This window comes from Sphingomonas sp. BAUL-RG-20F-R05-02 (assembly GCF_022662305.1).
Classification (GTDB): Bacteria; Pseudomonadota; Alphaproteobacteria; order Sphingomonadales; family Sphingomonadaceae; genus Sphingomonas.
The window spans coordinates 1-56,793 of record NZ_JAKNQH010000013.1 but is presented as its reverse complement, the minus strand read 5'-3'; the positions used below and the strand labels follow the sequence as shown (position 1 = coordinate 56,793).

Below are 56,793 nucleotides of genomic sequence, written 5' to 3'. Positions count from 1 at the left end.
CGACATATCGGAAGCCCTCCGCGAGGCTGCCGCGCTTACGTACCGCATGGTCGCGCGCGTGGAGTTCGCCTTGCCGCAGCAGCATCAGCGAGCCGAGCACTGCGATGTACGACAGGCCATTGACGACGAACGCCCAGCCGGTGCCGACCGCGCCGATGCACAGGCCCGCCGCGGCTGGTCCGACCATGCGCGCCGCGTTGAAGGCGGTGGAGTTGAGCGCAACCGCGTTGGCCAGGTCGCGCTCGCCCACCAGATCGGCGACGAACGTCTGGCGAACCGGCGCGTCAAATGCGGCCGCGCAACCGAACAGGAGCGCGAATAGATCGACCTGCCACAAGGTGACGACGCCGGTGATCGTCAGCACACCGAGTGCCAGCGACAGCAGTCCCATCGCCGCCTGCGTCGTCATCAGCAGCTTGCGCCGGTCGTAATGGTCGGCGGCGAAGCCGGTCCACGGCAGCAGCGCGAACTGCGGTCCGAATTGCAGCGCCATGACGATTCCGACCGACGCGGCGTTATGATGCGTCAGTTGTGTCAGCACCAGCCAGTCCTGCGCGGTACGCTGCATCCACGTACCGACGTTGGAGACGAGCGCGCCGCCGAACCACATGCGGTAATTATAGGTGCGTAGCGACACGAACGCTCCACGGCGTTTCGCGCGCACCGGGGCCAGCATCGCGGTCACGCCTCGGCCAGCTTGCGGATCGTTTTCAGCGCCACCGCAAGCGACGCCTGTTCCGCCGGGTCGAGCCCGGCCATCGCCGCCGCCAGCCACGTGCGCTTGACCAGGCGCTGGCGTGCTCGGGTTTCGAGGCCGAGCGGGGTGAGATCGTACAGCGCCTGCCGCCCGTCCGTGGGATGCGGCGCGCGCGCGACGAGACCTTCGCGTTCGAGCGCCGCCATGGTCGCCCCCATCGATTGCGGCTTGATGCCCTCGGCGCGCGCAAGATCGGCGGTGGTGGCGGGGCCGCCGCGCGCCAACCGGCCAAGCGTGGCCGATTGCGACCAGGACAGTTCGGCTGGGTTGCCCTCGAAGCGTAGGCGACGCAGCAGCAGGCCAGTAGAATGCATCAGGTCCTCGACAAGCGCTTCCAGAGGCTGAAGATCGGGCGAGTCCATCCACGTACGATAGCGGATTGGAAGGTTAGCTTGCAAGGTATGCTGGCGAACCATGCGTTCACGGTCTGGTTCGCGGAGCACGCCCCGGTCCAGTCCCGGAACGCTGCTGCGGCCGCATCGCCACAATCTCGGAATTCGGATCTTGGCCTTCGCCGTGCAGGGAGTACGCGTGGACCGGGCGGGGAGGCGGACGGCGCGTCGATCAGGCCGCGCGTTCGTTGGCCGTGATCGGCACATTGGCGCGCAGATATGGCGCGACCAGGCCGCGTACGCGGAACCAGGCCTGACGCTCGGGCGGCAGCGTGTCGAAGTTGCCGATTACGCGCCGGCAATCCGGGCTGCGGCACTGGCAGACCATATACCAGTCGGACCCGCTGAGCGTCGTCGAATAGTCCCAGCTGATTTCCTCGCCCGGCCCAATCGCGCGGATCGCGACGAGCATCACCGTGTCACCGTCGAAGCGCAGGCCGGCATTAGGCTCGCAACTGTGGTTGATAAGGTCGTCAATCCGTCCCGATGGTCCCATGTAATGGTCCGGCGTGATCTGCACGAACCGGTCTCGCGCACCGTGCAACATGCCCGGCACTTTATCGGCACGGAAGCGCCGGCCAGTGAAGCGCACGATTTCCGCACCCTCCGCAAATCCTGCCGCCGCATACACCGCCTTGCCGAGATGCGTCTCGGCGATCGAAAACAGGTTGGCGGCGGGCGCATATGCGTCGAGCACATGGAAGCGTCCGCTCCAGGATCCCAGCGATCGTAGCGGGTTTATCGTTGCCAGTCCGATCATGAACCAAACGCTTGCGTGGCACAGCAGCTCGGTCAGGATATAGGCATATTCACCGAGCCGAGCAGGGCCGCCCGCGACGCTGACGTGCGTTGCCACCAGCAGCGTGGCGAGATCGGCGATCGTCCACAGCCCCCACGCGGGCGAACGTTCGCGCGTGCGGTCCTGCCAGACACTTACCCAGGTCGGCCAGAAGCCGAGCGGCACCACCGCGACGATCATCATGTGTGCCCAGAACGTCTCGCGGAACGCCAGCCAGATCGCCAGCGCGGCGAGGTTCGCGGCCATACACGCCGTTTCGCTGACGCTTGGTGACTCCCACGCGCCACGCCGCCAAATCGCGACGGTAACGATGATGCAGGACGCGGCGGCGAGCAGGAAGACCCAACTCTGTACCGCATGCGGGTTGAGGGCGCGGTAGGTCGCAGCCTCAACGGCGGTCCCTGCGCTCCAGATCAACCAGGAGGCGCGGTTGGGCTGAACGAGGTGACGTCGGAGCCCGACCAGATACGCACCATAGCCCCCCAGACTGCACACCATCGCAACAAGGAACCAGGCGTTGATCGGCATATCCGCTACCATCAGGGTAAGGCCATGTTAACCAAAACGGCCAGAGCGTCCATTGAAATGATCGGCGGCGATGCGCGCCTAGAGTTCCGCTACCCGTGCGAGGATGTCGGCATAGACCGTGGCAAGCGCGACGAGATCGTCGATGGCGACGGCTTCGTCCAGCTTGTGCATCGTCGCGTTGACGAGACCGAATTCGACCACGGGGCACAACGCCGACAGAAAGCGCGCGTCGGATGTGCCGCCAGTCGTCGATAATTCCGGTCGGTGGCCGAGCCGCGCCTCGATAGCATCACCAATCAATGTCGAGAAGGCACCCGGTGCGGTCAGGAACGCCTCCCCCGAAATGCGCCCGTTGACCGTCGCGTTGGGCACGTGCGTGTGCACGACCGTACGGATGCGCTCGATTAGATCAGCGCCGCGATGTTCGTCGTTGAAGCGGATCGACAGCCGCGCCGAGGCGTGACCGGGGATTACGTTGGCGGCGGGATTGCCGACGGTGATGTCGGTCGCCTCGATATTGGACGGCTGGAACCAGGCGTTGCCTTCGTCCAGCACCACCGCGCCGATCTCCGCGAGGATGGCGACCAGCTTGGGGATCGGATTGTCGGCAAGATGCGGGTAGGCGACATGACCCTGCTTGCCCGGCACTTCGATCCAGATGTTGACCGACCCGCGCCGCCCGATCTTCACCATGTCACCAAGTTTTGCGACCGAGGTCGGTTCGCCGACCAGACATAGATCGGGCCGGACGCCGCGCTCCGCCATGCGCGCCATCAGCGCCTGCGTGCCGTAGGTGGCGGGGCCTTCCTCGTCGCCGGTGATGATGAGCGATACGGGCGCGCTCGGTGTGGCTGGAATCGCCGCCACGAACGCGGCGATCGCGCCCTTCATGTCGACCGCGCCGCGCCCGTATAGCAGTCCGTCACGCTCGGTGGGGGAAAAGGGATCGTCGCTCCACCCTGCACCCGGCGGCACCACGTCGAGATGGCCGGCAAAGGCGAGGTGCGTCCCGCTTCCCGTGCGGGTGGCAAGCAGGTTCTCGACCGGGCCGTCCGGCGCCTCGCCTTCAATAAACCGTGCGACGCTGAAGCCGAGCGGCAGCAGCGCCGCCTCCAGCACGTCGAACACGGTCCCGCGCGCCGGCGTAACGCTGTCGCAGGCGAGCAGGGCCCTGGTGAGCGCGATCGGATCGGGCAGATTGGTCGTGTCATTCATGGGGAGAGGGCATTGCTCAAGCGCCAGCTGGATACAATCCCGCAGAGCAACCGTACCGGCTATCCCTCGCAATTTGCCGATGTGGTGGAGGGGCGCTGGTATCGGCAGCTCGGCTCCGTTGCCGGCCTGACGCACATGGGTGTACGTCATGATGTGCTGAAGCCGGGAGCGTAGCCCTACCAGCGCCACTGGCGTGATGGTGAGAGGACGAGTTCGTGGTAATGCGAGGCGCGGCGGTGCTGATCGACGACGCTTGTGCGCGCGGGTGAGCGCGCAGCGTTTCTTAGCGGAGTGCGCAACCCGCCACGTCCTTGCTAACCGCAGCGATGCCGGTTGGGTGTTCATCGCGGTGGGGGCAGGCCCGGCGGCGGCTGTTCCGCCATCGACATGCTGTTTGCTGCCGACGGGCGTTACATTACCAAGGCGGCCGAGGATTATGCAGCGGAGCGGGCGGGTGAGGCTGCGTCGCGCTGGCCGAGTCAGGCGGTGGGTTGCTCGAACTGCTCGATCACCCATTCCTCTTCCTGTGCGGCGGCGATCCAGTCCTGCATGAACGGGTGTTGGATCACCGCATCCATGTAACTGGCGGCAAAGCGTGCGATCGGCAGGCTGTAGGTAACGATCCGCGTTACCACCGGCGCATACATGATGTCGGCCGCGCCGAACTGCCCGAACAGGAACTGGCCGTCACCGCCGAACCGCGCCCGCGCCTGCGCCCACAATTCCATGATCCGCGCGAGATCGGCGAGCACGTCGTCGTCCGGCCGCTTAGGCGGGAAAGCCTGGCGGATGTTCATGCTGTGTTTTTTGCGCAGCGCGGTGAAGCTGGAGTGCATCTCCGCCGACATCGATCGCGCCATCGCGCGCGCGGCGGGGTCGGCCGGCCAAAACAGGTCGCGGCTGGTTTTCTCGGCGAGGTATTCGATGATGGCGAGACTGTCCCACACCACCGCCTCGCCGTCCCACAGGATCGGCACCTTGCCTGAGGAAGGCGCGAACTCATCGCCTTCGCGGCGCCTGTCCCACTCTGCATCGTAGAGCGGCACCACGACCTCTTCGAACAGAAGGCCGGATTGCTTGGCGGCGAGCCAGCCGCGCAGGCTCCACGAGGAATAGGCCTTGTTGCCGATGATCAGTTTCATGGCGGCGGGCTTAGCGGGGCGGGCGAGCGCGGTCTAGGCGGATTGCCGCTGCGTCCTGTGCCGGCAACGGCGGAGATCCAGCCCAACGCTTACGGTTGTCGCGGCAGGTCGTGATTTTGCGCAGACCCGGAACTACGCTCCGCTTCCACCGGCAAGCATAACGATGCGGTTAGCCGATCGCTTCGATCACCGCCGCGCGCAGTTCGGGGATGCCGAGCCCGGTTTCCGACGACGTCTGGAGGATCTGCGGGTGCGCGGCCGCGCGTTTGCGCGCTTCCGCAGCGGTCTCGGCGGTAACGTCGGCGAGGTCGGTCGCCTTGATCTTATCCGCCTTGGTCAGCACCATGCGGTAGCTCACCGCCGCCTTGTCGAGCATCTCGAGGATTTCGCGGTCGACATCCTTCACGCCGTGACGCGCGTCGATCAGCACCAGCGCGCGCTTCAACACGTCGCGCCCGCGCAGGAAATCGTTGACCAGAAAACGCCATTTCTTGACGATGTCTTTTGGCGCCTTGGCAAAGCCGTAGCCGGGCATGTCGACCAGCCGCATGTGCAGCGGGTCGCCGCCGACGTTGAAGAAGTTCAGTTCCTGCGTGCGGCCCGGCGTGTTCGACGTGCGCGCCAGCGAATTGCGCCCGGTCAGCGCGTTGAGCAGCGACGACTTGCCGACGTTCGACCGACCGGCGAATGCCACCTCCGGCACGATCGCATCGGGGATGAACTCAAGCGACGGGGCCGATTTCAGAAAGCTGACCGGGCCGGCGAACAGTTTCCGCGCGGTCTCGATCGCCTCTTCGTCGAAGGTGCCGTCGTCGCTCACTTTTCCGCCTTCACGCGCAGTTCGGGGTGCCGCGCATACAGCAGCCGCTGCTGAAGGATGGTCAGCGTGTTCGAAGTGATCCAGTAGATCTGGAGGCCAACCGCGAACGGCGCCATCACGAACATCAGCACCCACGGCATGATCTTGAAGACCTGCTTCTGCGCCTCGTCCATCGGGGCGGGGTTGAGCTTGAACTGGAAGAACATCGAGATGCCGAGCACGACCGGAACGACGCCGATCGCCAGCATCGGCGGCAGATGCCACGGCAGATAGCCGAATGCGTTGAGGATCGTCGCCGGGTCGGGCGCGGACAGATCGCGGATCCATAGCACGAACGGCTGATGGCGCATTTCGATGGTCAGCAGCAGCACCTTGTAGAGCGCGTACAGGATCGGGATCTGGAGGAAGGTGGGCAGGCAGCCGGCGAGCGGGTTGACGCCCTCCGCCTTGTAAAGCGCCATCACCTCCTGCTGCGCACGGACCTTGTCGTCCTTGTAGCGTTCCTGGAGCGCCTTCATCTTGGGCTGGATCGCGCGCATCTTCGCCATCGAGGCGAACTGACGCTGCGCGATCGGGAACAGCAGGCCACGGATGGTCAGCGTCAGTGCGATGATCGCCACGCCGAAATTGCCAATCACGCGGAACAGGAAGTCGAGATATTTGAAGATCGGCTTTTCGACGATTTCGAACCAGCCCCAGTCAATCGCCTTGCCGAAGTGGCGGATGTTGAGGTTGTCCTCATAGGCGTCGAGCGTGTTGGTTTCCTTCGCGCCCGCGAACAGCTTGGCGGTGGTGACCAGCGCCTTGCCGGCGGGGACGACGCTCGGCTGGAGCGCGAAATCGGCCTGGAAGGTGTCGCCCACGGCGGCGCGGAAGCCACCGTGCATCTTCGCCCCCGAATCGGGGATCAGCGCGGCGAGCCAGTATTTGTCGCCGAAGCCGAACCAGCCGCCGGTCGCGTCGAAGTAATTGTCGCCGGGCTTGCCGATGTTGCCGAACACGGTCTTGCCGATCAGGCTGGCGTCCTTGCCCTGCAGATTGGCGAAGGTGATGTCGTAGGTCGCACCATTGTCGAACACGCCGATCGGGCCGACGTGATCGGTCCAGGTATCGGGATCGGGCGAGACGCCGGCGCGCGACACCAGCCCGTAGGGGCGCACGGTGATCGGCGTGCCGGTCGGGTTGGTGACGGTCTGGCGGACCGTGAACATGTAGCGCTCGTCGACCGCGATGCGGATTGCGAAACGCTGGCGCTGCGCGTTGGTCCACGCCAGCGTGACCGGCTGGGCGGGGGTGAGCACGGGCGCGCTCGCGGTGAAGACGGTGTTCGCGTTCGGCGTCGTTACCCCGTCACCCGACCAGCCGAAGCCGGCGAAATAGGCGTGATCGGTACCGGCCGGCGAGAACAGGCGGATCGGCGGTGAGTTCTTGGCGACGGTTTCCTTGTACTTGCTCAGCACGAGGTCGTCGATGCGGCCACCCTTGAGGTTGATCGAGCCTTGCAGGCTGCGCGTCTCGATCCGCACGCGCGGGCTGTCGGCGAGGACCTGCTGACGGTCGCGTACCTTTTCGGGCGCGGCGGCGCCCGGGCCGGCGGGGCCGGTCGAGGAGGCGACGGGCTTGCTCTTGCCGTCGACGATCTTGGTCGCGGGCGGGTTGGCGGCGGGGAGATACTTGGAGGCGAAGAACTGCCAGCCGAACAGGATCAGCGCGGCGAACACCGCGAACAGGAGGAAGTTTCTGCTTTCGTCTTTCACCTGGAAATCCCGTCGTAAAGTCTTGGGCGTCGTGTCACCGGATCACGGCACCGGGTCCGAGCCATGTCCGCCCCAGGGGTGACACCGTCCGATCCGTTTCGCCGCGAGCCAGCCGCCTTTGACAGCGCCATAGCGGCGAAGCGCGGTAATTGCATAGGCGGAACACGAAGGCTGGTATCGGCACGAGGGCGGCAGGATGGCGGAAGGGCCGATCTGCCATGCGCGCACCAGGATGATGAGGATGCGGGTCAGCATGAGGACAAGCAAATGCGTGTTTTCGCGACTGGTAAGGTGCGTTTGCGGACAGGCAATGCGCCGGCCATCACCGTGCTACCTTCGCCAACGCCTTGGCTAGCTCGCTTTTCAGCAGGCTATAGTCGCGTTCGATGCCGCCGTTCCGACCGATCAGCACATGATCCGCGCCGCGCACCCCCGCAGTCGGCAGCAGTTCACGCGCCAGTGCACGCAACCGGCGTTTCATCCGGTTGCGGACAACAGCGTTGCCGATTTTCTTGGTGACGGTGTAGCCGATCCGCATCGCCGAATCGTCATCGCCACGTGGCCGCATGAGCAGGACGAAGCCCGGCATCGGTGCGCGCTTGCCATTGTTCGCCGCCAGAAAGTCCGCGCGGCGCGATAGCGTGTGGATATCGACAGCGCCGGGGGCCGTGTGCACGCCGGCGCTGTCGACCGCGTGAATTACGCCGACAGCTTCTTGCGGCCGCGCGCGCGGCGTGCGCGAATCACGTTGCGGCCGCCCGGCGTTTCCATCCGTGCACGGAAGCCGTGACGGCGCGCCCGCACCAGATTGCTCGGCTGAAAGGTCCGTTTCATGAGTCATTCCCTGATCGTCTGAATAGAAAAGGGCCACCCCGAAAGGCAGCCTCGTGGCGGAGGCCTGTAGGGTGATGGACGGGTGAAGTCAATCACATGACGTCGCGCGCGGCGTGCGTGAAGAACGTCCTTGCCCTGTTCGTGCGCGCCGCTAAGCGCCGGGGCAGGGGGTTTTCACATGGTCGCAAGCGTATCGACGGTCGCGTATCTGGGGCTGGAGGCGCGCGCGGTCGAGGTGCAGGTGCAGCTTATCCCCGGCCTGCCGGCGTTCAACGTTGTCGGCCTCGCCGACAAGGCGGTGGCGGAAAGCCGGGAACGGGTGCGCGGGGCGATCGCCTCGATGGGGCTGGCGCTGCCGCCCAAGCGGATCGTCGTCAATATGTCGCCCGCCGATCTGCCCAAGGAAGGTTCGCACTTCGACCTGCCGATCGCGCTGGCGCTGCTTGCGGCGATGGGTGTGGTTGATGTCGAGCAGCTTGGCGATTTCGTCGTGGTCGGCGAACTCGGCCTCGATGCGCGGATCGCGCCGTCGTCGGGGGTGTTGCTCGCAGCGCTACATGCCTCGGCGGAGGGCAAGGGGCTGATCTGCCCGGCCGCGCAGGGCGCGGAAGCCGCGTGGGCGGGGTCGGTCGGGGTGCTGGCGGCGCCCGATATCCTTTCGCTGGTCAACCATTTCAAAGGCCACGGCCTGATCGGCGCACCGGAGCCGGGTGAGGCGATCGACGTCGCGCACGGCCCCGATCTCAGGCAGGTGAAGGGGCAGGAGAGTGCCAAGCGTGCGCTCGAGATCGCCGCGGCGGGCGGGCATAACCTGCTAAGATAGGATCAACCTACACCGGGTAGGATTTATCATGGACGTTGTAATCTACATTCGTTGGTCGAGCGCGGAGCAGGGGAAGGGCAGCAGCCTTGAACGACAGCGCGAGGAGTGCTTCACCCACGCGGCGCGGAAGGGCTGGAAGGTCGCGGGCTCACCCCTTGTGGACGACGGGGTTTCGGCATTCAAGGGAAAGCATGCGGCGACCGGGGAGTTGGGGCGCTTCGTAGCCGACGTCGAGGCGGGGAGATACCCTGGTGGCGTGATCCTGCTCACCGAGAAACTCGACCGCCTCTCACGCGAGCAGGCCAAGAAGGTCTTCGCCTGGCTGCTCCGCGTGACGGAACTGGGTGTGGTCGTTGCCACCGTCGAGGGCGATCGGCGGTACGACAGTGCGAACCTCGACATGGCCGCGATCATTGAGGTGGTCGTCAAGGCGCAGCTCGCCAACGAGGAGTCGGAGAAGAAGGCGACGCGCCTCACCGCCGCCTGGGCTTCGAAGAGGCGGCGACTGGCGGATGGGGAGACGCTCGTCCTCACGCGCCGCGCACCGGCCTGGCTCGAGGTCGCGGGCACGCCGCCCGCCTTCGTAGTGATCCCAGAGCGGGCGGCCGTGGTGCGGCGCATCTTCGAGGAGACCGTGGCGGGCTACGGAAAGCACCACATCGCTCGAAAGCTCAACCTCGAACGCGTGCCGACCTTCGGCCGCGCGCTTGGCTGGCACGGTTCCTACATCCAGAAGATCCTGAGGAGCGCCGCGGTGCTGGGCGAGCTTCAGCCAGGACAGAAGCCGCGGGGTGAGAAGCGGCGGCTGGTCGGAGAGGTCATCCGCGACTACTATCCGAAGGTGGTGGAAGCGGACCTCCACGCGAACGCCATGAGGAGCATGTCCGGGCGGCAGCGTCGGGTGGCTGGACCGGGACGGCGGCTCGTGAATCTGTTCTCCGGCCTGGCCCGCTGCAAGTCCTGCTCGTCTCCGATGACCTTTCGGAGCAAGGGGTCGAAGACCCGAGCCGACGGTTCGGTCGTCAACGAGGACTATCTAATCTGCGACAGCTACCAGCGGGGGCGGGGTTGCACGACCGGGCATCACTTCAACTATCGACTTTGGGAGAGCGGCATACTCGACGCCGTGCTGTTGGACGCCATGGACGATCGGCACTTCGCGGCGGCCGACGCCGTTCGCGGGTTGGAGATCGAGCTAGCCGAGCGCGTGCGCAGTCGGGCCTCGGACTGCGACCGGGCCGAGACCGCCCTGAAGCTGTATCTGGAGCACACGCGTCCCGAGGTGAAGGAGAAATGGGTCGAGCTGACGGCGCGGGTCGACGAGCACGACCAGATCGTCTCGGATCTGCGAACGCGCGTGCTGGCCGCCCGCGGCGCGGTCTCGCCCGAGGAGCACCGCCGACGCATATTTGCTCTTCGCGACACGCTAGAGGACGACGACGATGCCATTCGCTTCGAGACGCGCTCGCGGGTCATGGAGGCGGTTCACGAACTGGTGGCGACCATCTCATTCGTCGCGTCGGATTGGCCCGCCGTCGAGATCACGACCAAAGGCGGCGTATTCATGCATCTGAACTGGGAGGAGTGGGGCGATCAGCAGGGGATCGCGTGGACGAAGTCGCTGCTACCCGGTGCTTCGTGGCCCCAGTAAGGCTTTCGACCTAAGGTGAGCCGGAACGCCCCCCGCCCCCGAGACGGCCCCACGACGCCGGTGTTTTCTCGGGGGTTTCGATTCTCGCCCGAGATCCACGGCTTGGTCTTCTTCCGCCGCCCGTCGGAGGACCACGAGCTCGTTCGCAAAGTGATACCGGTAGCCGGCCTAGGAGGCGCGCTGGCTGGTCGGCCTCTCCAGCTTCGCTCCGGTCTCATGCTTCAAGGAAGCCGCCATTGTCCAAGATCGACCGGTCTCGCAGATCGATGGCGGATCGGAACGCGAGGAGATTTCGATATGCTGGACCGGCCCGTCTCACTTGACGACGTGACGGCGGCCTTCCCGTTTACTGAACCGGGATCGGCCGTCCGCAAGGCGTTCGACGTCGCGCGCGATCGAGTGCCGGTATTCCTGTTCATCCGACCGGTTGCATGCTCATCGCGGCCTTCGTGGACGAGGACATGCCAGAGGCGGTCGCCGCCGCGATCCGCAGCGCGCGGGCCGACTGGGTGGCGGTGGTGGCCGACCAGGTGCGGCGGGCGGTCGAGGATGGCTGTACGGCGCGGTGGCCGCCCGCTGGCCTCACGCTGCCATCTTCTCCGTGTGGCGCTCGAGCTTGCCGTCGCTGCTGCGGAGCACGGCCAGGAAGCCCTTGTCTCGCAACTGCTGCAAGTCCTCGGACTTCAGGAGCTTGGCGAGGCGCGCGTCGGCGCGTCGGAAGCCGGCCTCTAGGTCGCCGGGTGGCAGACCCTCCAGACGGCGGAGCTTCGATCCCGATCGGTAGGCGTAGTGACTGGAGCCAGGCTCGGAGGACGGAACGATCAACGCCCGGGCGTCGTTCGCTGGCGACCACAGTCGACATCGCCCGTAGCACGTCACCTGACCCCACTGCGGAACGAACAGGCCCCAGCAGAGCGGCGGCCCGGCAGGGTCGTCCACATCGAAGGCGATGTAGATGCGTTCACGGCCGTCCTCGCGGCAGACGGCGCCGAGAAGCTTCTCGGAACCGTGCTTGAGGACGAAACCGGCGCCGATGAGCAGAACCTCGCATTCCTGATCGTGTCGTCGACCCGTGAGCATCATCCGGAAGGCGGCGACGTGCTGAAGCATGTTCGCTTGGGCCGCCGGATCGGACGCCGAGAGCATTTCAAGTTCGTGGCGAGCGTCGCGCATCTGGTCGGTTTCGGTCGTCATTCGTTTAACTCCTGGTTCAATGTGTCGATGCCGGCCCGAGCTGGGTCCGGACTTCCGTATTTCCTTCGCCGCTGCTTCGCGGCTGGAACGCTCCAGACAGGCTCATGCCGAGGCGTGGGTCGCACGCGCCGGTCTTGCTCGGATCTGCGTGCCTGATCACGGGCGGTGGTGAAGCGTGGAGGGGATCGATGCCTGCCCGCGAGCTGCCAAAGCTGCATCAGCTGCGGCGGTGAGCCAGCGAGGAGGATGTCGACCGTCGCGTGGAACTCTTCGTCGCGGCCGAGCTTCCCGCAGAACAGATGCGCGACCGCGCCCATGTAGTTGGCAACCATCTTCTGGGTATCGGCTTCCGTCATTCTCGTCACTTTCCACTTTTTTCCCACTCACTGCAGGGACACTGATCTTCCTGATGGGCAAGGCTCTGCCTTTCCGCTCGCTCTGTCGGCATGTGGCGCCGGCAGACGATGGTGGGATCGAGCCGTCTTCGCGGCCGGTATGCTTTTCCGGCGGAAGCGACAGGCGCGGCGGGATAGGCCGGGATTATCAGGCTGTTAGCGGGGCTTTCTGCAGGGCCGGCCGACTCCACGGGCTGTCAGGTGCCACCGGACCCCGCGCGATCAAGACCGGCGCCGCTAGCTCTGGAAGTATCCGCGCCCGCCATCAGGTGATCGGCGCTGTGCCGATCGCCAGCGGTAGCTCGATGACCTGGGTCAGCATCTCCCGCGCTTCGCTTCTCCGTTTGAGGATTTCGGCGACGCTGTCCGCGATTTCGTTGGCCGCACGGACGAGCGACTCGACTTTGCGGTCAGCCTTCGCCCACCAAACCTGATCGACGCGGGCGCGCGCCGCGGCCGAGGTCCACGTTGACGTGTAGCTCGCCCGCCGCCGCGTGCCACCGCTTCGTGGGCGCGAGTTCGTACCGGAAAGTGTCTTCCTTTCCATCGGCCGCGCCGCGGTCGCGGAGGTGCTTCGCGACGAGCATCCGGACAAGCTGAAGATCGGCACTGTCGGCGTTCATTTCGGTATTCCTCTTCATCATTTTCTCCCTCATCCGCCCACTGGCGCCATTCCTCCTCGAACCCGGGGACCATCTCGACTGGACTATTTGAAGGGAGCGGGTTGTCGGCCGTTCCCGCTTCGGATCGCAGACTGCGGTGGCCGTCATGCTGAGATCCGAAAGGATCCCGACACGGGGTCCGGGGCCGGCATCAGACGTGATCCAGGTAGCGCCGCATCATGCGCGTCGCCTCCTGTGACAGTCGGACCCGTCTGACGCGCGTGTCCTTCGCGTCCGTCCAGCTCTCCACGAGGCCGCTAACCTTGAGTTTGTGCAGCGCCCGCAGCGTCGTCGTCGGAACCGCGGTGCCGTAGGCGACGCTGGTGGTCGATGGCGCGCGTCCGTCCTCTCCGCAGAGGAAGAACTCGAGCAGGATTCCCCAGGTCGGATCCTGAAACAGCTTCGCGTGCGCGCCGAACCACTTGGCCCGGTCCCGCCGTTGATTGAAGAGCGTCTGCGCGCGTTCGCGGTGGCTGGGCACGGGGCCGTCGGCCGGTGGACCCGCGACCTCACCGTCCTTCTGCGTGGACGATCGCGTGGCAGCGAGAGGAGTGTCTCACCCACGCCGCACGGAAGGGCTGGAACGTGATCCACCCGCCGCTTGTGGATGACGGCGTCTCGGCCTTCAGGGGGAAACATTCCGCCACGGGCGAGCTGGGCCGCTTCGTGGCGGAGGTCGAGGCAGGCAGATATCCTGACGGCGTGATCCTCCTTACGGAGAAGCTCGATCGCCTGTCCCGCGAGCCGGCCAAGAGGGTCTTCTCCTGGATATTGAGAGTGACCGAGCTCGGGGTCATCGTGGCAACGGTGGACGGGGACCGGCGTTACGGCAGCGAAAATCTGGACATGGCGGCTATCATCGAGGTCGTGGTGAAGGCCCAGCTCGCCAACGAGGAATCGGAGAAGAAGGCGACGCGGCTCGCAGCCGCTTGGGCTTCGAAGCGGCGGCGTCTGGCTAGCGGGGAACGGATGCTGCTCACGAGAAGGGCGCCGGCGTGGCTCGAGGTGACCGGTACGCCGCCCGCGTTCGCTATCATCCCAGAACGCGCCGCCATCGTACGCCGCATCTTCGAGGAGACGGTGGTGGGGCTCGGCAAGCACCATATCGCGCGAAATCTCAACCGCGAAGGGATACCACCGTTCGGAAGGGCTCTTGGCTGGCATGCATCGTATATTCAGAAGATACCTAAGAGTTCGGCCGTCCTGGGTGCGTTCCATCCAGGTCAGGAACCGAGGGGGGAGAAGCGGCGCCTTGTGGGCGAGGAGGTAGCGGACTACTATCCGCAGGTCGTAGACGCCGACCTCCATGCGCATGCCATGCGAAGCATGGCTGGGCGGCAGCGGCGCGTCGTCGGACGTGGCCGGCGGCTTGTGAACCTCTTTTCCGGGTTGGCCCACTGCAAGTCATGTTCCTCGCCCATGACCTTTCGAAGCAAGGGATTGAAGACGCGTGCCGACGGATCAGTCGTCAACGAGGACTACCTGATCTGCGACAGCTACCAGCGCGGGCGCGGTTGCACCGTCGGCTACCATTTCAATTATCGCGTATGGGAAAGCGGGATCCTAGATGCTGTCCTATTGGATGCAATGGGCGATAGGCATTTCTCAGCGCCGGAGACGGCGAGGCTGCTCGATATAGAATTGGCGGAACGGCTTCGGGCCCGGGCCGCGGATCGTGACCAAGCCGAAACCGCCCTGAGCCTGTATCTTGAGTACAAGCGTCCGGAGGTGAAGGCGAAATGGCTCGACTTCTCGGCTCGCGTAGACGGGCATGACGCTGTCGTCGGCGAGTTGGAGAGGCGCGTGGTGGCCGCTCGCGGCGCCGTGTCACCGCAGGAACACCGCAATCGCATCTTCGCGCTCCGGGAAACGCTTGATGATCACGACGAAAGCATCCGGTTCGCGACGCGTTCGCGCGCGATGGAGGCGGTGCACGAGCTGGTGGCCACCCTTTCGTTCAGCTCGACCGAGTGGCTCGGGGTGGAGATCACGACCAAAGGCGGAGTCCTGATGCATCTGAATTGGGAGGAATGGGGCGAGCAGGAGGGCATCGCGTGGGCTAAGTATCTGCTGCCGGGCGGTTCGTGGGCGTAGCGCCAATGCTCGAAGACTGGTGGAAGATCATCGAAAACCGCGTTCGTGCGTGCCAGGCAGGGATCGCGGTGTCCGATGAACATCAGCCCTCTGCATCTCGACCGCTCCCACGGACGTGCGGGTGTCCGAGCGGTCTAGCCGATACGGGCGCCGCTCGAGTTTGCTGTCCTGCACAAGAAACGGACGAACCGGATCTCAAGATCGGTTATTCCGTCTTCTTCGCGTTTCGTACTGCGGTGTTTTCGAATAGGGGCGCGGCGAATGGAACAGGGCCCGGGGTGCGCGAGAACTTTATCGAACGCGTCACGCCGCGGTATTCGCCTAGTACCGGATGCGGAATGGAGGAGATCATCCCCTCGGCGATCACCTGCGGGTGGTCGAACATCTCCTCGATCGCCCTCGCTGCCGAACATGGGACGGCATCGCCGAACGTCTGCTCCCACTCCAATGCCGTGCGTGTCTTGAGGCGCTCGCGCAGCAGGGGAATGATCTCGCCCGCATGTTCGGCGCGCTTTCTCACGGTATCGTATCGCGGATTGGACGCGAGATCGTCCAAACCGACCAGTTCGCACAGCGCATCCCAGAACCGGGGCGTGTTCGCCGACAGGTATAGGTGCCCTGCCGCAGTGGGATGCAGGCCGGTGATGCCGCCCGAACGCATGTCGCGTGCGATGTCCAGCGCCTCTCCCTCCGCCTGGATCAACCGCGCCGACTGCATCGTGAGCGCGCTGCGAAGCAGCGAGACACCGACGTACTGCCCCCGCCCGCTGCGCTCGCGCTCGAAGAGCGCGGACGCCGTGCCCGCGGCGACGAGGGCTGCGGCGTAGTAGTCCACGGGGGAGCCGTAGGTCAGCTCGGGGGCGTGGGGTTTGCCCTGGAGTGTGCACATGCCTGTCATCGCCTGGAGCACTTGATCGTAGCCGGCCTTCCCGCGCAGCGGACCTTCCTCGCCGTAGCCGGTGACCGCGCAGTAGATCAGTCGCGGATTTCGCTGTTCGAGCTGGGCGTGGCCGATCCCCAGTCGTTCAGCGACGCCTGGACGGAAGTTGTGGACGAGCACGTCGGCCTTATCGACCAGATCCAGCAACACGGCGCGGTCGATGTCAGTCTTCAGGTCGAGAACAAGTCCTCGCTTGCTTCGGTTGACGCCGAGGAACGCGCGGTTTTCGCCTTCGAGCGTGGAGGGGTAGGCACGCAGGTTGTCGCCGTTGGGTGGCTCGACCTTGATGACGTCCGCGCCCTGATCAGCGAGCAGCGTGCATCCGTATGGCCCCGCGATATAGGCGCTGAGATCCAGCACGCGGATGCCGCTGAGCGGCCCCGACGGGCCCTCGCGCGCGGAAGCGTCGAATGTCGGAATAAGACGATCGGTCTGACGATCCTTAGAGGGCGGCATAAAGGCGGGGGGCATTGCGGTCATGTTCCTGGTTGGTTGTACGTGTAGGGAGCGAACATGTTGCGCTGCCATTGCCGTGGATCGTTCTCGACCCGCGACTTCGTGTCGAAGATCATCGTCGCGCGCCGATCCAGATCGTACGGGGGCCATTGCGGCAAGCCTGGTCGGTCCGGGCGACCCGTCTGGGCGAAGGCGATCACATGATCCTGGAGGCGCTCCGAGAGGGCTCGGGCATCCGCAGCGGTGCCTGTTCCTGCATCCGAAGCACCCAGCGTTCCGAAAAGCAGGGCGATGTCGATTCCGTGGAACGCACCCCGGGCGGGGTCGGTGCGGGAGGTGAAGTCGACCTGATAGACGTATGCGGTTCGTCCGGCGCGCGTACGCTCCTCCGCCTCTATCAACTGAGGGCGCCAGCTACGCCCGTCGGTGGTGGCGGCGTAGAAGACGTCGGGAGGCGATGCGTTTGGCGTATGCTCCCTGTAGGCACGGATCACTGCGGAGGGCGGTGCGGGGAAGGGAAGTTCGGCGGCGACGCGTTCGGGCAACGTCTCCCAAGTCAAGCGACGCATCTCGACCGACCCGGGATCGAAGAAGTCGCGCGTCTCGTCGCGCGTTCCGCCAAGCATCAGCGGAACATCCCGGCCGGCAGGGTGGGCGTCGGGCGAGAAGGGATGCCGGGTGAGCCACCGCCCGTCGCGTACCGGACCGAAATAGAGCTGGCTGCGTTCGATCGGATCCGGCGTTTCGAGCGCCTCGATCAGCCGCTCGACCGGAAGATCGGCTAATTCGGCAACATCCCGCCCCGCCACGTCCAGCCCAGCGAGATAGACGCGTGTACGGGCCGCAGCATGGTCGGGCTCGGACACCGTGATCTGTTGGCCGCTCATGGTGAGCGCGCGGTGGAACAGTCCGCGCGCCACGGGCATCGCCAGCAAGGTGGCGATCTTGGCGCCGCCACCCGACTGGCCGGCCAGCGTCACGCAGCCCGGATCGCCTCCGAAGGCCGCGATGTTCGCGCGTACCCACTGAAGTGCCAGGACCAGATCCGACTGCCCGGCGTTGCCGCTATCCGCGAAGCGGGCGTCGAATGGCGCGAGATGCAGATAGCCGAGCGCGTTCAAGCGATGGTTGACGGTGACGACCACGATGCCCCGTGCCGCGAGTGCCTGTCCATCTGTGATCTCGTCGTTGGCGCTTCCATAAGCGTAGCCGCCACCGTGGACATAGACCAAGACCGGCAGCATGGCGGCGTCGTGCACGCTCGGCGTCCACACGTTCAGCGCCAGGCAGTTCTCGGACTGCGGATGCCGCTTGCCGCGCTGCGGGCAGGCCGGTGCCGGCGTCACCGCGCGCAAGACGTCTCGCTGCGCGGAGATCGCGGTTGGCGCCTTGAAGCGGTCGGCGCGGCCGTAGCGGATGCCTCGGAACGCCGTCACGCCCGCCATGCGCATCCCGGAATATGGACCCGCATGGCACGTCACGACCGGGTCGGCGGCTAGCGCGCGAAGGGGCGTGGCGCCGATCAGCGCGACGGCCGCTCCTACGACCGTGCGGCGGGTCGGTGCGGGAGCGCTCATGTCTCCCCGCCGGTGTCATCGGCGAGCCCGAGCCACGTAATCCGCCAGCTTTCGTTCGAATCTGCTCCGATGCGATAGTAGGGTTCGAAGAGGATTGGTGGGCGGCCGGCGGGGCTGAGCCGTATCCGCTCGCCTTCTATGGTCAGGATCGGGGGGCCATCGAAGCGAATAGTTTCGGCACGTTTGAAGCCGTCGATCAGCCCGGTCGCATAGGAGAGCGGTCCTCGAGAAATTGCTATGTAGTCGAACCGAAGGACCTCCTGAGCGACGGGGATGCCGCCGGGAGCCAGCGATTCCTGCACGTTGCGTGCTACCGACCGGTGCAAGCACGCCGGCATGGGCAGGTCGAGCTCGATGATGTCACCAGGGCTCCAAGTTCGCGAGATCCGGGCGTAGGAGCCGGGAGACGCATCGATCCTCTGCGCGCCGACGCGCAAGGTTGCGCCCTTCGCCCAATCGGGAATGCGAACGTCGATCGCAAAATACGTCGCGACGGACGGCGTGACGACGATCTCGATCGTGCCGTCGAGGGGGTAGCCGGTGGACTGCCGAAGCCGCACGGCACCGATCTCGGAGAAATCGAGCAGGGCTTCGGACGGCCCCAGCAGATTGATCGCTATCGCGCCGTCGCCCGTCAGACCGCAGGCGATCGTGGATAGCTCCTCGAGCGCCATTGCGCCGCTCGACTTGCAGCATCGCCAGTAGGTCGTGTCGGTGCGGCGCCCGTTCGGGAACGAGTAGTAGCACCAGTCCTCGCCGTTGGGGGATTGGGCCCCTGCCAGATCGTTGTAGGCGCTCCGCTCGATCTCCTGTGCGAATGCCGCATCGCCGAGAATGACGAGCAGCTCGCGGTTCATCTGGATCCAAGCCATCGTGGAGCAGGTTTCGACGTACGCCTCGGGACTGAAGACTCCCGCAGGGTTGAACACTTCGCGCGATCGATGGGCGACCCCGCCCCAAGGGCCGCCGCCCAGCGTGAGGTGATGGGCGCGCACCTTCTCCCAGATCGCGCGAACGGCGCCGATATAGCGGGCATCCGAGGTCGCGCGGTAGAGCTTGGCGAGGCCGACCAGATTCCAGAGCAGCTGGTAGGCCTTGCCCGTGGCGATCTCGGACGGATCGGCACCGGCCAGCGCCATGCTTAGCAGCCGGTTGCGCGGCTCCTGCTCGACCTGCGCCACGATCAGTTCGGCAAGCGCGAGATAACGGGGCTCTCCGGTCGCGAAGTGGAGTTCCACGGCAGGATCAAGCAGCACCGTAGCCGACAGGCCGAAGTGATTGCCGAGATCGGTGATCGAGATGGCGCTTTCGCTCAGCGTGCGCCAACACAGGTCGCCGATCCGCTGCGCGGCATCAAGATAACGCCCGTCTCCAACGGCCCGCTCAAGCTCGAGCAATCCGAGTATCAGATAGCTGTGGGTCCAGATGTCCCAGGTTCGCCGGGCTGGCTCGCCGTTCCAGCTTTCGGGCTTCGGGGGGGCAGGGACCATGAAACGCCCCGGTGGCGCGTAATTGCCGAGATAGCCGTCGTCATCCTGATGCGCGATCAGATAGTCGGCAACCCGGCGCACGCGCTCGAGCAGTCCCCCATCGCCGGCGCGAACCGCGGCACGTGTCGCGGCAACGAGCCATTTGCCGGCATGTTCGCCATACCAGTCGCCGTCCAGATTGCCCGCTACGACCTCGGGCGCGAATAGGGCGATGGCGGGGCTCGTCTCGTCGGTGATGAAGTGCGACAGCCGACCCGCACGGTTCGCCTCAAGCGCGTCGCCGAGCACGCCGCCGAGCGTCACCGCTCCGAGCTGCGCAAGCCGCATGGCAGGTTCAGCGGTCCGCGGCACAGCGAAATCCGATCCCCGCCGAACGGTCCTTGGCGGGCGCCATCAGCAGATATTTGCCATGTTCGTTGAGGCGATAGGCCTGGGGAAAATACCAGTGCGAGGTCTGCGGCAGATAGGCGGTGCCGCCGCGCAGCACCGCCGCGCGGATGTGCTCGTCGTGATATTCGTCGGTCCACTGCCAGACGTTGCCGACCAGATCCATCACGCCGAATGGGCTCGCGCCGGTGGGATGCGCGTCGACATCGGCAGGCGCGGGCATCGTGCGGTCAAGCGAGGCCGGCGGCGCCGCGGTCTCGTTCCACCCATCACCCCAGGGATAGAGTCGTCCGTCGAGGCCTTGCGCGGCGTATTGCCACTCCCATTCGCGCGGAAGGCGCTTGCCCGCCCAGGCGGCATAGGCGCGCGCATCCTCGATCCCCACCCAAGTGACGGGTTTGTTCTCCCAGCCGAACGGCGGCACCCCGTCCTGCCAGTGCAGTAGGAAGTTCCGGCCGTCGGCGGGAGCATAAGCAGTCGCGTTGACGAAGCGCTTGAATTGCGCGTTGGTGACGGGGAACCGGTCGATCCAGAAGGATTCGATCTCCAGGCGATGGCGGTGATGGCGCCTCGGGCTGTCCTCCCACGGATATTGCACGTCGACGCCATCGGCGGCGTAACCCTCGATCTCGATGCCGTGCACCGCGAAGTCGAAGGTCGCGGCGGGGATCTCGATCATATCGTCGGGTGCGTCGGCATGCCGTATGCAAGAGGGCGTTTCAACGAGGACCTGCTTTGCCGAACTCCAGCCCGACGAATACTCGGCGAGCGGCCTGGCGCCGCGCATCTCGCTAAGCAGCGACGCCAGGTCGACGTCGGATGTAGCTTCCGAGATCGCGAGGATGGCGCCGAAACCGCGCGCCGCGATCTCGGCCGAGACGATCGCGCGCTCGCCGGCGATGCGAGGCGCGATCTCGATCCCCGCCCAGATGTCGTAATAGCGGGCACCAGGATCGTGCGGGAGCGACAGCTGTTCGCCGCCGATCGCATATTCCTGGCGGTTGATCAGCGTCCACAGCGTCCGCTGCTCCCCAGGAAAACGGCTGGCGAAGATGCCGGCCTGCAACGTGCGTTCGTACGGGCGCCAGTCACGAGATACGATTAGCGGGGCGAAGGCGCGCTGGATCAGCGCGACGCGCCGCAGCGTCTCGGCATCACGATCGGTGAAGCGGTTTATGAAGCCGAACACATTCTCCCACGCGACATAGCCTACGCCGTTGAAGAAGGCGTGCTGCAGGTCGTTTGTGCGCTGGCGGCTCCAGCGGTTCTCGATGTTGACGATGTGGCGGGGTTCGAGCCATTTCAGCTTGAGCACCGTCGGGATGCTTTCGTCCGGGACACGCTTGCTCCAGCTCTGCAGATTCCAGCCGAGGATATGGTCGCCCGCCTGCGCGGTGGTCTCGGGCTGCAGCACGACCGCGCCGCCCGCGGCCTCGCATGCCGTGTGGAAGGTGAGCGGAACGCCGCTGTAGGTGTCGCCGTTGATGCCATCGGCGCCGGTCACGGCGACGATCGCCGCCATGCGGTCCCAGTCGGCCGCGGCACCTTCGCGCGTGCCGTTGTCCCAGGGCATCGTCGGAAGGAAGACCTTCACCCCGCGGTGGTGGAAATCGGCGACGACGCCTTTCAGCCCTTCGATCCCGCCGGGCAGCGCGTCGACCAGATCGAACTGGCTGCGGTCGTCCACGCCGATATTGGGGTAGATGTACCAGACGAGCACGCTGTCGATCCGCCCGAGCCGCGTCTCGAGATCGTCGAGATAGCGGTCGACCGTGTAGCGCCCGCTCGCGGCATCATAGAAATAGCGATCTTCGACCATGGCGAGAACATGAACGAAGTTCGCCTGCGACCAGCTAAGCTCGGGACGCCGATACAGCGCGTCGTCGAAACCGATGCGGATGAGATGCTCGCGGCGCCATTCGGTCACTCCCTGCACCCAGGTATCGGCGGCGCCGTCTGCGTCGATCTTCCAGCGTCCCATCTCCTGGAACGGCCAGCCTTGCGCCTGACCCGGCGTCGGGAGATAGGGGCCGGTAAGCGCGTGTGAGAATTTAACGTCGCTGGTTGTGCGGATCGGGGTGCTGGTCATGGACATGTCTTCACTGCGCTTGGGCGATGCCGCAATAGGCGGCGAGCCCGGAGGCATTGGCGTGTCGCGGCTCGCTCAGGAATGCGTCGACTTCGGCGCGTGTCGGGATGCTCGCCTGCGCGCCGGCGCGGGTCGTGGCGAGCGCCGCCGCCGCCGCGGCGCCGGCAAGCGCGCTGGGAAGGTCTCGTCCCTCGGCGAGGCCCGCGGCCAATGTACCGCAGAAGGTGTCACCGGCGGCGGTGGTATCGATCGGTGTGACTGCGAACGCCGGCTGCAGCCGTATGGCGCCATCGGCGTGCGCGCACGCGCCGCGCCCACCGAGCGTCACCACGCTTGTCGCGACGCCCGTTCGCGACAGCCGGTCGGCGATCGTCCCGTCGTCGCCCACCAGCGCGCTGAGTTCGTCTTCGTTGACGACGAGCAGATCGATCATGCTCAGCAGGGAAGCGGGCAGGGCCTGGGCTGGTGCCGCATTGAGCATCACTTCGACCCCGTGCGAACGCGCGGCGGCGGCGTAGGCTTGGACCGTCGCGATCGGTGTTTCGAGCTGCAGCACGATCCAGGCGATGCCGGCCAGATCCGGAAGGTCCTCCGCCGCCAGGTCGCCATTGGCGCCCGGTGCGACGGTGATCGCGTTCTCGGCGTCGTCCGACACGGTTATCAGCGCCGCGCCCGTCGCACGTTGCGATTGGCGCAGATGTAGCCGCACGCCCGCCTTCTCGAGCGAAGCGGTCAGCAGCGGAGCGAGATCGTCCTGCCCGACCGCGAGCAGCATTGCGGTCGCCACGCCGCCGGCACGCGCCGCGGCGACCGCTTGGTTTGCGCCCTTGCCGCCCGGAACGACGTTCAGGTCGCCGCCGAGGATCGTCTCGCCCGGTCGCGGGATGCGCGCCGCGCGGACGACGAAGTCCACGTTGGCGGATCCGGCGACTAGTACCACGGCAGTGCTTCGGGTTTCGGGCCGCATGTCCTCCATCCGCTCAGAAATCGCGATGGACCGTCAGCGAGACGGTGCGGCCGCGACCGGCGAAGTAGTTCTGGTAGATGTCGATCTGCGACGATTGCAGGAAATAGAACTTGTTGAACATGTTCTCGATGCCGAGCGAGAAGGTCGCGAGGTTCTTCACCCTGTAGTTCGCCGTGAGGTCGAACAGCGTGTAGCCGTGCGTGTACTCCTTGATCTGGGGCAGGTTTCGACTGATGAAGGTCGTCGCGCCGAGCGAGACCGACGCGGCGGGCACGAACTGCCAGGTGATCGTCTCTGTTGCCTTGTCAGGTGCTATGTTGAGGATGCCGAGCGGCACGTTGACCGGGCTGGTCACGCCGTTCGCCGAGGTGGTCTTTCCGATCACGTGGCTGAAGAGCGCGTTCAGGCGCAAGGTGTCCATAGGGCGGAATTCGGCACTGAAGTCGAAGCCGTAGATGTTCTGCGGGCGGCGACTGATGACGTAATCCTTCGTGACGGGATCAACCAGCAGGCCGGCGCCGAGATCGGACTTCGACTGATAGTAGGATACGCCCGCGCTGCCCCGGCGACCGCGCCAGTTGAGTCCGATTTCCTTGTTCCGGAATATCACCGCCTGCAGATCCGGCAGCAGGGTTTCAACGCTCTGGTTGGGGACGCTCACGTTGCGGAGCGGAATGCCGAAGTTCGGGAGGGTGAAGCCCTCGCCGTAACTGGCGAAGGCGGAGAAGCCATGGCCCAGTCGCACGATGCCGCTGCCGTTGAAGAGGTCCTCCTTGTACCGGATCTTGCCGCCTTTCACGAAGCGGCTGTTGCGATAATAGGTGGTTGTGTAGTCGTTGACCTTGACGGTGCCGTCCTCGTGACGCCAGCCGCCGCTCAGCGTCACCGGGCCGATGTCGTAGCTCAGCTGCGCATAGGGTCCGAAGCTCAGATAGTTCATCGGCGGCACCCAGACGCGGTTGGTGACCGCGAGGAACTGCTGCGTTTGGTCGTGAACGATGTCGACGCCGAAGCGCAGCTCGAACCCCTTCGTCAGGAAATCCTTGTGCGTGTACGAGGTGCGCAGCCCGTACTTCTTCGACAGGATCTCCGATTGGTCGAAGATCACGCCTGGCGAGATGCGCGGATCCTGCTTGTCGATCCCGTTGTCACCGGGGAAGCGCATCTCCTGCTTGGCGTAATAAGCTGTGGCCACCAGATCGCCGCCGAACAGGTCGGCGTTGCTGTAGTTCAGCGCATATTGCTGAAAACGGTTGAAGTCGGGCTTGAACAGCAGCTGTCCCGTGACAGGGTCTGTGGGCGGGCCGGGCTCGGCGGTGTCGGGGATGCCCTTCGTCTGATTGGTGCCGATTGGCGGTCGGACGCCTGCGACATAGTGGTAGTCGCCGTTCGCCTTTAGATAGAAGAAGCTCGCGACGCCCTCGATGCGCTGGGAGTCGCCTTCACCGAAGTTGTAGCCGACCTTGCCGAACAGCGAATATTGCTTCGAGTCGGCGAGTGAACTTGACGCGCTGATGCCGATCCGCCGGCCGTTGGCGTCGTACGTCACGCCGCGCGTCAAATAGGACCCCGCGGCGAATACGTCGAGACCACCTGACTTATGCGCGATCGTTGCACCGATCTTGTAGTTTTCGCTGTCGTCGTCGAACTGCGTGCCAAAGCGCCCGGTCACGCCAAAATGGGTGCCTTCCTCGCGCGCGCGCTTCGAGATGTAGTTGATAATCCCGCCGGCGGCGCCGATGCCCTCCGCGGCCGACGCCCCCCCGATCACTTCGATCCGCTCGATCGTCGCCATGTCGGTGAAGGTCGCGTTGCGGCTTCCGTCGCGCAGCGGGGTCGATTGAGGAATGCCGTCGAAAAGATACAGCGCCGTGCGGCCGCGCATCGTTTCGCCAAGCGTGTTGAGCGACTGGTTCGATTCCGAATAGCCCGGCACCGTGCGCGCCAGGACGGCCGTCGCGTCCTCGGTGATGGTGAGCGACCGCTGCACGTCGGCGAGGGTAACGACGGTGATCGCTCCGGCGACGTGGTCGACCGCCTTGGGCGAGCGGCTTCCGGTCACGATGATGTCGCTCCGCGTGGCCGAGTCGTCGGCCTGCTCGGGCGCGCTGGGCTCGAGCGTGTTGCCGGCCGCGGCCTGAACCTGGGTCGGTTCTGCGGGCTGCGGCCCCGCCTGTTGCGCCAAGGCGGGGAAGGCCACGCTAGACAAGAGTGCAGCGGCATAGGTCAGGCGAAATGTTCGGTGCATGGTAATCCTCCCCTTATTATTTTGAGCCTTGGTAGGGGTACGGCGGTGAGGGAGAAAGCGATCTGGGCTGTGTTCACACCGCAGGAATTCTGTGGTCCGGACCGTCCGAAAGCATGGTAGTGCACGTTGCAATGCGGCTTCGCTGAGGGATCTCGGCAGCTACGCTTTTGGCCCGCAAGCCAGAGGGCGCGGCGTACGACCGCCGTTAGGAGACGTCTTTTCGATGCGCAGTAAGCTGTTCGTGCCGTGTTCACGCCCCGACTTCTTCGCCAAGGCTCTGGCGAGCGAGGCCGACGCGCTGTCGTTCGACCTTGAGGATTCGGTGCCCGCGGACGGCAAGGCGGTAGCGCGCGAACGCCTCCGCAAGGTGCTGCAGTCGGACATGGTTGCTGCCTCGCCCAAACGCATGATCGTGCGCGTGAATGCCGCCGATACGCCGCACTTCGCGGACGATCTCGCCGCCTTGGCGGGGGTGCGGGTCGATCTTCTTAACCTGCCGAAGGCGGACGCAGCGCAGGCCGTGTGCAGGGCGATCACGCGGATGGACGCCGCCCGGGTGACCGCCGACGTTCTGGTCAATATCGAAGCGGCAGCCGGTCTCGCCAACGTCGCCGAAATCGCAGGCGCGCATCGGCGGGTGGTGGGGGTCCAGGTCGGGTTGAACGATCTGTTCGCCGCACTCGGGATGGAGCGTCACGATCAACGCCATGTCCACTCGGCCTTGTGGGCGATCCGGCTCGGCGCTGCCGCGGCGGCGTCGCCAGTCTTCGCCTATGACGGCGCCTGGCCCGACCTGCGCGACGACGAAGGCTATCGCGCCGAAGCGCAAATGGCGCGCAGCCTCGGTTATCTCGGCAAAAGCTGCATCCATCCACGCCAGATCGCCATCGCGAATGAGATATTCGATCGCGGCTCCGATCTGTCGCGCGCGCGGCGATTGCTGCTGGCCGCGACCTCGGCTGCCAAAGCGGGGCACGGCGCGTTCGTGTTCGAGGGTGCGATGGTCGACGAACCGGCGCTCGCGGCCGCCCGCGCGCTGGTCGACGATATGGCGCCAGCGGCATGAGGGCGTCATGGCTACGTGCCGTCGTGGTTGCGCTTTCGCTGATCTTTTTGGTTACGCCGGCGCTGGCGAGCCAGCCTACTTCGACCGTGGTCACGCCCTTGTCGCCGATCGGCGGTGGTGATCCGGCGCCCGTGCTCGCGACGATCGACGGCCATACGATCGCTTTGGGGAAGCAGGCCCGGACGCTTGGGACAGATGGCGCGTGGCGCCCGATTGACATGCGGGCGCTCGGAGCGCCGATCGAACGCGCTGGCCTGGTCAGCGACGGGCATCACGCCGTCGCGCTTCATACCGTCGACGGCGTCACCCGCTCGGTCGCCGAAGTGACATGGTCGGTTGCCGCGCTTCAGCCGCGCACCCTGCCGCCGCTGCCGATCATGCTGCGCAGTGCGACCGCCGGTGTCGCGTCCGACGGCGTCCTCGTCGCGGGGCTTGCCCCCGACGGTTCCCCGCGTCTCTTCAGGCTGGCGTGGACGGGCGCGAGCGATTGGCAGGCCATCCCTGCTTGGCCTGGCAAAGCCGCGCCGGCCTCGGTCGCTTCGCAGAACTCGGGGATCTTCATCACGCTGACCGGCGGCGATCAGTGGCGTTGGCAGCGCACGACTGGATGGCGCAAGGGCGCGCGAGCGCCGGGAACGATCGTCGCCGGATCGGGGCGCGCCGTCGGCCAAGCCTATCTTCTCTACTTGCTCCACGATGCCGCAGGAACCCGACTCTACAGCTACAGCGCGATCACCGATGCCTGGGCGCCACTGGGCCGGCCGCTCGTGGGCACGCCGGTTGCCGCGGCGCCGTTCCACGACGGAATCCTCTGGGCTTCGGCCGAAGGCAACGTCGCATCGGTTGCGCTGAAGGTCGATCGCCGGTCGCTCGACTGGCTCGATTGGACGATCATCGGCGGCTATCTCTTCGCGATGCTCGGAATCGGACTCTATTTCTACCGTCTCGCCAAGCGCGGTCCGTCGAGCGAATTCTTCCTCGGATCTCGCACAATTCCGTTCTGGGCGGCGGGAATCAGCATGTTCGCCGGCAGCATCAGTTCGATCAGCTATCTCGCGATCCCGGCGAAGGCTTTCGAGACCGACTGGGAATACATCATGTCGAAGATCACGACGGTCTTCGCGCTGATGTTCGTCGCGATCTTCGTCGTGCCGCTGTTCCGCCGGCTCAATCTCGTCTCGGTGTTCAATTATCTCGAAATGCGCTTCCACCCGGTGATCCGCATGCTGTCGAGCGCGCTGTGGATCCTGATGCAGGTCGGCGGCCGCATGGGGATCGTGCTGTTTCTTCCCGCCATGGCTATCGGAACGATCACCGACACGAGCGTCACCGCCTGCATTCTGGTCGTGGGTCTCTTCACCATCGTCTACACCGCACTCGGCGGCATGCGGGCGGTGGTCTGGACCGACGTGTTTCAAGTGTTGGTGCTGACCTGCGGCGCGGTCTTCGCGATCGGCTTCATCATCTATTCGATCGGCTTCGGCACGATCGCCGATACGACGACCGCCTTCGACAAGACCCGGATGCTCAACACCAGCTTCGACATCACGCAACCGACGATCTGGGGCTTTCTGGTGCTGGCTCTGTTCGACGTCGTGCTGACGTTCCCCAAGGATCAGGTGCTGATGCAGCGCGTTCTCGCGACCTCGTCGGAGAAGCAGGCAAGCCGGTCGATCTGGCTTTTCGCGATCGTGCTGCTGCCGAGTGCGTTCATGTTCTACATCGTCGGAACGATGCTGTTCGCTTATTATCATGCGCGACCCGGCCAGCTGAACCCGATGTTGCCGATCGACGCGGTGTTCCCGGCCTTCATCGGCACCGAACTACCGCATGGCGTGATCGGCCTTATCATCGCCGGTCTGATCGCCGCGGCGATGGGCACGCTATCGGGCATCATCAACAGCGTCGCCACGCTGCTCTCGGTCGACTTCTACGACCGCTTCGTGCCAGATCGCAGTGAGCGCCAGATCGTGCGCTTCGCCGAGGTGGCGAGCGTCGGGGTCGGACTGGTCGGCATCGCCATCGCGATCATCCTGTCGCGCCTTGACATCCACTCGCTGCTTGACCTGACGATCGAACTGTTCGGCCTGCTCGGTGGCAGTTGCGCCGGAGCCTATACGCTCGGCATGTTCACCCGGCGCGCGAATTGGCAGGGCGTGGCGATCGGGATCGTCGTGGCCTCGGCGATCACGCTGGTGGTGTGGCTCTACGGGCTGATCCACCCATATCTCTATCTCGCGCTTGCAATCGCCACCTCGATCGGCATCGGCTATCTCGCCAGCTGGTTTTTCCCTCGGCCCATGCAATCGCTCGATGGACTCACGATCTTCGGCGGCGGCACGCATGTGGAGGAGGGTCCTCGATCGATACCGGCTTCCTGAGGACCTTCGTCGCGGTCGTCGATCATGGGTCGATGGCGGCCGCCGCACGCGCGCTCAACATCAGCGCTTCCGCCGTCGCCCAGCAGCTGCAGGTCTTGGAGCGCGAGCTGGGAGTGCCGCTGCTGCTCCGGGTCGGGCGCACGATGCGCGTGACGGAGGAGGGCGCCCGGGTCCTGCCGCCGGCGCGCAAGCTGCTGCAGGATGCAGGCGATCTGCGCAGCATCGCGCACGATGACGCGGTCGCGGGCGAATTGCGTCTCGGGGCCTGCACGACACCATTGACCGGGTTGCTGCCCGACATCCTTGCCCGCGTCAGCACGAAGTTCCCGCGGCTCCGCGTTCACATCGAGTCGGGTAGTTCGGCGCAGTTGTTCGCGAGCGTAGAAGCCGGCCAGCTTGATGCGGCACTGGTTCTCGAAGCGCCCTATCCGCTGCCGAAGACGTGCGAATGGCTGCTGCTGCGCGAGGAACCCTTAATTGTGCTCGCGCCGCGGGCGCTTGCGGAGAGCGATCCACTGACGCTGCTGCGCGAGGAGCCTTTCATCCGCTACGGTCGCGACCAATGGGGCGGCTGGTCGGCGGAGCATTATCTTCAGGAGATGCAGATCATGCCGCACGAGCGCTTCGAGCTCAACGCGCTGAATGCGATCGCAATGATGGTCGACCGCGGGCTCGGCGTTTCACTCGTGCCGGACTGGGCGCCACCATGGCTCGAAGGCATCGATGTGGTAAGGCTACCTCTGCCCGAGCGGAGGATCGGTCGCCGCATCGGCATCGTCTGGTCGCGCTCGACGATAAGGATGCGGCTGGTGCATGCCCTGTTGCGAGAAAGCGAGCCGACGATGTTTGATCGGCGGTAGGGTTGAAGACGCTTCCAACTCAGACTGGCCAAGGCGAGTGCCATCGCGCGAAATGTAGGACAGCGCGGTGTTGGAAGTTGCGGTCGGCGGCGCAACCAGTTAGATCACGCCATCCTCAAGAGTTCTTCGAAATGATCCAGCGTCACCCCTAGGGGCAAGACAATCGCCAGCGGAGCAATCCGCCGACTGGGCTCTATCTCGAGATCATCATGAAAAGACTGAGCAATAAGACGTGCGTCGTCACCGGCGCTGCGCGTGGCATCGGCCGCGCCATCGCGACGAGCTTCCATAACGAAGGCGCGGTCGTCATCGTCACCGACATAGACGAAGCCATGGGGGCCGCTACTGCCGCCGAGATCGGCTGTCGGTTCGAACGTGTCGATGTGCGCGAGGAGGCCGACTGGTCGCGGCTGGCCGGGATCGTTCCTGTCGCCGACGTCGTGGTCAACAATGCGGGCGTTACGGGGTTCGAAGCGGGTCTGGTGCCCCACGACCCGGAACACGCCAGCCTAGCGGATTGGCGCGAGGTCCATCGGGTCAACCTTGATGGAACGTTTCTCGGCTGTCGCTATGCGATCGGCGCGATGAAGGGGGCGGGAACGGGATCGATCATCAATATATCCTCGCGCTCTGGGTTGGTCGGCATCCCCGGCGCTGCGGCGTACGCCTCGTCCAAGGCCGCGATTCGCAACCACAGCAAGACGGTTGCACTCTATTGCGCTCAACAAGGTTGGCAGATTCGCTGCAACTCCATTCACCCGGCAGCCATCCTCACTTCGATCTGGGAACCGATGCTAGGAAGCGGTCCCGGCCGTAACGGGAAGATGCGAGCGCTCGTCGCGGATACGCCGCTGAAAAGGTTCGGGATGCCGGACGAGGTGGCGGCCATCGCCGTGACACTCGCTTCAGATGAGGCGACCTACGTGACTGGGACGGAAGTCAACATCGATGGAGGCCTGCTTGCAGGTTCCGCCGCTTCGCCCGGTTGATTTCGCTCCTGAGCATGGTCGATCACGCCCGCCGGCTTTTTCCGAAGTGGAAGGCGGGATCAGCAAACCATTTTCCACCGACCCCCCGCACCAGGTGCGACAGATCCGTTCCTACTCCATCAAGGATCTCGAAGCCTTCTACATGGAGAAGCGTGTTGCCGACGTCGCGGCGGCAGGGGCGAGCGTCGTCTTCTATCTCTGGCCAGAAAGTTCGGGTGACCGCGAGCTTTGGTGTGGCCCCGATCTCGCCCGACGCCGACAGCGGTTCGGTCTACCGTGCGGCTGACGAGGCCCTGTACGCCGCTAAATCGTCGGGGCGGAACAGGCTGCGCCTCGCCGCCTGACGAGGGTGCCGCCACTTAGGCCAGGAACGGCGATCGAAAGAAGCGATCTATGAAGCTGCTGGACGCCGGCATGGCTGAGAATGGTGCGAAAGCCTGAACGGCCGAGCAACGCCGACGAGACGCCTCGGTCGCTTCCGATCTCCACGCCACCCCGGTGGATCCGGCTACGAAGACACTAGGGCTTTCATCAGAGCGCCTGAGCGGGCGGCAAGCTGGTAGCGGGTCGTCCGGCGGGCGGCAGGTGCCACCAACGATCTCGGGACGTGACCACTTCCGCCGCCCTCGCCAGGACCGTGCCGATCCGGTCCAAGAGATGTCCGGGCCTGACCGCAGACGCCCTTGGAGAGATTTAAGCGATGAGGCGCTGTCCGCCTTCGTGCGCGATCGCGACGTGGACATCCGGTACGGCGCGAACAACGAGTTGCGCCGCCGCGGAGTGACCGAACGGTGCGAAGCGCCAAACCCGGTATAGCAGTCGTTGCTGTGATCGGAAGCAGGCGCTGGCGCTTCCCACCTTCGACAGTTCGTGATTACCGTGACGGTCGAGAAGTGGCGGAGGTCGTTCAATCCCGCAGCGCGGGCGGGAGTGGCTGGTCCGTCAGCCAAGGCTTGTAGATCCTTATGCGGCCAGACCAGCACTGGATATGAACTACCTCGACCTAGGCAGTCTGATTGGCGTTCCGCGCTGCGTCTGGATCACGACGCTGTGGGACTTCCCATCGGCTGCAATCACGACAGCCCCGTTAGTCGTCGAAGTCGGACTGCCGTCGACGGTAGCAGTCGCCGCAAGTCCCGCATTTGGCAGCGGGATGACGAATCCTCCAGGTGGCTTGGCAGTCCCAGCAAGATGAACTCGCAGCCGCTCAGCGCTTCCGCTCACCGAGACGCCAAGGCTGCCGTAGGGCGTCACCAACCCCCGGACGCTCGATCCCGCCCCCGTCAGCCATCCCGCATCGAGTCCTGCGGCGATCACGATCGCCTCGTCGGGCGCGCGCGCATAGGCGAACATGTCGAGCGCTGCCCGGATGAAGTCCGAGGCGACCCATGCGTGAGGCATGTCGCCGATGAAGCGGACCTCACGGGGACGTCGCCCGACGACTTCGGCCCAGCCGTTCCACGCCGCGGGACGCCGGTCCGCCATGTAGCCGTCGAGCAGCCGGTTCGCGCGCGCGCGCCAGCCCAGGCGTATGAAGGCGGAGACGTTGCGCAGTTCGTACGGCGTGTAGTCGCTCCAATCCGCGCCCGCAGCGGTGCGCGCTGTCACGCGATCCCACTGACGCTCGAACGTGTGCCGGAGCAGCGCAGGGTCCAACGCATCCTGTTCGCCGGCCGGATCCAGCGCGATCGTCGTGGAGGTTGCGTCGAAATCCCCGACGCTGGTCGCGCCAGGGATGTAGTCGATCCGCCAACGCGCTGCAGCCGCGCTGATCGCGGCGTGCACGTCGCCGACGAACTGCTTGCGGGCTTGATCGATCTCATCCGCTTCAGGCTTGCCGAGTGCTCGCGAGGCGAAGGTCGCGTCCTTGTAGCCGGTGATGGCCCAGAAATCGTCCCAGAGGCTGTACTGGGCCTGCGCGGAATAGCCTTCATGACTGATCGACGGCGGCATCAGTCCGTAGCCTAGCGCTCCGTCTCCGCTGCGATTCGCAGGCGTACGTTCGGACAGGCGTCGCGTGTCCATGAAGCGGCGAGCGGCATCGAGCCGGGGCCAGTCCCGTGTGAGCGCGGCGTGATCATGCGTGAAGCGGTAGAGCTGCGTGACGAGGTGGATGTACTCGCCCGGCGCGTCGTTCTCGGGCACCGGATCGGCTCCGCGCGCGTCGACGCAGCACGGCACCTTGCCATTCGCGAACAGTTTGGTGCCGTACCAGTCCGCGAAGGCTCGGGCAGGGGATGTCACGCCGAGCCGCAGCAACGTGTCCGACATCATCGCGCCATCGCGGATCCAGCTACGATCGTAGGAGCGGGTGCCAGGCTTCAATGCCGGACCGTCTCTGCTAATCAGGATGTGCGCGAGGGCGGTGCGAACCGTGTCCGCGATCGGCTGCTTCGCGGGTGGCACGGTGATGATGACGTGGCCGAGCTTTCGCCGCCAATCCTGCGCGGTAGTCTCGCGGGCGGTGTCGAATGCAGCGTGGTCAACCGCATAGCCTTCGCCGGCGAAAGGAAGCACCACCGGAATGTCGCGGCTCTCGCCGGGCGCAAGGGTGAGATCGTAGGCGAGCGTTGCGGAAGCCAGGCCAGTCGGATCTCTAGCGCTAGACGCACCCGTCGGCGTTGGAGTGATCATCAGCGCGCCCTGATCCAACGGGCGCGCGGTGACCGCAGTCGGCCTGACGACCGGCCGGACCGTACGCATGGTTGCCGCGTCGCCGTCGATCACGGGTGGACTGGTGACGGCCAGTCGCTCGCCGTTCCACGTGATTGCGGAGATCGGGCTCACGCCGCCCTGCTGGCTGAGGAACTGCGCCGGAGGATTGACCTGGAAGGGCCGGACTGCGAGCAGCAGGCGCAGAGTGCGACGCGTCGCGCCCGTATTGGTCAGACGCCACGCCGCCATCAGACGGGGCGCACGCGTGTCCGCGAAAAGCATGGTGGCAAGCGTCCAGCCCGGCGAAGACCAAGTCACCTGCGGCATCGGCAGGTAGCCGTCCTTCAGCGACTGGCGCGATGTCACGTCTGCCCACGTGAAGACATGGCCGTCCGCGACGACGAAGGGCTCGATCGAGAAGCCACCCTTGGCGACCTCGATCGCGCCATCCTCGCCGATCAGGCCGGACTGAGTGCCGCCGTCGGTACCGACAAGCGTCCAGTAGGGCTGTTCGCCGGAGAACCCGCGCGGATAGCTGCCGCGTGACGACGTGTTGGCCAGCGCGGCGATGAACGCGTTAGGGGTCTCTGCGAAGGCTGGCGGCTCGACCGCTAGCTCGGAGAGGCGCGCCGGCGCCGCGCCCGACGGCAGGACGATCCGTAGATAGCGGGTCTCGGTGTCGGCAAGCGCGATCGGATCGCTCCCGCCATCGCCTGCGGTGACCTCGCGGACCCGGCGCCACGTCCGCCCATCGTCGGACACGTCGATCGCGTAGCGTGTCGCCGCGGCACCTGGCGCCCAGTCGAGCATCAGACCGCCGAGCGCCTTGCGGCCGCCGAAATCGAGCGTCAGCGCGTCGCCGCCGCGCGCGACCCATGCCGTTGCGCGATCGCCGTCGGTCGCGCGCGGATCGCTCGCGTGCACCGGCGGCAACGGGCGCGGCGGCGGCAGCGTCGTCAGCGTCAGATCGTCCACCTCGAGGTCGCCGGCACCGCCGTCCCGACCACGGGCAAGCACGATTTCCATCGTTTGCGTGCGACGTAGCGTCCTGTCCACGCTCGGCCCCCAGGCGAAGCTGAGGTCGCGGGGGCGGATGCGCACCGTCTGCCATTCGGCGCTCGCGCGGAAGTTGGCGCGGCGGTACCACCAGACGTTGGTGCCGCTCGCATCGACGAACTTGATCTGGAGATCGTTGACGCCGCCTGTGCCGCGAACCTTCAGGGTCATCTCGAAATCGGCAGGCCAGTCGATCGGCAGCGTGCGCCGCACGAACGCATAGCCTGAAACCTGCGCGAAGTCGTAATTGAGCCGCAGCGCGTGCCCCGTGGCGCCCGCGACCGCGGCCAAGTGCGCGGAGACGCCATCGGACGCGCTAGCGGTCCAAGGCGTGGTAGCCTCGAACCCGTCGAGCGTGGTCGCCTCCACCGCGACCGCCGGCGCGGCGACGACGGCCATCACGCCAGCCATCCGCCGGTGAATCCGGCACGTTCCAGTCCGCGCCGGATGTGCGGATTGCGGCGCATGGTCCTCCAGATCATCCCGCTGCGCCAGTTCTCGATCATCGCAACGATCGGACCCTGATCGATGCCGAGATAGTCCTTGTCGACCCATCCGATGCCGGGGACGATCTGGCCGTGCAGCAGGGGTGCGGCGGGATCGGTCAGCGTCGGGTTGAAGGCGTCGAGAAAGCCGTATTTGCCGTAGATGGCGCGGCCGTAGCGCGCGACCATCGCCTGCGCGGTTGGCACCACGATCTCGGGCGCGAACGCGATCGAGCCGAGCGCGGCGGTAGGAGCTATCGTGCCGTCGTCGCGGTCGCCGGGCCCGCGCGCGGAATAGCTGAAGAACTCGTACGGCGTGCCCGGCGCGAACGCGATCGAGCCGAGCGCGGCGGTAGGAGCTATCGTGCCGTCGTCGCGGTCGCCGGGCCCGCGCGCGGAATAGCTGAAGAACTCGTACGGCGTGCCGCCGATGGTGCGCTTGAAATCTCCCGGCCCATCGCAGGCGGTAAGCCCCCAGACATCGGCGCCGTAGCCGGCGAACTTGCCGGCATTGGCGATCGCATAGCGCTGCTGCGCATAGGTCGCGCGCTTGCTGTTCTCGAAGTAGGTGATCCCGCGGCGCTTGGAGTAATCGTCCACCATGCCGCGGAAGTCGATCCAAATCTGGCTGTACTGGTGGCCGAACAGCGGCGCGAACCCGGTGAAGTAGTTGTCGATGGTCGACGTGTCCCACGACGGATCGAAGCGCGCCGTCCACTTCGCCCAGGTGTCCGGCGGCAGCGGATGCGTCGGTGACCCCAGCGCGAGGATGTAGAGGATCAGACTCTCGTTGTAGATGTTCCAGTCGCTCGGGATGAAGCCCGTTTCGGGATGCCATCCCATCGCCACGAAGGGCGCGCGCGGCGTGATCCAGTCCCACTCCACCGCGCCATAGAGCTGGTCGGCAAGCCTGCGGATGCGCGCTTCCTCCGGGTGTTCGCCATCGAACCAGCTCTGCGCGAACAGCACGCCGGCGAGCAGCAGCGCGGTGTCGATCGTAGACAATTCGCTGCGCGCGAACCGCTGGCCTTTGGTCGTGCCGAGGAAATGATAGAAGAAGCCCTTGTAGCCGCTGAACCCGGTCGGGTCCTTGCCCTGCGGCGCGTTCGCGAAGAAGGTGAGGGTGGCGAGCGTGCGTTGCCGGGCCTGTTCGCGCGTGATCCAACCGTGGGCGACGCCGATTGGATAGGCCGTGAGCGCGAAGCCGACCGCAGCGATGGAGGCGAAGCTCGGCGTTGGCCAGCGATCCGGCGCGAGGCCGTTTGCTGGATCGGTCGTGTCCCAGAAGAATCGAAACGTGCGCTCCTGAAGACCGGTGATGAGGTTGTCCACCGGCGCTGTGCTCGCCGGCTGGTGCGGCATCGTCGCGCATCCGCTGGAGAGGCCGGCGAGCAACAGGCCGCCGGTCCCGAGGAAATGTCGTCGGTCGAGCATCTACGCTCCTTGTTCGTGACGCGCTGCAGGGTGGGCGGCACGGTGCCGCCCACCCGATGTGAGGAACTAGAAGCGGTAGCCGACGCGGAACTGGATGCGTCTCGGCAGCGTGAGCGTGGTGGTCGCGTTCTGCGCGTTCGCCGGGTTGAGCGGATCGGCGGCGTGCGTGCCGGTGGCGTCGGTCACCTGCTGGTTGTTCACGTATCCGTCGAAGCCTGAGAAGTTCTTGTTGTTGAACGCGTTGAACAGGTCGACCGCGACGCTCACCTCATGCGATCCGAACAGCTTGACCTTGTTCTGGAGCGTCAGATTGACCTCGCAGTAGGCGAAGACACCGCCGATGCAGTTCTTCTGGGGATACGCGGACCGGATGACGTTGCGGACTGGGTTGGTAGCATCGAACACTTGAAATGCCTGGCCGCTCCCGAACGTGGACAGAGTTGAGAACTGGAATCCGAATGGAAGGTCGACGATGCTGGAGACGACGACGTGGTGACGTTCGTCGCCGGCACGTGGACGCCAGCCGTAGGCATCCGGAGTCACGCCATCGAGGCTGAACAGGTCACCGCCGTTCTGCTCGCCCTTGGAGAGCGTGTAGTTAATGTTCACGCCCCAGTGCGATGCCTGGGTATAGTCCTTGTCGATGGTGAAGTAGATCGCCTTGTAGCGGGTATCGAGCCCGTCATAGCCGATCAGCACGTTGTCGTAGCCGTAGCTGTTGGCCAGCGCGGTGTCGCAGCAGTCGCCGAGGCCGTTGTTCTTACGCGTGGCCCAGAGAGTCGTGTAGCCGTTGCGCCCGCGGATGTAGCTGGCGGTCAAGCTGGTGCGGAAGATGCCTACCTTCTGGCGCAGCCCTAGGCTGAACTGATCGGTCACCGGCGGCTTGGTATCGTTCTTCACGGCGAACAGCTGCGGGCGCCCGGTGGTGCCCGTCGCCAAGAGGTCGAGCAGTCCGTCGCGCGTCAGATACTTCGGATCCCATGCGACGGTCTGATTGCCATTGACGTTCACGCCGCCGTTCTTTGAGAAGTAGAAGTTGTAGATCGAATATTGCAGGCGGTACTGTTCATCCAGCGTGTTGTTGAACACGTTGCGATCGTAATAGCGGCCATAGCCGCCGAACAGCACCGTCGTCTGGTCGTCCTTGAAGTCGTAGGAGAAGCCGATGCGCGGCTGGAACATCTTTAGGTATGCCGGACGGTTCCGACCGGTGGCGATGTAGTCCTTGGGATTGTAGTAGTAGGTTTGCGGCAGCTGAGCGAGCAACGCGGCAGCGTTGGCAGGCGTGGCATATTTGTTGTTGTTCATGTTCGATTCGTAGTCCCAGCGGAGACCAAGGTTGAGCTGGAGCTTGTCGGTAATGTCCCAATCGTCCTGTCCGAACACGCCGAGCTGCGAGTTGCGTGCCCCGATATGCGTGTTGCCGACACCGAGCTGCGCCTGCGCGGGGAAGCTGAAATCGGTGCCGTTGGCGGTGTTGATGTCATAGGTATAGGTCGGCTGGACGTAGAACAGCTTCTGGAAATCGTAGTCCTGGAACGCCAGCTTGATGCCCGCCTTGAAGACGTGGCCGTCGAGGCCGCTGTAGGTCACGTCGTCGCGCAGCGTGTAGCTCTGCTGGTTGATGCGCTGGCTCGCGTTCTTGCCGCCGAACGTGATGACGCCGTTGTAGATGAACGTCGACTCGTTCGGATTGAGCGAGGTCGGGTTGTAGACGTAGTTCAGATAGCTGGCGTCGAACTGGTTGATGAAGTCGGCGCCCGTGTACGTCCATTTGTAGTCATAGGTGTCGACGGTGTTCTTCTTGTTCTCGGCGGCCGAGTAGGCGACGTTCTGGCCGTTGCCGAAGCCTTGGATGTCCGTCTCCGTCCGCTTTGAATACGACAGGTCGAACACTTGGTGTGCGTCCGGCGTGAACGTCAGCTTGCCGAAGAAGAAGTCGCCGCGGAACGGGCTGACGTAGGTGCCCTCGTACTGGCCGAACTGCGCCAGGTTGGTGGCGGTGCGATTGCCGAGCCGCACGTTGAACGCACGATCCTGATCGTTGCCTTCGTAGGCGCCGAAGAAGAACAGCTTGTCCTTGATGATCGGGCCGCCGAGCGAGGCGCCATACTGCTTGCGCGTGAATGAAGGTTCGGGGTTGCCGTCGCGCTTGTCTATGTACGCCTTCTCGGTCAGGCCCTTGCCGGTATACTGGCCGAACGCCTCGCCGTGGAACTGGTTGGTGCCGGACTTCGTCACCGCCGTGATGACGGCGGCGCCGGCCTGCTCGTACTCCGCCTTGTAGTTCTGCGTCAGCACGCGGAACTCGCCGATCGCAAGCTGGCCGAACGGGTTGCCGCGACTGTCCTGCTGACCGGCGATGCCGCCGTCGAGCACCTGGTTCTTCAGGCTGACGCCGTCGATGAACACGTTGACCTGGCTGCGCGTGGATGCGCCCGACTGGATGCCCTTGTTGGTTTCGCTGTCGACATAGGTGACGCCGGGGGCGAGGGCGGCGAACGAAAGGAAGTTCCGATCGGTCTGCGGCAGGGTGCGGATCTGCTGCTGGCTGATGTTGGTCGCGATCTCGCTGGTCTTAGTCTCGACGAGACGGCTGCCCTGCACCACGATGTCGCGTGTCGGTGCGGCGTCGGCGGACGGTTCGGCGCCCGCCGCCGGCGCGGCGGTCAGGGTCGCGTCGAGGGTCGCCGACTGGCCCACCGCGATGATCACGTCGCGTTCGAACGTCTCGCCGTTCGCTGCCGTGATCGCGATTGTGTACTGGCCTGGACGCAGGCCGTTGAGCGAGTAGTTGCCGTTCGGGTCGGTCGTTGCGCGCAGCGTCTGGTTGGTCGCCTGGCTGACGGCCGTGACGCTCGCGCCAGCCGCGCCCGTCCCGGTCGACGCGGTTGCCTTGCCGCGGATCGATCCGGTGGTGGTCTGAGCGTAGGCGGGCGCACTCGCTGCAACCACGGCAGTGAGTGCGGTCGCGCTAGAGAGTGCCAATCGTAGCATCTTGATCTTCATTGTCATTCCCCTGTTGCGTCCGGCTTTCCGGATGTTTCTGTTCGATTCAGCCCTGTCGTGTGGTGGCTCGCGGCACGAGCTCGGGCAGGCTGACCTCAAGCGGACCGTCGCCGTCGCTGGCGATCAGCTCGGTCAGCCGGACGACTGCGCGCGCCCCGATACTAGCGATGTCGACGCGCATCGTCGTGAGCGCGGGCGACACCATCCGGGCGAGCGGGATATCGTCGAAGCCGCCGATGGCGATCCGGTCGGGAACTGCGATCCCGGCCTCACGCAGCGTGACCATGACGCCGAGCGCCATCATGTCGTTGGCAGCGAATATGCCATCGACCGCGTCGATGCCTTGCAGAAGCGTCTCGGCGGCGGCCACGCCCGAGGCTTCGTGGAAGTCTCCCGGGATCACGCGCGCGGCAAGGCCGGGCACCTCGGCGATCGCGGCCGTATAGCCGCGCGCCCGCTCCTGCGCCTCGCTGTTGCCCAGTGGCCCCGAGAGGTGGACGATGCGCCGGCAGCCGGTGGCGATCAGGTGACGCGTCATCGCGACCGCCCCGCCGAAGTTGTCCACGCGGATTTCGGCGCGTTGTTCACTGTGACCGGCGCAGTTGATGAGGACCGTAGGCACGCTAGGCGGAAGCTGTCCCGCGAGATGCTCCGGATCGACGTGCGGCGCCATGACGATCATGCCGTCGACGCGTCCGCGCATCGTCCGCAGCGCCTCGACCGCACGTCGCGGATCATGATGCATGTTCGATAGCAGCAGCTGCAGTCCACATTCTGACGCAGCGCGATCCATGCCGCGCAGTACTTCGGAGAAAAATTCGCCGTGCAGGTCCGGCAGCACCACTCCGATCGCGTTCGCCCGGGCAAGACTGAGATTGCGCGCGCCAGCGTGCATCACGTAGCCCAGCGTCGCAGCTGCCGCCTCGACCCGCTGACGCAGCGCCGGCCGGACGTTCTCATGCCCGTTCAGCACGCGCGACACCGAAGCCACGGACACCGCAGCCTCGCGCGCAACGTCGCGGATCGTGGCATGAGCCATCTTCTTGTTATCCTCCCCGGCCGACATCGGTGCTGGTACCGTGCCGATCTTGCCGCTTGCTGTAACCGGTTACATCAAGCAAAGACGCAGATCAAGATGATGATCCACGAAGCGGCGATGCTAGAACGCTGCGTGAATATGGGCGGAGGGTGTGGGATGGACGATCGGATTTCGCGTCGCGCGGCGTTGATGAGTGTGGCGGCCGCCGCGGCGTGGGCAACAAGTCCCGCGCGCGCTTTGTTGGGTCAAACGCACGGCACGCTGCCCGCCTCGGTCGAATCGCTGCTCGCGCGGATGAGCGTCGAGGAGAAGGCCGGCCAGTTGACGCTGATGGCGGCGGCGTGGGCGGGCGGCGCCGCAAACGCGCTCAACCCGATCTCGGCCACCGGCACGTTCGATACGCAACTTGCCGACGTTCGCGCAGGCAGGTTGACCGGCGTGTTCAACGGCAACGGCGCCGAGATGGCGCACCGGATGCAGACCGTCGCGATGCGGGAGTCCCGGCTCAAGATCCCGCTGCTGTTCGCCGCCGACGTGATCCACGGCTTCCGCACCGTCTTCCCGGTGCCGCTCGCCGAAGCGGGCAGCTTCGAGCCGGCGCTTGCCGAACGGACCGCGCGCGCGGCGGCAGTGGAGGCGTCTGCGGCTGGCATCGACTGGACGTTCGCCCCGATGGTCGACATCGCACGCGACCAGCGGTGGGGTCGGGGTGTCGAAGGTGCGGGCGAGGACGTGCTGCTCGGGCGGATGATGGCGGCCGCGCGCGTGCGTGGCTTCCAGGGCGACCGCGGACTGGCGGCCGATGACGCGGTGCTTGCCTGCGCGAAACACTTCGTCGCCTACGGCGCAGGCGAGGGCGGCCTCGACTACAATTCCGTGGACGTTTCCGAACGAACTTTGCGTGACGTGTATTTCCCGCCCTTCCAGACGGCGTTTGGCGAGGGGGCGCAGACGGTGATGGCGTCGTTCAACGAACTGTCCGGCATCCCTGCGACGGCAAATCCTTGGCTTCTTGATACAGTGCTGCGCAAGGAGTGGGGGTTCGAAGGCTTGGTCGTGTCGGATTACACCGGCGACATGGAGCTGATCGGTCATGGCTTCGCGGCGGACGCGCGCGAGGCGACGCGGCTCGCGTTTATGGCGGGTGTCGACATGAGCATGCAGAGCGGCTTCTACATCGATCATCTCCCAGCGCTGGTCTCAGCGGGCGCGGTGCCGATGGCGCGCCTCGATCAGGCGGTACGCCGCGTCTTGGCGTTGAAGGTGAAGCTGGGTCTGTTCGAGGATCCGTTCCGCCGGATCGATCCGAAGCGCGAGAAGGCGCGAATTCGCACCGCGCCCATGCTTGCCCTGGCGCGGGAGTCGGCAAGGCGTTCTATCGTGCTGCTCAAGAACGACGGCGACCTGTTGCCACTGCCGAAGCGCGGCAAGCGGATCGCCCTGATCGGTCCCTTCGCGGCCGGGCAGCACGACCTGATCGGTCCTTGGAACGTCTATGGCTCCGATGCCGATGGGGTCGACCTGTTGACCGGTGTCCGTGCCGCCGTCGCCGATCCAACTTTCGTCACGATGACGCTGGGCTCCGGCGTCGAGCAGCCGATCCCAGGCGGGATCGCTGCGGCCGTGGCTGCGGCGCGGGCCGCCGATATCGTCGTTCTGGCCATCGGCGAGGGACAATCGATGTCCGGCGAGGCGCAGTCGCGCGATGCGATCGTCGTACCCGCACCACAACAGGCGCTCGCCGGAGCCGTTGCGGCGACGGGCAAGCCGGTGGTCGTGCTGCTCCGCAACGGCCGCGCGCTTGCGCTGGAGGGTGCGGCGCTGGCTGCACCGGCGATCTTGGTGACATGGTTTCTGGGGTCGCAATCGGGTCCGGCGATCGGCGACATCCTGTTCGGCGCGGAAGGGCCGTCCGCGCGGCTGCCGGTCAGCTTTCCGTACGCGACTGGGCAGGAGCCCTATCATTACGACCACAAATCGACGGGCCGGCCAAATCCGCCCGGCGATTCCGAGCCGTACAAGGCGCACTACCGCGAGGTTCCGAATGCAGCATTGTTTCCCTTCGGCCATGGGCTGACCTATGGCCGGATCACCTATGCCGGGCTGGAACTGGGCGATACGCGGATGGCGTGGGACGGCACGCTGACGATCCGCGCGACCATCACCAACAGCGGCACGCGCGCCGCGGAGGAGGTGGTCCAGCTCTACATCCACGACGTCGCCGCCAGCATCACCCGCCCGGTCCGCCAGCTGAAGGCTTTCCGCAAGATAGCGCTCGCGCCCGGCGCGGCGCAGGTGGTGACGTTCACGCTCAGCCGCGCCGACCTGTTGTTCCACGGCGTTGACATGTCACCGACGGTCGAACCCGGCGTCTTCAATGTGTGGATCGCACCCTCGGCGCAGGCGGAAGGGGTGAGCGGCACCTTCACCCTGATGCAAGCCTAGTCATTCTGCTCACGAATGTTCGTCGAGAGGCTGGCGACGATCTGTGCATGGACGCCTCGCCGCAGCGGGTTGGCGAGCATCAGCAGTGCGGCCGTGGCGAGGCCGAGTGCCGGTGCGCCAAGCATCAACCATCGTATGCCGACTTGCGCAGTCGGGCTTTGCGGTCCTGCCGGCACGTACCCGATGCGCATATAGACCAATCCCAGCGCGCCGGCAGCCGCCGCCACTGCGAGCTTCTGCATAAGGGCGGCCACGCCGAACGCCATCGCCTCAACGCGCACGCCGTGGCGCATCTCGCCATATTCGACGGTGTCGGGCAGCATCGCATGGAAGCCGATGTTGAGGCCGGTGAAGACGACCTGAAGAGACAGGAGGAAGAGGCGGGGATGGTCGTCACCCGTGGCGGCGAAGCCGATCGCGGCGACGGCCCCGATCGTACTTGCGGCGAACCACGTCGTCCGTGTCTCGATCCGGCGGGCTACCAGCGTCCAGATCGGAACGGAGAGTGTGCCCGCAAGACCCATGACGGCCAGTGTCTGTGGACCACCGGATGGATCGGACAGCACATTCTTGAAGTAGTAGAGCACAGATTGGTTGAGCAGCGCAGCGGCCATTCCCGCGGAAGCTGCGGCAAGGTTGAGCGTCACAAAGGCGCGGTTGCAGCCAAGTGTGCGCCAGCAATCGCGTAGAGACGGTGCCGCCGCATGCGGTTGATGCAGCATCTCTGGTGCCGTACGTGCAACGTTCAGTAGAAGCGGCGTGGCGAATGTGGCAGCCAGAATCGCCGCTGCGAAGAAGCCGGCGCGACCCGTGGGGTCGCCCGTCATCTGCAACCCGATCCAAGGCGTTGCCAAGACTACGATAACGGCGGCGAGTGCGCCAAACAGCATCCTCATGCCCGCGAGAGTGGTGCGATCGGAGCTTTCCGTACTAATCCGCGCGCTCCAAGCAGCGTAAGGCACGTTCACAAGAGCATACATCGTGCGAAAGCTGATTTGCGCCAGGAGCGCCGCGCCCGCTGTCCAAGCGACATCTAGCTTCGTCGGCAGGTACAGCGCGATGGAACTCAATGCGAGCGGTGCGGCGGCCGCATAGATGAACCGGCGGTATGACGTATTTGGCCGCTGAGCGATCATTCCGACGATCACGTCGGCAAGGCCGTCCCACACCGCGCCCGCCATGTAGATCAGTCCGGACAAGGCAGGCGGCAGGCCGAGCACGTCCGTGTAGAAGAACAAGAGAAACAGAGAGACGCTCTGCCAGTAGAGATTGAACGCAAGGTCCCCGGAGGCGAACCGCAACAGCGAGGTTGTAGACGGACGTTCGATCTGCATTCCGCCTTGGATCTACCATGAATTAGCGTGGGCGGCGAGTTGGGGCGGCGAGCGATCTCTACTTGTGGGACAGCTTCAAGGGTGATCCGCTGACGGCGTCTCTGCGATTGTCTGACCGCTCAAGCGAAATCGCATTCGCCAGGCCGCGCCAACTTCGCGCGTAGGTCGTGCAAGGTGACGACGCGGTCTCCCGGCAAAGGTGAATCAAGCTCCAGCTTGGTCTCCAAAACGCTCGCCGACCATCGTCTCGCTCAACGTCCAGAGCGCCTCGGCGCGTTCGGGATCGAGCGCGTACGACTGGACGCCGCCGCGCTCCTCCGGATCATCGACGACGGCGGCGACGTGGCAATCCTCGCAATAGCGGCCGCCTACGTCGTCCGCCGACGCTACGGTGGCAGTCCACACGCTCGTCGCCGCACCTTGAGCAACCGTCTTGTACCGAAAGGTGGCAAGGCCGGCGGCGGCGTTCCGCTCGTTGATGGTGCGGATCAGCTGGGCCTCGGCCGAAGGATCGGTATGGCGGCCAAGCTCGGTTCGAATCCCACCCGGATGCGCCGCCGTAGCTCGGAGGCCAACGTCTCTATGGCGGCGGTCGAATTCAACCGCGAAGAGCACGTTGGCGGTCTTGGACCGGCCATAGGCGACGAAGGGCGCATAGGGGCTGCGCTCGAAGCCGGGATCATCGAGATCGACGTCCGTGAAGCGGTGACCGGCCGATGCGAGGACGACGAGCCGTCCGTCTCTTGCGATCATCGGGACGATGCGGTTCACGAGCAGGAAGTGGCCGAGGTGATTGGTTCCGAACTGAGTTTCGAAGCCGTCTACCGTATGTCCGAAGGGAGTTGCCATCACTCCCGCGTTGGCGATCACCGCATCGAAGGGGCGGCCATCGGCCAGCAGCGCGTCGGCGCACGCGCGTACGCTTGCAAGGTCGGCGAGACTAGCCGGACAAGCTCCAGTCCGCCACCGCCCGACGCCGCAGCCCCGCGTACCGGCGTGGTTGCGCGCTCCGCCTTGTCGAGATCACGTGCGGTGCCGACCACCTGCGCTCCGTGCGCGACCAGCGCTCGCGCGGTCTCGACGCCGAGACCTGCGGATACCCCGGTGACCAGGATGCGCTTGCCGGTGAGATCATGACCGCGAAGAACCTCGTCGGTCGTGGTGGTGTCATCGAACGTGATCGTCATCGCTGGATCCTCTTCATCGGTTGCGGATGAAGAGATGGGGCACGGACGAAGCATCGCCTCGTCTGATCTGCTCGCTATCTTGCCCGATCGCCTCAGGAGGGTTGCGGGTCGGGCTTCCCCTGCGCACGTTGGGCCAATGCAACAACAACTTCTTCGCCTACGCGATCTGATCGGCCGGCATGCCCTTGCGGAGCGCACCGACACCGTCATAGATGGTCTCACACTGCTGCGCGCTTCGGCACCCGGTGCCGTCACCACTGGCGTCTTCGAACCGCGCGTGTGTGTCGTGCTTCAAGGTGCCAAGCTGGTGACGATCGGCGGCGAGACGTTCCGGTACGATCCCGCCAGCTACTTCGTCGTGAGCGTGGCGGTGCCGGCGAGCGGTGGCGTGGCCGAAGCGACACGGACGGAGCCCTACGTCGCGGTGAGCCTCGTCATCGATCGCGCCGCAGTCGCCGCCCTTCTGACCGAACTACCCGAACGCGCTTCCAACTCGCAGCGGGGCTTCGGTGTAAGCAAGGTCACGCCTGCGCTTCTCGACGCGCTCGGGCGCGTGCTGGACCTGCTCGACAATCCGGCGGACGTCGCCGTGCTCGGTTCGACGCTTCAACGGGAACTGCTCTACCGTCTGCTTCAGAACGACGATGGCCAACTGCGCCGGGTCGCACAGGAGGATAGCAGCACCGCGCGCGTCGCGCGTGCGGTGAGTTGGATACGCACCAACTTCGATCAGCCACTGCGGATCGACGAACTCGCCAGAGCCGTGGGAATGAGCCGCGCATCGCTCCACCGGCACTTCAAGGCGGTCACGACCATGAGCCCGCTCCAGTATCAGCAGACGCTGCGTCTTCAGGAGGGGCGGCGGCTGCTGCGCGAAATCGGCAGTGCCCAATCGAGCGCCCACCGGGTTGGATATGGAAGCGCGTCGCAGTTCAGCCGCGACTACGCCCGTCTGTTCGGGCTTCCTCCGGCGCGCGATGCCGCTGGGCTGCGGAGCGCTGCACCGAAGGGGCGAGTCGATGGGTGACTTCGAAGGGGCCGGTCGGTCGGCCGTTGGCGCAAAAGCGTGGCGATCTGGCCCATGCACTCTCGGCATACCGCTCAGCAGGTTCGCCGGGAGTTTCAAACTAGACGGCGGCTATCGCTGTGGTTCACTGTCCTCGTCATTCGCCGTCCGTTCGTCGACGTCAATCTGGAGACGGCGTCCAAGCGCCGCAAGCGAAGTCGCATAGCTCTGGCGCAGCTTCCGGTACCGCTCGAAAGTCCTGCTCTCGTCGGCGAACAGCGTGTATCCCGCCTTTTCCATCCGTGCTCGATGCGAGCGGAAGCGTTCGCGGTCGGTGGTCTCGGCCTGCTGCTGATGCGCTGTCGCAAACTGATCGGCCATGTCGCCGAGCATGCGCGCGCCGGTCCTCAGCACGAAGTGCGCGCCGGCGCGGGCTTCCGGAAGCGGATCCGATACGGAGGCGTCGAGCAGCGCCGCCGCGTCCAGAACGGCGCCGAACGCGGCCAGCCACTCGCACCGGCTGTCGTTGGAGCGGAAGAACAGCAGGATCGGGAACGCCCGGTGGCTGATCGCCACCTCCGTCGCCCACAGCTCCCAAGATTCGAAGAATGGGCCGAGCCGTCCGATGATCGCCTCCTCGGCATATGTCTCCAGGATGGCGATGCCCGCTGGCGGCAGTGTCACGTGGGACTCGAGCCTCAACACGATAGTTTCACGCCGGCTGAAGCCCGCCTGTATCGATATGAGGAAGGTCGAGACGACCGTCACTGTCGCGAGGCCCGCGACCGAGCATATCAGCACGGCTATCCGCGTGAAGTCCCCCTCGACCTTGCCGTTGATTCCGAGCGTGGAGAAGGCGGAACCGGCGGCATACAGCGCATCAGCGAGCGTTTTGAACTCGGGCGCGAAGTGCGCGCGGTCAGCCCAGAAGATGAGGCCGAAGCCGACGATGAGCAGCGCCGCCCAGACCACCAGGTTTAGAACCAGCATCAGTGGAGCGAGACATGCGCGGATCGTCTGGCGCAGACGTAGTCCCGCGATGCGATTGGTGCTCGCCTGCCATAATGGGAAGAGCGCCATGGTGAGCGCCGGACCGACGCGAAGCACCGCGCTGCTGGCGCGTGGCACCAGCAGCGATCGGAAGATGTCCGCGGCGGTGACCACCAGAAGGATGCAGCCTGCCGTTCCGAAGAGGAGATCGGTCATCGATGGGCACCTTCCGTCGTCAGGACACTTCCAGCGACGCTGACGAATTCGTCGCGCGGAGGCTACATGACCCGGAACGGCTAGCCAACCGCTCATGCGATTCGATCCATCGACCGAATGCAGCCGGCCCGACCGCCTCTATGGCGCAGCCACTGACGCTCGGATCACTAGCGAAGTCAAACCCCTGGATAGGTCGATGGGCTCTCACGGAGGCCTTGCCGGACCAAGGTCGCGACGAGCGTGCCGCCTCAAAGCATGTCGTATTTGATCTGCTCGGGCGCAATGGACCAGAGCATCGGCAGGAAGTCGGGCTGTGCGAGTTCCTCGCCACCCGTGAGCTCCATCCACATGCCGAGTTTGCGTCGGCCGAGCATCTGGCGTTCGCCGTCGTCGAGCATGACCACGTCGCCGTCGCGGTACGTCTCCATCGGCTGCCAGTCGGGTTCCCAGGTGGTTCCGGCAGCGTCCTTCTCCGGATGATGGAACGCGTCGCCGGTCACCTGCACGTCCGGGACGGCGGGTGCGTGATGTAGGCCGATGCCGAGCGAGCCCTCGATCTCTGCACGTGCGGTCGGCGGCAGATCGGCGAAGTCCGGGTCTAGCTTCTCGTTGGTCATCGGGTCGTTCCTCGGGGCTGGAGATCAGGCGTTTCGTCGCTGCGTGTTGCAGCCTGAACGCGGGCGACCGTCACATGATCCGGCCCCGTCACCTCGCGTCATCACGAGCTTCGACCTGCGCCTGCCCTGACGGCGACGACCGGTAGATGATCGGCGGCTTTCTGCTAGAAGGCTTGACGAACTCGTGCCGCAGTTGGACGTCGGCTCTTTCTTAGACCCCGCGGCCGCCTGCGAACGGCAAGATCGCATCACCGGTCGGCGTCAGCCGGCCGCTCACCCGACGGCGTCCATGTTCTGCTATATCGAGGGGCTAAGGGCTGGCTCTCCTACTTGCCTTTCGGTGGAGTCGCTTCGATCGCATCAAGCTGTGCGAGCAGGTCGGCGAACTGATCGTCGTCGGGCTGGAGATGGTAGACGCGGCTCAGCTTTGATCCGAGCGCGTCGAGATCCTTCTGGGTGAGCAAACCCACGGCTACGGCTCGCTCGGTGTGCAAACGTCATCTCCTTGGGCTTCGGACATCAACCAAGGCGAAGCGTGTTTTGTTGCGAATAGATCGCACGGAACGTTGATTGGGGTCTGTTTGGATGTCGCGATTGCTGTATCCGTCACGGACGCCACGTCGATCAACATGCCGTCAGGAGGAACGGGTCGGCGAGGCGCGGGACGGCTCTGCTTGAGGCTCCTGGGTTAGACTTGCGTGCCCATCTGCGGCTCCGCCTGGCCCTGCCGCCCCCGCTCGCGGATCAGCGCCTTGAGCTGCTTCTTCAGCGTATCGCCCGAAAGGTGCGCATGCACGCTCTCGTGCTGCTCCTTCGTGAGTTGCCGCTCGATGTCCTTGATGGTTGGGTATGATCCAGATCTGGCGAGTTCGTACGCACGTTCGACGGTGTTCTTCATGGTGTTTCCCCCTGGCAGTCGCGCCCCAAGCATGCCCCTATAATTGAGGCTCTGGCGGCTCGCCACGGTCATTATCCAGCCGTCGCGGATCGCGATCCGTTCTCCATCCCGCTGAACGGCATGGCTGCAGTGAGGCCGCTTGAGCCCAGCCGCAGCATGAATGATCGTACGTCCTGCCCGCGCTTTCCACAGGAATGTGATGGCCAGCGGCTTGACCAGACCCGATCCCACATGGAACATAAAGCGAACAAACCGAGTCTTGCTCTTTATGCTCACGACCCCGACACTCTCCTCGTCGACCATCGCGCGGCTCCGTGCGATTGCCGTTCCGTCGACCAGCTACCGAACCGTGCCGTTCGGCGTGGAGGGACTCGACGCGCGACTGGTTGGACGCGGTCTGCGCGCAGGCGCGCTCCACGAGGTGGCGGCGCGCAGCTGCTCGCTGATGGACGATGCCGCGGCGACGCTGTTCCTGGCCGGCATTGCCGCTCGCGAGGCGGCGGGGACGGGTGCGCCGGTTCTCTGGACAAGCTGCCGGTGCGATCTCTATGCGCCGGGGCTGGCGCAAGCCGGGCTCCGTTCGGCGGACGTGATCCATGCGCAGCCACGCGACGACCAGCAGCTGCTCGCGGTGGTCGAGGACGCGATCCGTGACGGGACGCCGGCGGTGATCGCGGAGGCGTCACGCGTGTCGATGGTGGCGACCCGCCGGCTGCAGCTGGTGGCGGCCGAAGCCGACATCCCGGTGTTGCTGATGCGACGCCGGCGCAGCCGCGACGCCGACCCGCTCGGCGAACCTTCCGCCGCCTGGACGCGGTGGCGGATCGGCGTCGCGCCGTCCGAACGGCTGCCGGTCGCGGGCGTGGGACGCGCGCGCTGGTCAGTTGAGCTGGCGCGGCAGCGCGGCGGCGAGGCCTTCTCCCTGGTTCTGGAGGCATGCGATGAGACGGGTCGTCTCGCTGTTCCTGCCGCACCTCGCCGTCGAACGGCTGAGGCGGTTGGAACGGCCCGCGGCGCCGCCGCCTGAGCGGCCGCCACTCCAGCTCCCGGTCGATGACGACCCCGGCGCCTGCTCGGTGCCGCGGGGCGGCGGCTGGCGACCCGGCGCGCGCTGGGCACGGTCCGAGACTTCGACGCGCGAGGAGGTCGAGCGGCAGATCGCCGCGCTGCCGGTCCACGCCAAGCCCCCGGTCCGCGAACTCGGCCGACGATCGGAAGCCGCCGAGCATCCGTTCAAGCGCCAGGCGCCATCCCGGGATGGCGCAAACGCTGGGGCCTCTGTCATGGTGCCGGCGCCAGAGATAGTGGTGCAGACGCCCATGGCGCTTGTCGCGAAGGTGGGCCGCCGCGAGGAGGTGGTCGCCGCCTGCGCCGCGGCCACTGCGCTCGGCATCGCGGTCGGCATGGCGGCGACGCATGCGCGTGCGCTCGTGTCCGACCTCGACGTCCGCCCGCATGATGCCGTCGCCGACCGGCGCCTGCTCGACCGGCTGGCGCTGCTGGCGGTGCGGCGGTGGTCGCCCGTAGCGGCGGTGACGCCGTCCGACGGCATATGGCTCGATCTCGCCGGATGCGATCATCTGTACGGTGGCGAGGCTCGCTTCTGCCGACGGCTGCATGCGTGTTGATTTCCACTGAGAGCTGACCCGGAGAAGGCATAAATTTCCACCGAGAAGTGACCCGTGTCTCAATCTCACCCCGGCAGGCTGTCGGGGGATCAAGGAGTGATAGACATGGCGTTACTGAGCGTCATCCGGCGCTGGGCATTCCGGGACGGGATGTCGATCCGGGAGATAACCCGACGTACAGGGCTTTCGCGCAACACGATCCGCAAATACCTGCGGTCGGACGCGCTGGAGCCGAAGTTCGAAACGGTCGACCGGCCGAGCAAGCTGGATCCGTTCGCGGACCGGCTGTCGGGATGGTTGAAGACGGAAGCGAGCAAATCGCGCAAGCAACGGCGCACCGCCAAGCAGATCCACACCGACCTGGTCTTGCTGGGCTATGACGGGTCGTACAGTCGGGTAGCGGCGTTCATCCGGGTGTGGAAGGCGAACCGTCAGGTTCAGGAGCAGACGACGGGCCGGGGCATATTCGTGCCGCTGGTGTTCACCGCCGGCGAAGCCTTTCAATTCGACTGGAGCGAGGACTGGGCTATCCTGGGCGGCGAGCGGGTGAAACTGCAGGCAGCACACACCAAGCTTTCACACAGCCGCGCGTTCATCGTGCGAGCGTATCCGCTCCAGACCCACGAGATGCTGTTCGATGCGCACCAGCATGCCTTCCGCGTGCTGGGCGGAGTGCCGCGGCGCGGGATCTACGACAACATGAAGACAGCGGTCGACCGTATCGGCACGGGCAAGGCGCGGCAGGTCAACGCGCGCTTTGCGGCAATGGCGAGCCACTATTTGTTCGAGCCGGAGTTCTGCAATCCGGCATCGGGTTGGGAAAAGGGTCAGGTCGAGAAGAACGTCCAAGATGCCCGTCGCCGGCTGTGGCAGCGGCTGCCCGAACTTCCCGATATTGCTGCGCTTAACGCATGGCTGGAAGAGCAGTGCATCGCGCAGTGGGCACAGATCCCGCACGGCAACCTGCCGGGCACTGTTGCCGAGATATGGGCGCAAGAAGTGCCGGAACTGATGAAACCGGGGCGCCCGTTCGACGGCTTCGTCGAGCATATCAAACGGGTGTCGCCGACCTGCCTCGTCCATTTCGACCGCAACCGCTACAGCGTCCCGGCGTCCTTTGCGAACCGGCCGGTGAGCCTGCGGATCTACCCTGAGCGCATCGTCGTGGTCGCGGAAGGGCAGCGGCTATGCGAGCACGTCCGGGTGATTGACCGGGCACACAGCTCGCCAGGACGGACCATCTACGACTGGCGCCACTATCTGGCGGTGGTCCAGCGCAAGCCGGGTGCCATGCGAAATGGTGCGCCCTTTGCGGCGTTCGCCAAGGCGCTTAAGCTCGACGATGACGCCACCAAGCTCGAAGCTGCGGTGAAGGACATGCACCAGGGCGATGACCTTATGAGCGAACTGGCGGAATCTGCCGTCAACGTTGAAGCGGTTGGGGACTAAATTGCCGAGCCGGGCTGTAAGCCTGGCCCGTCCGCCTTATCTGAGATGTAGGTCCGGCAGCGTTGGGCGTGTCGGCAAATTGGAGATACCCCATGGGTGAGTTCACCGACAAGCTCGACGCTGCTGGCAACAAGATCGCAGGCAACGTGAAGGAAGCCGTTGGTAAGGCGACCAACAACGACAAGCTGACTGCAGAGGGCGAGGCCCAGCAGGTCAAGGGCACGGGTCAAGACGTCAAGGGCAGCGTCAAGGGCGCGCTTGGCGACGAGATCTAACCGGCGCGTTGGGGCTGTTTAAACAGCCCCAACCACTGGTATTGTTAAACTTTCGACAGCCGTGCAGACTCTTTCAACTTTATAGTTTGGTCATCGACGTCACTGACAATTACGCCAACGTGAAGATCATCGCCTTTTTCCGTGCCGAGCGACTTAGTCGCTTCCTGCCCATCCATCGACACTTCAAGTTGTCCCGTGACACCGATTTCGTTGAGTGCCGACTGGATAACAGTCGCTACGTCTTTGGCATTAGCCATAATGTCGTCTTTTGTGACTAGCGGAACTGAGGGCCACTCCGCTGTGTACGTCGAGACATAGCAGGTACCGAACTGGATAGCGAATGATGTGACGTCAGGGATCTGTTCTCACGAATGGTACGATCCGTAAGAACGGACGGTCGATCATCAATTTGTTAACGCAGGTTCCGCGCTTAGGGCATAGCTGGTGGGAAGCGGCCTGTCCGCTTTGGTGCAGGGGCCGCGGTAAGCGGACGTCCGTTCAGATAGCGGGGCATGCGTGCGATCGGCCGCTCTTTGGAGGTTACAGCCCGGCCGCTTTCAGGGACAAGGCTCACGTAATCTGCTGTTCGTTCAGTTCATATTGTTTGAATGGCATCGTCGAACGGTTTCCCACCTTAGCAGCTGACGTCGCAGAGGGAATGCGATGCTTGTGAGGGTCACAGCCCTTCTACCCTCCTGCCAACGGCCGAAATGCAGGAACTGGAGTGGAACATCGGGCAATCTGTGATCCCGGTGTGATCCCAGGCATACAGATGCTATGAGGTAGACGAAACAACGGGCAGTGCCATTTCCTGACGCACAATTGGGGCGTCGATGCCAGCCGCCGGCTCCGCCACTTCGCTGTCGTTAGCGCCAGCAGGCGGCTCGGCGTCCGCATCAGCCGACAGAGCGTCGATCTGCGCTTTCCTTGCTCGTTCCTGTTCAACCACCTGCACGGCAGTCTGCAGGGGCAGAAACATTCTCGCGCCACCATCATACGGCTCGAAACCGAGCGCTTCATAAAATGGAATGACGTCTGCGTTGATTGGCGTCAGGATCATGTGGGGGAGGCCGATCTGTGGGCCAATCTCCGCAAAGATCGTGATGGCCGTACCAACAAGGATCTTGCCGAGGTCTCGTCCCTTATATCGATCTCGGACGGCGACGTTAACCAGATGAAGGCAGGGGAACCACCTGCCTTCGCCAAAGGCATGATAGTGGAAGCCTTTTAGCTTTTGGATATTCTCTACCGCCGTCGCGATTGCGAAGTACCCGATGAGCGTGTCATTGGATTTGAGGTGCATGCAATGCACCCGAACAGTGCCTCGCCCGTCACACTTCAGGCCTTCCTTCGACAGCCAACGATCAACCTCATATTCTCCACAGCGAAACCCATTTACCCAGGTTTCGCTGCTGAGTGGCTTGTAGAGAAATTCCGGTGTCGGTCCTGCGGACCCCACTTACGCGTCCGTTTTGACGTGCGTGAAGTGCATCCTTACGACGTCCCGCAATGCCTCGGTCGGCGCAGCATGTGTGCGAGCACCAAACCTAAACGCAGCCGCAGTGGCGCTATAAGCAGGCTTACCGGGTTTGAAAGGAGATCCCTTCACCGGCTTACCCTGCGATGGCTTAAACGACCCGGAACGAGTCGATCGTACTGACATTTGACCCTCCTCGGCCTTGATTGATTGCAACCTCGTCACAGCATCTTGGACTGTTGACGCTACGGTCAATATAAGGGGACGTTCCCTAACGAACGCAAGCCAAATGCGGTTAACGTACCGCTTCGTTGGCTAACCGAGACAGGGGTGTATGCTGGCGCAACCAACATTGTTGGTTGCGCCAGCATACACCCCTGAACCGCGAGATCAATAGCGATATTCGCAAGCCACGGTGTAAAATACGATATAGGAAGGTTGCTCGAAATTGCAAAATATGCTTTTGCAACAAAATGCAGAACAGGGATTTCCGTACTCTCGAACGACAGCTCCTCACCGAAATTGCAACGAAAGATCGTGAGATTGCACTGCTCAAAGCCGAGCGCGAGGTGCTCGAACGAGTACTATATAATGCACGAAAGCGAGAAATAGGAGACCTCGAGGTAACGCGATCGAACAGCATCGGGCGCGTCATGGCCGAGGCTGCCATTTTGAAGCGACTGGAAGGCGCTTTGAGGGCGGGTGTCGACGTCCGGCAGCTGGAGCTCACCGCTCGCACCGCAGTCCCTAGCCTCGCCCAATCCACATTCAGGTCCCATCTTCATCGATTGAAAGAACGTGGTCTGATCGAAGCTCCAAAACGGGGAAGCTGGAGGCTGGTAGAAGACAAGCCGATATTTAGCGTCGGCGATCTCGTTCGACACGGAAAACTTGGCGTTGGCACGATCACCGGACTTCATGAACCGTCCACCCTTTCCGATCGCAATTCGCCCAGCGGGAAAAGGGAAGTAGGTTGGACGTACTTGGTTGATTGGGATGGACCGGAACAACAATCAGGTCGCTACATCGGGAAATTTCTGGAACTGGTGCACTCAGCTGGTGAAAGCCGTTAGCCGTAGCGGCGCAGGATCTCGCCATACCCCCCGTCGAGGTCAAACGCCGGCATCTCCCCGCTCATGTTCAGGCGAATGACCATCCCTAGCCAGCGGTCGTGTTCGCCGCCCACCACGCGCAAGCGAAAATCTCCGCCACCCCATGCCGCCTCCTGCTTAGAGCGAGACAGGAACGTCTTATGAATAGCGATGTGGTGATCCGGCAAGAGGCTTCCTATGTTGGGCTAGCGTAGCGCTTCAATGGTGAGATCGAGAAAGCCTTGTTCCCCTTGTGTGCCGCCCGACCGTCCCCCACTATCCTTGGAGAGCGGAGAACCGAGATGGCCAAGGTATTCTTTTCGTACTCGCACGCTGACGAAGCGTTGCGGGACCAGCTGGAGAAACAGCTCTCGCTCCTAAAGCGGCAGGGGATCATCGAGACGTGGCATGATCGCCGGATTGGAGCCGGGCAGGAGTTTGCCCGCGAGATCGACCAGCATGTCGAGAGTGACGACATAATCCTGCTTCTGGTCAGCGCCGATTTCATTGATTCCGACTATTGCTATGACCTGGAAATGCGGCGGGCGATGGAGCGCCATGACGCGGGCGACGCTATCGTCATTCCAGTGATTCTTCGCCCATGTGACTGGCATGGTACGCCGTTCGGTAAGCTTAACGCGACGCCACCCGACGGGAAGGCTATCACCACCTCGCCTGATCGTGATCAGGCGCTGCTGGAAGTTGCGAAGGCCGTGCGTGGCGCAGCCGACCGGCTCAGCAGTCGCTCGTCGCCGACGAGTGCTGCGGCCGCTCCTGTGACAACAGGTGTCAGTATGGCGGCGCCGCTATCCACCAGAGGCCCGCGGTCGAGCGCCCTGGCTCTGGCCCGTACGTTCACCGAACGGGACAAGGACACTTTCAAGCTCGAGACCTTCGAGTATATCTCCCGGTACTTCGAGAACTCGGCGGCTGAGCTAACTGCTCGTAACCCAAGCATCGAGGCGACCTTTCGCCGGATAGACGCGAACCGCTTCTCTACCATCATCTATCGTGACGGGCAGTCGATCGCACGCTGCTCGATATTCATGGGCGAACGGCCATACTCCTCTGGGATCGCCTATTCCTCGTCCGACATGTCCACGAACGGATACAATGAAGCGTTGAACGTCGAAGCGGACGACCAAAGCCTATTTCTGATCAGCATGGGCATGGCAGCGATGAGCGGCCACCGCGGCGGGTCCGGCAAGTTAACGCAGGAAGGCGCCGCTGAGCTCTATTGGCAGATGCTTATTAGGCCACTGCAGCCACGAATGTAACGTATGGCGCCCGACGCCTACAAGGATGCAGTTCGGGGGTCCGTACTCGGGTTTCGCTTCCTAGTTTTGCTGCAAGCTCAGGCTTCTCCGCCTGCCCACTGCGATGATCAATGCGCCCAGATGAATGACCGTCCGGTATTGGACACGCCGTACACGAGCTGGAATGTCGCATTGTGGGTCTTCGAGGCGGTATCGTCTACCGCAGTTCCTTCGTGGCGAGCCTGCCGCCCGTCCATGCTAAGACGGGCGGCACCTTAAAGTTGACGTGCGGCGGCAATATCACTTCGGGAAATGAATCCCACAAAGCTTATTGCCATCGGGGTCGCGAAAATAGGCGAGTTCGATCGTCCCCATCGACGCAGTCTCGCGTGGGCCAGGCGGGGCTTCGATCGAGGTGCCGCCATTGGCTACCGCGGCATCGTGAAGCTGCTTCACTTGTTTAGATGAGTTGCATGAAAAGGCGACGGTACTGCCGTTCGCAACGGTCGCAGGTTCATCGTTGATCGGCTGGCTGACGATGAAGTTTGTTCCGTTGCCATTATTGTAGATAAGCCGGGTGTGGCCGCTGTCGGCGATATTTCGCAACGGTTCACCGACACCGATCATGCCAAGCACCGTATCGTAGAATTGCTTCGATCGCTCGATGTCGTTCGATCCGATCATGGTATGAAACAGCATGCTTGCTCTCCTGTTCAAGGCGTTATTAGAGCGG

Annotated in this window: 52 protein-coding genes and 2 pseudogenes (1 of these 54 only partly in view); 18 read left to right on the top strand and 36 right to left on the bottom strand. The window is 64.7% G+C overall.

The window, feature by feature from the left end; translation table 11 throughout:
* From L8F97_RS18660 to dapE, 4 genes are all read right to left on the bottom strand, one after another.
* Window positions 1-676: the 5' portion of an MFS transporter gene (locus L8F97_RS18660; protein WP_242153719.1), read on the bottom strand. It extends 578 nt beyond the left edge of the window; only the first 676 of its 1,254 coding nucleotides appear in the window; its start codon is at window positions 674-676; its stop codon lies beyond the left edge, outside the window.
* Window positions 677-681: 5 nt separating this feature from the next.
* A complete protein-coding gene (locus L8F97_RS18655) occupies window positions 682-1,071 on the bottom strand; it encodes a MarR family winged helix-turn-helix transcriptional regulator (RefSeq protein ID WP_242153686.1) in 390 nt (129 codons plus the stop codon).
* A gap of 250 nt (window positions 1,072-1,321) precedes the next feature.
* The gene (locus L8F97_RS18650) at window positions 1,322-2,476 is read right to left on the bottom strand and encodes an SET domain-containing protein-lysine N-methyltransferase (protein ID WP_242153684.1); all 1,155 of its coding nucleotides are present in this window, start codon (window positions 2,474-2,476) and stop codon (window positions 1,322-1,324) included.
* A gap of 78 nt (window positions 2,477-2,554) precedes the next feature.
* Entirely contained in the window at window positions 2,555-3,691 is a 1,137-nt protein-coding gene (gene dapE / locus L8F97_RS18645) for a succinyl-diaminopimelate desuccinylase (RefSeq protein ID WP_242153682.1), read from the bottom strand.
* A 12-nt stretch (window positions 3,692-3,703) separates the two neighbouring features.
* Here dapE and L8F97_RS18640 point away from each other — a divergent pair, with 12 nt between their 5' ends.
* Window positions 3,704-3,865, top strand: coding sequence for a hypothetical protein (locus tag L8F97_RS18640; protein WP_242153680.1), 162 nt, complete (start codon window positions 3,704-3,706; stop codon window positions 3,863-3,865).
* Between the two features lie 305 nt (window positions 3,866-4,170).
* On the opposite strand, the gene L8F97_RS18635 is transcribed toward L8F97_RS18640, so the two are convergent.
* The 6 genes from L8F97_RS18635 to rpmH form a co-directional block, all read right to left on the bottom strand.
* A complete protein-coding gene (locus L8F97_RS18635) occupies window positions 4,171-4,833 on the bottom strand; it encodes a glutathione S-transferase family protein (RefSeq protein ID WP_242153678.1) in 663 nt (220 codons plus the stop codon).
* Between the two features lie 169 nt (window positions 4,834-5,002).
* Window positions 5,003-5,653: a ribosome biogenesis GTP-binding protein YihA/YsxC gene (gene yihA, locus L8F97_RS18630; protein WP_242153676.1), complete on the bottom strand. Its 651-nt coding sequence runs from the start codon at window positions 5,651-5,653 to the stop codon at window positions 5,003-5,005.
* Window positions 5,650-7,410, bottom strand: coding sequence for a membrane protein insertase YidC (gene yidC, locus L8F97_RS18625; protein WP_242153674.1), 1,761 nt, complete (start codon window positions 7,408-7,410; stop codon window positions 5,650-5,652). Before yidC ends, yihA begins: the two co-directional genes overlap by 4 nt.
* Before the next feature lie 42 nt (window positions 7,411-7,452).
* Entirely contained in the window at window positions 7,453-7,665 is a 213-nt protein-coding gene (gene yidD, locus L8F97_RS18620; protein WP_242153672.1) for a membrane protein insertion efficiency factor YidD, read from the bottom strand.
* A 67-nt stretch (window positions 7,666-7,732) separates the two neighbouring features.
* Window positions 7,733-8,086 (bottom strand): ribonuclease P protein component, encoded by a 354-nt coding sequence (rnpA, locus tag L8F97_RS18615; protein WP_242153671.1) that lies wholly within the window; start codon window positions 8,084-8,086, stop codon window positions 7,733-7,735.
* Window positions 8,087-8,109: 23 nt separating this feature from the next.
* Complete coding sequence (gene rpmH, locus L8F97_RS18610) at window positions 8,110-8,244, bottom strand: 50S ribosomal protein L34 (RefSeq protein ID WP_083224946.1); 135 nt, start codon at window positions 8,242-8,244, stop codon at window positions 8,110-8,112.
* Window positions 8,245-8,422: 178 nt separating this feature from the next.
* Between rpmH and L8F97_RS18605 the strand changes: the two are divergent.
* Window positions 8,423-9,061 (top strand): annotated as a pseudogene (locus L8F97_RS18605) (magnesium chelatase domain-containing protein); the annotation flags it as partial.
* Window positions 9,062-9,095: 34 nt separating this feature from the next.
* On the top strand, window positions 9,096-10,718 hold the full coding sequence (locus L8F97_RS18600) for a recombinase family protein (RefSeq protein ID WP_242153669.1): 1,623 nt from the start codon (window positions 9,096-9,098) through the stop codon (window positions 10,716-10,718).
* A 415-nt stretch (window positions 10,719-11,133) separates the two neighbouring features.
* Here L8F97_RS18600 and L8F97_RS18595 read toward each other — a convergent pair whose 3' ends face one another.
* From L8F97_RS18595 to L8F97_RS18575, 5 genes are all read right to left on the bottom strand, one after another.
* A complete protein-coding gene (locus L8F97_RS18595) occupies window positions 11,134-11,304 on the bottom strand; it encodes a hypothetical protein (RefSeq protein ID WP_242153666.1) in 171 nt (56 codons plus the stop codon).
* Window positions 11,301-11,912, bottom strand: coding sequence for a hypothetical protein (locus tag L8F97_RS18590; RefSeq protein WP_242153664.1), 612 nt, complete (start codon window positions 11,910-11,912; stop codon window positions 11,301-11,303). The genes L8F97_RS18595 and L8F97_RS18590 overlap by 4 nt, the downstream gene beginning before the upstream one ends.
* Window positions 11,909-12,268, bottom strand: coding sequence for a hypothetical protein (locus L8F97_RS18585; protein ID WP_242153662.1), 360 nt, complete (start codon window positions 12,266-12,268; stop codon window positions 11,909-11,911). The genes L8F97_RS18590 and L8F97_RS18585 overlap by 4 nt, the downstream gene beginning before the upstream one ends.
* A gap of 449 nt (window positions 12,269-12,717) precedes the next feature.
* Window positions 12,718-12,948: a hypothetical protein gene (locus L8F97_RS18580; RefSeq protein ID WP_242153661.1), complete on the bottom strand. Its 231-nt coding sequence runs from the start codon at window positions 12,946-12,948 to the stop codon at window positions 12,718-12,720.
* Window positions 12,949-13,120: 172 nt separating this feature from the next.
* Window positions 13,121-13,450: a hypothetical protein gene (locus L8F97_RS18575; protein WP_242153659.1), complete on the bottom strand. Its 330-nt coding sequence runs from the start codon at window positions 13,448-13,450 to the stop codon at window positions 13,121-13,123.
* A 14-nt stretch (window positions 13,451-13,464) separates the two neighbouring features.
* On the opposite strand from L8F97_RS18575, the gene L8F97_RS18570 reads away from it, so the two are divergent.
* On the top strand, window positions 13,465-15,063 hold the full coding sequence (locus tag L8F97_RS18570; RefSeq protein WP_313932054.1) for a recombinase family protein: 1,599 nt from the start codon (window positions 13,465-13,467) through the stop codon (window positions 15,061-15,063).
* A 205-nt stretch (window positions 15,064-15,268) separates the two neighbouring features.
* On the opposite strand, the gene L8F97_RS18565 is transcribed toward L8F97_RS18570, so the two are convergent.
* From L8F97_RS18565 to L8F97_RS18540, 6 genes are read right to left on the bottom strand one after another with little or no spacing between them, the layout of a single operon-like run.
* Entirely contained in the window at window positions 15,269-16,483 is a 1,215-nt protein-coding gene (locus tag L8F97_RS18565; protein ID WP_242153655.1) for a CaiB/BaiF CoA transferase family protein, read from the bottom strand.
* Window positions 16,480-18,036 (bottom strand): carboxylesterase/lipase family protein, encoded by a 1,557-nt coding sequence (locus L8F97_RS18560; RefSeq protein ID WP_242153653.1) that lies wholly within the window; start codon window positions 18,034-18,036, stop codon window positions 16,480-16,482. Before L8F97_RS18560 ends, L8F97_RS18565 begins: the two co-directional genes overlap by 4 nt.
* Window positions 18,033-19,877 carry a glycoside hydrolase family 127 protein gene (locus tag L8F97_RS18555; RefSeq protein WP_242153651.1) on the bottom strand — a complete coding sequence of 615 codons (1,845 nt, stop codon included), beginning with the start codon at window positions 19,875-19,877 and terminating at the stop codon, window positions 18,033-18,035. The genes L8F97_RS18560 and L8F97_RS18555 overlap by 4 nt, the downstream gene beginning before the upstream one ends.
* A complete protein-coding gene (locus L8F97_RS18550; RefSeq protein ID WP_242153649.1) occupies window positions 19,861-22,002 on the bottom strand; it encodes an SUMF1/EgtB/PvdO family nonheme iron enzyme in 2,142 nt (713 codons plus the stop codon). The genes L8F97_RS18555 and L8F97_RS18550 overlap by 17 nt, the downstream gene beginning before the upstream one ends.
* 10 nt (window positions 22,003-22,012) lie before the next feature.
* A complete protein-coding gene (locus L8F97_RS18545; protein ID WP_277925072.1) occupies window positions 22,013-22,969 on the bottom strand; it encodes a ribokinase in 957 nt (318 codons plus the stop codon).
* Between the two features lie 13 nt (window positions 22,970-22,982).
* Window positions 22,983-25,217, bottom strand: a complete 2,235-nt coding sequence (locus L8F97_RS18540) for a TonB-dependent receptor domain-containing protein (protein ID WP_277925071.1) — start codon at window positions 25,215-25,217, stop codon at window positions 22,983-22,985.
* Between the two features lie 223 nt (window positions 25,218-25,440).
* Here L8F97_RS18540 and L8F97_RS18530 point away from each other — a divergent pair, with 223 nt between their 5' ends.
* The 6 genes from L8F97_RS18530 to L8F97_RS22875 all read left to right on the top strand — a co-directional run bounded on the left by L8F97_RS18530 (window position 25,441) and on the right by L8F97_RS22875 (window position 30,857).
* Complete coding sequence (locus L8F97_RS18530) at window positions 25,441-26,283, top strand: HpcH/HpaI aldolase/citrate lyase family protein (protein WP_242153646.1); 843 nt, start codon at window positions 25,441-25,443, stop codon at window positions 26,281-26,283.
* On the top strand, window positions 26,280-28,664 hold the full coding sequence (locus L8F97_RS18525; RefSeq protein ID WP_242153645.1) for a sodium:solute symporter: 2,385 nt from the start codon (window positions 26,280-26,282) through the stop codon (window positions 28,662-28,664). Before L8F97_RS18530 ends, L8F97_RS18525 begins: the two co-directional genes overlap by 4 nt.
* Window positions 28,665-28,696: 32 nt before the next feature.
* Entirely contained in the window at window positions 28,697-29,524 is an 828-nt protein-coding gene (locus tag L8F97_RS18520) for a LysR substrate-binding domain-containing protein (protein WP_242153644.1), read from the top strand.
* Window positions 29,525-29,733: 209 nt separating this feature from the next.
* Complete coding sequence (locus L8F97_RS18515; RefSeq protein WP_242153643.1) at window positions 29,734-30,513, top strand: SDR family oxidoreductase; 780 nt, start codon at window positions 29,734-29,736, stop codon at window positions 30,511-30,513.
* Window positions 30,485-30,799, top strand: a complete 315-nt coding sequence (locus tag L8F97_RS18510; RefSeq protein WP_242153723.1) for a hypothetical protein — start codon at window positions 30,485-30,487, stop codon at window positions 30,797-30,799. The genes L8F97_RS18515 and L8F97_RS18510 overlap by 29 nt, the downstream gene beginning before the upstream one ends.
* Window positions 30,747-30,857: a hypothetical protein gene (locus tag L8F97_RS22875; protein WP_242153715.1), complete on the top strand. Its 111-nt coding sequence runs from the start codon at window positions 30,747-30,749 to the stop codon at window positions 30,855-30,857. The genes L8F97_RS18510 and L8F97_RS22875 overlap by 53 nt, the downstream gene beginning before the upstream one ends.
* A gap of 649 nt (window positions 30,858-31,506) precedes the next feature.
* Here the strand turns inward: L8F97_RS22875 and L8F97_RS18500 are convergent.
* The 4 genes from L8F97_RS18500 to L8F97_RS18485 all read right to left on the bottom strand — a co-directional run bounded on the left by L8F97_RS18500 (window position 31,507) and on the right by L8F97_RS18485 (window position 40,191).
* On the bottom strand, window positions 31,507-34,623 hold the full coding sequence (locus tag L8F97_RS18500; protein ID WP_242153642.1) for a discoidin domain-containing protein: 3,117 nt from the start codon (window positions 34,621-34,623) through the stop codon (window positions 31,507-31,509).
* Window positions 34,623-36,143: a glucoamylase family protein gene (locus tag L8F97_RS18495; RefSeq protein ID WP_242153641.1), complete on the bottom strand. Its 1,521-nt coding sequence runs from the start codon at window positions 36,141-36,143 to the stop codon at window positions 34,623-34,625. The genes L8F97_RS18500 and L8F97_RS18495 overlap by 1 nt, the downstream gene beginning before the upstream one ends.
* Window positions 36,144-36,209: 66 nt before the next feature.
* A complete protein-coding gene (locus L8F97_RS18490; RefSeq protein ID WP_242153640.1) occupies window positions 36,210-39,152 on the bottom strand; it encodes a carboxypeptidase regulatory-like domain-containing protein in 2,943 nt (980 codons plus the stop codon).
* A gap of 46 nt (window positions 39,153-39,198) precedes the next feature.
* Window positions 39,199-40,191, bottom strand: a complete 993-nt coding sequence (locus L8F97_RS18485) for a LacI family DNA-binding transcriptional regulator (RefSeq protein WP_242153639.1) — start codon at window positions 40,189-40,191, stop codon at window positions 39,199-39,201.
* A gap of 156 nt (window positions 40,192-40,347) precedes the next feature.
* Between L8F97_RS18485 and L8F97_RS18480 the strand changes: the two genes are divergently transcribed.
* On the top strand, window positions 40,348-42,636 hold the full coding sequence (locus L8F97_RS18480) for a glycoside hydrolase family 3 N-terminal domain-containing protein (protein ID WP_242153638.1): 2,289 nt from the start codon (window positions 40,348-40,350) through the stop codon (window positions 42,634-42,636).
* Here the strand turns inward: L8F97_RS18480 and L8F97_RS18475 are convergent.
* The 3 genes from L8F97_RS18475 to L8F97_RS22675 form a co-directional block, all read right to left on the bottom strand.
* On the bottom strand, window positions 42,633-43,970 hold the full coding sequence (locus tag L8F97_RS18475; RefSeq protein WP_242153637.1) for an MFS transporter: 1,338 nt from the start codon (window positions 43,968-43,970) through the stop codon (window positions 42,633-42,635). The two genes, L8F97_RS18480 and L8F97_RS18475, sit on opposite strands and share 4 nt — an antisense overlap.
* A 204-nt stretch (window positions 43,971-44,174) precedes the next feature.
* Window positions 44,175-44,867, bottom strand: coding sequence for an SDR family NAD(P)-dependent oxidoreductase (locus L8F97_RS18470; RefSeq protein WP_277925073.1), 693 nt, complete (start codon window positions 44,865-44,867; stop codon window positions 44,175-44,177).
* A complete protein-coding gene (locus L8F97_RS22675) occupies window positions 44,837-45,157 on the bottom strand; it encodes an SDR family NAD(P)-dependent oxidoreductase (RefSeq protein ID WP_277925069.1) in 321 nt (106 codons plus the stop codon). The genes L8F97_RS18470 and L8F97_RS22675 overlap by 31 nt, the downstream gene beginning before the upstream one ends.
* Window positions 45,158-45,293: 136 nt before the next feature.
* Between L8F97_RS22675 and L8F97_RS18465 the strand changes: the two genes are divergently transcribed.
* On the top strand, window positions 45,294-46,184 hold the full coding sequence (locus tag L8F97_RS18465) for an AraC family transcriptional regulator (protein WP_242153636.1): 891 nt from the start codon (window positions 45,294-45,296) through the stop codon (window positions 46,182-46,184).
* A gap of 111 nt (window positions 46,185-46,295) precedes the next feature.
* Here L8F97_RS18465 and L8F97_RS18460 read toward each other — a convergent pair whose 3' ends face one another.
* From L8F97_RS18460 to L8F97_RS18445, 4 genes are all read right to left on the bottom strand, one after another.
* On the bottom strand, window positions 46,296-47,369 hold the full coding sequence (locus L8F97_RS18460) for a hypothetical protein (protein WP_242153634.1): 1,074 nt from the start codon (window positions 47,367-47,369) through the stop codon (window positions 46,296-46,298).
* 248 nt (window positions 47,370-47,617) lie between these two features.
* The gene (locus L8F97_RS18455) at window positions 47,618-47,986 is read right to left on the bottom strand and encodes a hypothetical protein (RefSeq protein WP_242153632.1); all 369 of its coding nucleotides are present in this window, start codon (window positions 47,984-47,986) and stop codon (window positions 47,618-47,620) included.
* A gap of 326 nt (window positions 47,987-48,312) precedes the next feature.
* Window positions 48,313-48,456: a hypothetical protein gene (locus L8F97_RS18450; protein ID WP_242153630.1), complete on the bottom strand. Its 144-nt coding sequence runs from the start codon at window positions 48,454-48,456 to the stop codon at window positions 48,313-48,315.
* Between the two features lie 218 nt (window positions 48,457-48,674).
* Complete coding sequence (locus L8F97_RS18445) at window positions 48,675-49,187, bottom strand: hypothetical protein (protein ID WP_242153628.1); 513 nt, start codon at window positions 49,185-49,187, stop codon at window positions 48,675-48,677.
* On the opposite strand from L8F97_RS18445, the gene L8F97_RS18440 reads away from it, so the two are divergent.
* The 4 genes and pseudogenes from L8F97_RS18440 to L8F97_RS18425 all read left to right on the top strand — a co-directional run bounded on the left by L8F97_RS18440 (window position 49,153) and on the right by L8F97_RS18425 (window position 52,236).
* Window positions 49,153-49,911: an ImuA family protein gene (locus L8F97_RS18440; RefSeq protein WP_242153626.1), complete on the top strand. Its 759-nt coding sequence runs from the start codon at window positions 49,153-49,155 to the stop codon at window positions 49,909-49,911. The two genes, L8F97_RS18445 and L8F97_RS18440, sit on opposite strands and share 35 nt — an antisense overlap.
* Window positions 49,826-50,512 (top strand): hypothetical protein, encoded by a 687-nt coding sequence (locus L8F97_RS18435; protein ID WP_242153625.1) that lies wholly within the window; start codon window positions 49,826-49,828, stop codon window positions 50,510-50,512. Before L8F97_RS18440 ends, L8F97_RS18435 begins: the two co-directional genes overlap by 86 nt.
* Before the next feature lie 105 nt (window positions 50,513-50,617).
* Window positions 50,618-51,847: pseudogene (istA, locus tag L8F97_RS18430) on the top strand (IS21 family transposase); the annotation flags it as partial.
* Between the two features lie 206 nt (window positions 51,848-52,053).
* Entirely contained in the window at window positions 52,054-52,236 is a 183-nt protein-coding gene (locus tag L8F97_RS18425) for a CsbD family protein (RefSeq protein WP_242153623.1), read from the top strand.
* Window positions 52,237-52,280: 44 nt separating this feature from the next.
* Here the strand turns inward: L8F97_RS18425 and L8F97_RS18420 are convergent, their stop codons facing one another.
* Window positions 52,281-52,493 (bottom strand): hypothetical protein, encoded by a 213-nt coding sequence (locus L8F97_RS18420; RefSeq protein ID WP_242153621.1) that lies wholly within the window; start codon window positions 52,491-52,493, stop codon window positions 52,281-52,283.
* A gap of 518 nt (window positions 52,494-53,011) precedes the next feature.
* Entirely contained in the window at window positions 53,012-53,539 is a 528-nt protein-coding gene (locus L8F97_RS18415; RefSeq protein WP_242153619.1) for a GNAT family N-acetyltransferase, read from the bottom strand.
* 647 nt (window positions 53,540-54,186) lie between these two features.
* Between L8F97_RS18415 and L8F97_RS18410 the strand changes: the two genes are divergently transcribed.
* Entirely contained in the window at window positions 54,187-54,786 is a 600-nt protein-coding gene (locus tag L8F97_RS18410) for a hypothetical protein (protein ID WP_242153617.1), read from the top strand.
* Here the strand turns inward: L8F97_RS18410 and L8F97_RS18405 are convergent.
* Window positions 54,783-54,992: a hypothetical protein gene (locus tag L8F97_RS18405; protein WP_242153616.1), complete on the bottom strand. Its 210-nt coding sequence runs from the start codon at window positions 54,990-54,992 to the stop codon at window positions 54,783-54,785. The two genes, L8F97_RS18410 and L8F97_RS18405, sit on opposite strands and share 4 nt — an antisense overlap.
* Window positions 54,993-55,106: 114 nt before the next feature.
* Between L8F97_RS18405 and L8F97_RS18400 the strand changes: the two genes are divergently transcribed.
* A complete protein-coding gene (locus L8F97_RS18400; protein ID WP_242153614.1) occupies window positions 55,107-56,081 on the top strand; it encodes a toll/interleukin-1 receptor domain-containing protein in 975 nt (324 codons plus the stop codon).
* Between the two features lie 279 nt (window positions 56,082-56,360).
* Here L8F97_RS18400 and L8F97_RS18395 read toward each other — a convergent pair whose 3' ends face one another.
* Window positions 56,361-56,759, bottom strand: a complete 399-nt coding sequence (locus L8F97_RS18395; RefSeq protein WP_242153714.1) for a VOC family protein — start codon at window positions 56,757-56,759, stop codon at window positions 56,361-56,363.
* Between the last annotated feature and the right edge of the window lie 34 nt (window positions 56,760-56,793).

What these genes read in the sequence shown, in the direction of transcription:
- L8F97_RS18655 (WP_242153686.1), bottom strand. Translation starts at nt 1,071, where the DNA reads ATGCATTCTACTGGCCTGCTGCTGCGTCGCCTACGCTTCGAGGGCAAC.
- L8F97_RS18650 (WP_242153684.1), bottom strand. Translation starts at nt 2,476, where the DNA reads ATGCCGATCAACGCCTGGTTCCTTGTTGCGATGGTGTGCAGTCTGGGG.
- dapE (WP_242153682.1), bottom strand. Translation starts at nt 3,691, where the DNA reads ATGAATGACACGACCAATCTGCCCGATCCGATCGCGCTCACCAGGGCC.
- L8F97_RS18635 (WP_242153678.1), bottom strand. Translation starts at nt 4,833, where the DNA reads ATGAAACTGATCATCGGCAACAAGGCCTATTCCTCGTGGAGCCTGCGC.
- yidD (WP_242153672.1), bottom strand. Translation starts at nt 7,665, where the DNA reads ATGCTGACCCGCATCCTCATCATCCTGGTGCGCGCATGGCAGATCGGC.
- rpmH (WP_083224946.1), bottom strand. Translation starts at nt 8,244, where the DNA reads ATGAAACGGACCTTTCAGCCGAGCAATCTGGTGCGGGCGCGCCGTCAC.
- L8F97_RS18600 (WP_242153669.1), top strand. Translation starts at nt 9,096, where the DNA reads ATGGACGTTGTAATCTACATTCGTTGGTCGAGCGCGGAGCAGGGGAAG.
- L8F97_RS18590 (WP_242153664.1), bottom strand. Translation starts at nt 11,912, where the DNA reads ATGACGACCGAAACCGACCAGATGCGCGACGCTCGCCACGAACTTGAA.
- L8F97_RS18585 (WP_242153662.1), bottom strand. Translation starts at nt 12,268, where the DNA reads ATGACGGAAGCCGATACCCAGAAGATGGTTGCCAACTACATGGGCGCG.
- L8F97_RS18580 (WP_242153661.1), bottom strand. Translation starts at nt 12,948, where the DNA reads ATGAAGAGGAATACCGAAATGAACGCCGACAGTGCCGATCTTCAGCTT.
- L8F97_RS18565 (WP_242153655.1), bottom strand. Translation starts at nt 16,483, where the DNA reads ATGACCGCAATGCCCCCCGCCTTTATGCCGCCCTCTAAGGATCGTCAG.
- L8F97_RS18560 (WP_242153653.1), bottom strand. Translation starts at nt 18,036, where the DNA reads ATGAGCGCTCCCGCACCGACCCGCCGCACGGTCGTAGGAGCGGCCGTC.
- L8F97_RS18550 (WP_242153649.1), bottom strand. Translation starts at nt 22,002, where the DNA reads ATGACCAGCACCCCGATCCGCACAACCAGCGACGTTAAATTCTCACAC.
- L8F97_RS18545 (WP_277925072.1), bottom strand. Translation starts at nt 22,969, where the DNA reads ATGCGGCCCGAAACCCGAAGCACTGCCGTGGTACTAGTCGCCGGATCC.
- L8F97_RS18540 (WP_277925071.1), bottom strand. Translation starts at nt 25,217, where the DNA reads ATGCACCGAACATTTCGCCTGACCTATGCCGCTGCACTCTTGTCTAGC.
- L8F97_RS18530 (WP_242153646.1), top strand. Translation starts at nt 25,441, where the DNA reads ATGCGCAGTAAGCTGTTCGTGCCGTGTTCACGCCCCGACTTCTTCGCC.
- L8F97_RS18525 (WP_242153645.1), top strand. Translation starts at nt 26,280, where the DNA reads ATGAGGGCGTCATGGCTACGTGCCGTCGTGGTTGCGCTTTCGCTGATC.
- L8F97_RS18520 (WP_242153644.1), top strand. Translation starts at nt 28,697, where the DNA reads ATGGCGGCCGCCGCACGCGCGCTCAACATCAGCGCTTCCGCCGTCGCC.
- L8F97_RS18515 (WP_242153643.1), top strand. Translation starts at nt 29,734, where the DNA reads ATGAAAAGACTGAGCAATAAGACGTGCGTCGTCACCGGCGCTGCGCGT.
- L8F97_RS18500 (WP_242153642.1), bottom strand. Translation starts at nt 34,623, where the DNA reads ATGGCCGTCGTCGCCGCGCCGGCGGTCGCGGTGGAGGCGACCACGCTC.
- L8F97_RS18495 (WP_242153641.1), bottom strand. Translation starts at nt 36,143, where the DNA reads ATGCTCGACCGACGACATTTCCTCGGGACCGGCGGCCTGTTGCTCGCC.
- L8F97_RS18490 (WP_242153640.1), bottom strand. Translation starts at nt 39,152, where the DNA reads ATGAAGATCAAGATGCTACGATTGGCACTCTCTAGCGCGACCGCACTC.
- L8F97_RS18485 (WP_242153639.1), bottom strand. Translation starts at nt 40,191, where the DNA reads ATGGCTCATGCCACGATCCGCGACGTTGCGCGCGAGGCTGCGGTGTCC.
- L8F97_RS18480 (WP_242153638.1), top strand. Translation starts at nt 40,348, where the DNA reads ATGGACGATCGGATTTCGCGTCGCGCGGCGTTGATGAGTGTGGCGGCC.
- L8F97_RS18475 (WP_242153637.1), bottom strand. Translation starts at nt 43,970, where the DNA reads ATGCAGATCGAACGTCCGTCTACAACCTCGCTGTTGCGGTTCGCCTCC.
- L8F97_RS22675 (WP_277925069.1), bottom strand. Translation starts at nt 45,157, where the DNA reads ATGACGATCACGTTCGATGACACCACCACGACCGACGAGGTTCTTCGC.
- L8F97_RS18465 (WP_242153636.1), top strand. Translation starts at nt 45,294, where the DNA reads ATGCAACAACAACTTCTTCGCCTACGCGATCTGATCGGCCGGCATGCC.
- L8F97_RS18460 (WP_242153634.1), bottom strand. Translation starts at nt 47,369, where the DNA reads ATGACCGATCTCCTCTTCGGAACGGCAGGCTGCATCCTTCTGGTGGTC.
- L8F97_RS18455 (WP_242153632.1), bottom strand. Translation starts at nt 47,986, where the DNA reads ATGACCAACGAGAAGCTAGACCCGGACTTCGCCGATCTGCCGCCGACC.
- L8F97_RS18440 (WP_242153626.1), top strand. Translation starts at nt 49,153, where the DNA reads ATGCTCACGACCCCGACACTCTCCTCGTCGACCATCGCGCGGCTCCGT.
- L8F97_RS18445 (WP_242153628.1), bottom strand. Translation starts at nt 49,187, where the DNA reads ATGGTCGACGAGGAGAGTGTCGGGGTCGTGAGCATAAAGAGCAAGACT.
- L8F97_RS18435 (WP_242153625.1), top strand. Translation starts at nt 49,826, where the DNA reads ATGAGACGGGTCGTCTCGCTGTTCCTGCCGCACCTCGCCGTCGAACGG.
- L8F97_RS18425 (WP_242153623.1), top strand. Translation starts at nt 52,054, where the DNA reads ATGGGTGAGTTCACCGACAAGCTCGACGCTGCTGGCAACAAGATCGCA.
- L8F97_RS18420 (WP_242153621.1), bottom strand. Translation starts at nt 52,493, where the DNA reads ATGGCTAATGCCAAAGACGTAGCGACTGTTATCCAGTCGGCACTCAAC.
- L8F97_RS18415 (WP_242153619.1), bottom strand. Translation starts at nt 53,539, where the DNA reads ATGCACCTCAAATCCAATGACACGCTCATCGGGTACTTCGCAATCGCG.
- L8F97_RS18410 (WP_242153617.1), top strand. Translation starts at nt 54,187, where the DNA reads ATGCAGAACAGGGATTTCCGTACTCTCGAACGACAGCTCCTCACCGAA.
- L8F97_RS18400 (WP_242153614.1), top strand. Translation starts at nt 55,107, where the DNA reads ATGGCCAAGGTATTCTTTTCGTACTCGCACGCTGACGAAGCGTTGCGG.
- L8F97_RS18395 (WP_242153714.1), bottom strand. Translation starts at nt 56,759, where the DNA reads ATGCTGTTTCATACCATGATCGGATCGAACGACATCGAGCGATCGAAG.